This window comes from Pseudoalteromonas sp. NGC95, assembly GCF_015864705.1.
GTDB classification, from domain to species: domain Bacteria; phylum Pseudomonadota; class Gammaproteobacteria; order Enterobacterales; family Alteromonadaceae; genus Pseudoalteromonas; species Pseudoalteromonas arctica.
The window spans coordinates 115343-173013 of record NZ_JADYWR010000006.1 but is presented as its reverse complement, the minus strand read 5'-3'; the positions used below and the strand labels follow the sequence as shown (position 1 = coordinate 173013).

45 protein-coding genes and 2 pseudogenes (1 of these 47 cut by a window edge) are annotated in these 57671 nt (G+C 39.2%); 26 read left to right on the top strand and 21 right to left on the bottom strand.

Annotated features, from left to right (window positions below; genetic code table 11):
• Positions 1–218: 218 nt before the first annotated feature.
• Both I6E70_RS07795 and I6E70_RS07790 read right to left on the bottom strand, forming a co-directional pair.
• Positions 219–701 carry a putative 4-hydroxy-4-methyl-2-oxoglutarate aldolase gene (locus tag I6E70_RS07795; RefSeq protein ID WP_197188446.1) on the bottom strand — a complete coding sequence of 161 codons (483 nt, stop codon included), beginning with the start codon at positions 699–701 and terminating at the stop codon, positions 219–221.
• Between the two features lie 3 nt (positions 702–704).
• Complete coding sequence (locus I6E70_RS07790) at positions 705–1358, bottom strand: TetR/AcrR family transcriptional regulator (RefSeq protein WP_197188445.1); 654 nt, start codon at positions 1356–1358, stop codon at positions 705–707.
• 448 nt (positions 1359–1806) lie between these two features.
• Here I6E70_RS07790 and yddG point away from each other — a divergent pair, with 448 nt between their 5' ends.
• Complete coding sequence (gene yddG / locus I6E70_RS07785) at positions 1807–2715, top strand: aromatic amino acid DMT transporter YddG (RefSeq protein WP_197188444.1); 909 nt, start codon at positions 1807–1809, stop codon at positions 2713–2715.
• A 74-nt stretch (positions 2716–2789) separates the two neighbouring features.
• On the opposite strand, the gene I6E70_RS07780 is transcribed toward yddG, so the two are convergent.
• A complete protein-coding gene (locus I6E70_RS07780) occupies positions 2790–4346 on the bottom strand; it encodes a PepSY-associated TM helix domain-containing protein (RefSeq protein ID WP_197188443.1) in 1557 nt (518 codons plus the stop codon).
• Between the two features lie 674 nt (positions 4347–5020).
• On the opposite strand from I6E70_RS07780, the gene I6E70_RS07775 reads away from it, so the two are divergent.
• A complete protein-coding gene (locus I6E70_RS07775) occupies positions 5021–7069 on the top strand; it encodes a TonB-dependent receptor (RefSeq protein ID WP_166420392.1) in 2049 nt (682 codons plus the stop codon).
• A gap of 100 nt (positions 7070–7169) precedes the next feature.
• Here the strand turns inward: I6E70_RS07775 and I6E70_RS07770 are convergent, their stop codons facing one another.
• Both I6E70_RS07770 and I6E70_RS07765 read right to left on the bottom strand, forming a co-directional pair.
• The gene (locus I6E70_RS07770; RefSeq protein WP_197188442.1) at positions 7170–7661 is read right to left on the bottom strand and encodes an ankyrin repeat domain-containing protein; all 492 of its coding nucleotides are present in this window, start codon (positions 7659–7661) and stop codon (positions 7170–7172) included.
• A 68-nt stretch (positions 7662–7729) separates the two neighbouring features.
• The gene (locus I6E70_RS07765) at positions 7730–9256 is read right to left on the bottom strand and encodes a catalase (RefSeq protein ID WP_197188441.1); all 1527 of its coding nucleotides are present in this window, start codon (positions 9254–9256) and stop codon (positions 7730–7732) included.
• Between the two features lie 427 nt (positions 9257–9683).
• Here I6E70_RS07765 and I6E70_RS07760 point away from each other — a divergent pair, with 427 nt between their 5' ends.
• The 5 genes from I6E70_RS07760 (at position 9684) to I6E70_RS07740 (ending at position 16533) form a co-directional block, all read left to right on the top strand.
• On the top strand, positions 9684–10358 hold the full coding sequence (locus I6E70_RS07760) for an HAD family hydrolase (RefSeq protein WP_197188440.1): 675 nt from the start codon (positions 9684–9686) through the stop codon (positions 10356–10358).
• Positions 10359–10568: 210 nt separating this feature from the next.
• Entirely contained in the window at positions 10569–12290 is a 1722-nt protein-coding gene (locus tag I6E70_RS07755) for a purine-cytosine permease family protein (RefSeq protein WP_024591939.1), read from the top strand.
• 60 nt (positions 12291–12350) lie between these two features.
• The gene (locus I6E70_RS07750) at positions 12351–13874 is read left to right on the top strand and encodes a mannitol dehydrogenase family protein (RefSeq protein WP_197188439.1); all 1524 of its coding nucleotides are present in this window, start codon (positions 12351–12353) and stop codon (positions 13872–13874) included.
• 2 nt (positions 13875–13876) lie between these two features.
• Positions 13877–14794, top strand: a complete 918-nt coding sequence (locus I6E70_RS07745; RefSeq protein WP_007584308.1) for a carbohydrate kinase family protein — start codon at positions 13877–13879, stop codon at positions 14792–14794.
• Between the two features lie 269 nt (positions 14795–15063).
• Positions 15064–16533: a carbon starvation CstA family protein gene (locus tag I6E70_RS07740; protein WP_169060748.1), complete on the top strand. Its 1470-nt coding sequence runs from the start codon at positions 15064–15066 to the stop codon at positions 16531–16533.
• Between the two features lie 87 nt (positions 16534–16620).
• Here I6E70_RS07740 and I6E70_RS07735 read toward each other — a convergent pair whose 3' ends face one another.
• Entirely contained in the window at positions 16621–17139 is a 519-nt protein-coding gene (locus I6E70_RS07735; RefSeq protein WP_101163235.1) for a TetR/AcrR family transcriptional regulator, read from the bottom strand.
• 390 nt (positions 17140–17529) lie between these two features.
• On the opposite strand from I6E70_RS07735, the gene I6E70_RS07730 reads away from it, so the two are divergent.
• The 4 genes from I6E70_RS07730 to I6E70_RS07715 all read left to right on the top strand — a co-directional run bounded on the left by I6E70_RS07730 (position 17530) and on the right by I6E70_RS07715 (position 20004).
• Positions 17530–18150: a glutathione S-transferase family protein gene (locus I6E70_RS07730; protein ID WP_197188438.1), complete on the top strand. Its 621-nt coding sequence runs from the start codon at positions 17530–17532 to the stop codon at positions 18148–18150.
• 49 nt (positions 18151–18199) lie between these two features.
• A complete protein-coding gene (locus I6E70_RS07725; protein ID WP_197188437.1) occupies positions 18200–18892 on the top strand; it encodes a cupin domain-containing protein in 693 nt (230 codons plus the stop codon).
• 121 nt (positions 18893–19013) lie between these two features.
• Positions 19014–19394: an STAS/SEC14 domain-containing protein gene (locus tag I6E70_RS07720; RefSeq protein WP_002960091.1), complete on the top strand. Its 381-nt coding sequence runs from the start codon at positions 19014–19016 to the stop codon at positions 19392–19394.
• A gap of 157 nt (positions 19395–19551) precedes the next feature.
• Entirely contained in the window at positions 19552–20004 is a 453-nt protein-coding gene (locus I6E70_RS07715; protein ID WP_007584284.1) for a nuclear transport factor 2 family protein, read from the top strand.
• An 87-nt stretch (positions 20005–20091) separates the two neighbouring features.
• On the opposite strand, the gene I6E70_RS07710 is transcribed toward I6E70_RS07715, so the two are convergent.
• On the bottom strand, positions 20092–20985 hold the full coding sequence (locus tag I6E70_RS07710; RefSeq protein WP_197188436.1) for an AraC family transcriptional regulator: 894 nt from the start codon (positions 20983–20985) through the stop codon (positions 20092–20094).
• Between the two features lie 172 nt (positions 20986–21157).
• On the opposite strand from I6E70_RS07710, the gene exaC reads away from it, so the two are divergent.
• The 7 genes and pseudogenes from exaC to I6E70_RS20855 all read left to right on the top strand — a co-directional run.
• Positions 21158–22678: an acetaldehyde dehydrogenase ExaC gene (gene exaC, locus I6E70_RS07705; protein ID WP_007584266.1), complete on the top strand. Its 1521-nt coding sequence runs from the start codon at positions 21158–21160 to the stop codon at positions 22676–22678.
• Positions 22679–23426: 748 nt separating this feature from the next.
• Entirely contained in the window at positions 23427–23774 is a 348-nt protein-coding gene (locus I6E70_RS07700; protein ID WP_024591926.1) for a BufA1 family periplasmic bufferin-type metallophore, read from the top strand.
• Positions 23764–24687: an MNIO family bufferin maturase gene (gene bufB, locus I6E70_RS07695; RefSeq protein ID WP_169060753.1), complete on the top strand. Its 924-nt coding sequence runs from the start codon at positions 23764–23766 to the stop codon at positions 24685–24687. The genes I6E70_RS07700 and bufB overlap by 11 nt, the downstream gene beginning before the upstream one ends.
• Positions 24687–25514 carry an HvfC/BufC N-terminal domain-containing protein gene (locus tag I6E70_RS07690; RefSeq protein WP_197188435.1) on the top strand — a complete coding sequence of 276 codons (828 nt, stop codon included), beginning with the start codon at positions 24687–24689 and terminating at the stop codon, positions 25512–25514. The genes bufB and I6E70_RS07690 overlap by 1 nt, the downstream gene beginning before the upstream one ends.
• A 24-nt stretch (positions 25515–25538) precedes the next feature.
• Positions 25539–26087: a DoxX family protein gene (locus I6E70_RS07685; RefSeq protein ID WP_165725056.1), complete on the top strand. Its 549-nt coding sequence runs from the start codon at positions 25539–25541 to the stop codon at positions 26085–26087.
• 203 nt (positions 26088–26290) lie between these two features.
• The gene (locus I6E70_RS07680; protein ID WP_197188434.1) at positions 26291–27526 is read left to right on the top strand and encodes a cation:proton antiporter; all 1236 of its coding nucleotides are present in this window, start codon (positions 26291–26293) and stop codon (positions 27524–27526) included.
• A 25-nt stretch (positions 27527–27551) separates the two neighbouring features.
• Positions 27552–27834, top strand: a pseudogene (locus I6E70_RS20855) (transposase); the annotation flags it as partial.
• 826 nt (positions 27835–28660) lie between these two features.
• On the opposite strand, the gene I6E70_RS07675 reads toward I6E70_RS20855, so the two are convergent.
• Positions 28661–29209 carry a carboxymuconolactone decarboxylase family protein gene (locus I6E70_RS07675; RefSeq protein WP_197188433.1) on the bottom strand — a complete coding sequence of 183 codons (549 nt, stop codon included), beginning with the start codon at positions 29207–29209 and terminating at the stop codon, positions 28661–28663.
• 171 nt (positions 29210–29380) lie between these two features.
• Between I6E70_RS07675 and I6E70_RS07670 the strand changes: the two genes are divergently transcribed.
• The 3 genes and pseudogenes from I6E70_RS07670 (at position 29381) to I6E70_RS07660 (ending at position 32231) form a co-directional block, all read left to right on the top strand.
• Positions 29381–29929 carry a carboxymuconolactone decarboxylase family protein gene (locus tag I6E70_RS07670; protein WP_197188432.1) on the top strand — a complete coding sequence of 183 codons (549 nt, stop codon included), beginning with the start codon at positions 29381–29383 and terminating at the stop codon, positions 29927–29929.
• Between the two features lie 118 nt (positions 29930–30047).
• Positions 30048–30867 (top strand): annotated as a pseudogene (locus I6E70_RS07665) (transposase).
• Positions 30868–31220: 353 nt separating this feature from the next.
• Complete coding sequence (locus I6E70_RS07660; RefSeq protein WP_197188431.1) at positions 31221–32231, top strand: alpha/beta fold hydrolase; 1011 nt, start codon at positions 31221–31223, stop codon at positions 32229–32231.
• Positions 32232–32729: 498 nt separating this feature from the next.
• Here the strand turns inward: I6E70_RS07660 and I6E70_RS07655 are convergent, their stop codons facing one another.
• The 10 genes from I6E70_RS07655 to I6E70_RS07610 all read right to left on the bottom strand — a co-directional run bounded on the left by I6E70_RS07655 (position 32730) and on the right by I6E70_RS07610 (position 49076).
• Positions 32730–35663 carry a TonB-dependent receptor gene (locus tag I6E70_RS07655; protein WP_197188430.1) on the bottom strand — a complete coding sequence of 978 codons (2934 nt, stop codon included), beginning with the start codon at positions 35661–35663 and terminating at the stop codon, positions 32730–32732.
• Between the two features lie 242 nt (positions 35664–35905).
• Complete coding sequence (locus I6E70_RS07650; protein ID WP_197188429.1) at positions 35906–38032, bottom strand: glycoside hydrolase family 16 protein; 2127 nt, start codon at positions 38030–38032, stop codon at positions 35906–35908.
• Positions 38033–38452: 420 nt separating this feature from the next.
• Positions 38453–39244 (bottom strand): sterol desaturase family protein, encoded by a 792-nt coding sequence (locus I6E70_RS07645; protein WP_197188428.1) that lies wholly within the window; start codon positions 39242–39244, stop codon positions 38453–38455.
• The gene (locus tag I6E70_RS07640; RefSeq protein ID WP_024607849.1) at positions 39237–39917 is read right to left on the bottom strand and encodes a CDP-alcohol phosphatidyltransferase family protein; all 681 of its coding nucleotides are present in this window, start codon (positions 39915–39917) and stop codon (positions 39237–39239) included. The genes I6E70_RS07645 and I6E70_RS07640 overlap by 8 nt, the downstream gene beginning before the upstream one ends.
• A 32-nt stretch (positions 39918–39949) precedes the next feature.
• Positions 39950–40588, bottom strand: a complete 639-nt coding sequence (locus tag I6E70_RS07635) for an ATP-binding cassette domain-containing protein (RefSeq protein ID WP_002960109.1) — start codon at positions 40586–40588, stop codon at positions 39950–39952.
• A gap of 55 nt (positions 40589–40643) precedes the next feature.
• The gene (locus tag I6E70_RS07630) at positions 40644–42398 is read right to left on the bottom strand and encodes an ABC transporter permease (RefSeq protein WP_165725048.1); all 1755 of its coding nucleotides are present in this window, start codon (positions 42396–42398) and stop codon (positions 40644–40646) included.
• The gene (locus I6E70_RS07625; protein WP_197188427.1) at positions 42395–43729 is read right to left on the bottom strand and encodes an ABC transporter substrate-binding protein; all 1335 of its coding nucleotides are present in this window, start codon (positions 43727–43729) and stop codon (positions 42395–42397) included. The genes I6E70_RS07630 and I6E70_RS07625 overlap by 4 nt, the downstream gene beginning before the upstream one ends.
• The gene (locus I6E70_RS07620) at positions 43716–44549 is read right to left on the bottom strand and encodes a DUF547 domain-containing protein (protein ID WP_197188426.1); all 834 of its coding nucleotides are present in this window, start codon (positions 44547–44549) and stop codon (positions 43716–43718) included. The genes I6E70_RS07625 and I6E70_RS07620 overlap by 14 nt, the downstream gene beginning before the upstream one ends.
• Before the next feature lie 2 nt (positions 44550–44551).
• A complete protein-coding gene (locus tag I6E70_RS07615) occupies positions 44552–46705 on the bottom strand; it encodes an FAD-dependent oxidoreductase (protein WP_101216402.1) in 2154 nt (717 codons plus the stop codon).
• Positions 46706–46715: 10 nt separating this feature from the next.
• Positions 46716–49076 (bottom strand): TonB-dependent receptor, encoded by a 2361-nt coding sequence (locus tag I6E70_RS07610; protein ID WP_197188425.1) that lies wholly within the window; start codon positions 49074–49076, stop codon positions 46716–46718.
• A gap of 425 nt (positions 49077–49501) precedes the next feature.
• On the opposite strand from I6E70_RS07610, the gene I6E70_RS07605 reads away from it, so the two are divergent.
• Together I6E70_RS07605 and I6E70_RS07600 are read left to right on the top strand one after the other, a co-directional pair.
• Entirely contained in the window at positions 49502–49915 is a 414-nt protein-coding gene (locus tag I6E70_RS07605) for a hypothetical protein (protein WP_007581772.1), read from the top strand.
• A 287-nt stretch (positions 49916–50202) separates the two neighbouring features.
• Positions 50203–52719, top strand: coding sequence for a plasma-membrane proton-efflux P-type ATPase (locus I6E70_RS07600; protein WP_197188424.1), 2517 nt, complete (start codon positions 50203–50205; stop codon positions 52717–52719).
• Between the two features lie 116 nt (positions 52720–52835).
• Here I6E70_RS07600 and I6E70_RS07595 read toward each other — a convergent pair whose 3' ends face one another.
• Positions 52836–53261 carry a hemerythrin domain-containing protein gene (locus I6E70_RS07595; protein ID WP_010553639.1) on the bottom strand — a complete coding sequence of 142 codons (426 nt, stop codon included), beginning with the start codon at positions 53259–53261 and terminating at the stop codon, positions 52836–52838.
• Positions 53262–53611: 350 nt separating this feature from the next.
• On the opposite strand from I6E70_RS07595, the gene I6E70_RS07590 reads away from it, so the two are divergent.
• From I6E70_RS07590 to I6E70_RS07580, 3 genes are read left to right on the top strand one after another with little or no spacing between them, the layout of a single operon-like run.
• The gene (locus I6E70_RS07590; protein WP_197188423.1) at positions 53612–53869 is read left to right on the top strand and encodes a hypothetical protein; all 258 of its coding nucleotides are present in this window, start codon (positions 53612–53614) and stop codon (positions 53867–53869) included.
• A gap of 55 nt (positions 53870–53924) precedes the next feature.
• A complete protein-coding gene (locus I6E70_RS07585; RefSeq protein ID WP_101216405.1) occupies positions 53925–54179 on the top strand; it encodes a hypothetical protein in 255 nt (84 codons plus the stop codon).
• A gap of 29 nt (positions 54180–54208) precedes the next feature.
• The gene (locus I6E70_RS07580; protein WP_007377212.1) at positions 54209–54427 is read left to right on the top strand and encodes a DUF6500 family protein; all 219 of its coding nucleotides are present in this window, start codon (positions 54209–54211) and stop codon (positions 54425–54427) included.
• 36 nt (positions 54428–54463) lie between these two features.
• Here I6E70_RS07580 and I6E70_RS07575 read toward each other — a convergent pair whose 3' ends face one another.
• Both I6E70_RS07575 and I6E70_RS07570 read right to left on the bottom strand, forming a co-directional pair.
• Positions 54464–56383, bottom strand: a complete 1920-nt coding sequence (locus tag I6E70_RS07575; RefSeq protein ID WP_197188422.1) for a tetratricopeptide repeat-containing diguanylate cyclase — start codon at positions 56381–56383, stop codon at positions 54464–54466.
• Positions 56384–56560: 177 nt separating this feature from the next.
• A protein-coding gene (locus I6E70_RS07570; RefSeq protein WP_197188421.1) for an RluA family pseudouridine synthase crosses the window boundary here: on the bottom strand, positions 56561–57671 show its 3' portion. 545 nt of this gene lie beyond the right edge of the window; only the last 1111 of its 1656 coding nucleotides appear in the window; its start codon lies off the right edge, out of view; it ends in the stop codon at positions 56561–56563.

Genomic DNA, 57671 nt, shown 5'->3' with positions numbered 1-57671 from the left:
AAGCTGTGCTTTTTAATCGGTAGTTTTGATTTTATAGTGCTTAGACTAAGCAAGAGGAATGCCATAAATTAAAAACCTGTCCAACTGGTCAGGTTTTGGTGGATTGTATGAGAGTTGTAAATATGGGCTATAAAAATAGTGAGATTAAAATGAGCTAAAACAAACCAATTTGGTGCGTAGGTGCACCAAGTTGGCCTTTGTTTATATGGTTTTGAGTGCTAAATAAGGGGCGTTTTACTGATGATTAAACCGTTAATATCGGCGTAAACCCAATCGTTAGGTTCTATGGTGGTGCTAAGCATGGTAATAACTTGGTTTTTATCACCAAAGCCGCGCTTTAAGGTACTACGCGGTGTAGAGCCTAGCGCCATTACAGGTAAGTTCATCGTGGCAAGTATTTCTATATCTCGGCAACAGCCATTTATTATTACGCCTTCCCAGCCATTACTTAAGGCACGTTCAGCCATAATATCGCCTATAAACGCAAAGCGTTTGCTCGCAAACCCGTTTATAACCAATACTTTACCTTCACCATTTTCATGCAATATATCGGCAGCAAAAGAGTTGTCTTCTGGGCAGGTAACGGTAACTACTTTGCCATAAAACGTGGTTTTTTTACCAAAGTGATAAAGGCCGCTGTCTGCTACTTGTACTTTATCGCGATGATCGTCAAATAAATCGGGTGTAGTAAAGGGGGTCATGGGTTAAGTCTCACTTTGCTCAGGTATTTTAAGACCAATACCTTTTAAAATTATGTGGGCAATTGATTGCGTAATCTGTGCCACATCGGTTTCGTCGTACTCTAATTTGTTCATTACGAGTAAAACCTCAGCCTGAAAGTCGGCGTAATATTGCGTGGTAGACCAAATAGTAAAGAGCAAATGGTAGGGATCAACCTTATCCATTCTATTTGCGTCCATCCATGCTTGAAGTACATCAACCTTTTGTTTAACCCAAGGGCGGGTATTGGTTCTAAAGTAGTTTTGTAAATAAGGTGCACCGCGCAGTATTTCACTGGCAAATAAGCGAGATTGCATTGGCTGATTTACGGCGAGTATTACTTTGCTTTTAATATAGTTATAAAGCACGGTAGCTGGATCGTCGTTAATTGTGACGTTATCGAGGCCCAAGTTCCAATTAGCTATTATGCGGTCGATCACAGACTCGTACAGACCATCTTTACTTTTAAAGTAATACAAAATATTGGCTTTTGGCACCTGTGCTTCTTTAGCAACCATGCTCATACTTGCTCCGTCGTAACCTAATTGCGAAAACAATTGCTCGGCGGCATCTAAAATTAGTTTTTGGTTTTTCTCGCGTGTAATTTCTTTTTTATTTGGTTTTATTTGTGTGGTCATTATAGAGTTTGCGTGTTTAACGTATTGATTGATTGTAGCTTTACTGACCAAAAGGTCAATTACTAAAAAAGGGTGAATGTTAAAAACAGGCGAGAGGTTTAAGCTATTAACTTTAGGGTCTGTTGATCTTTGCGGATTAAAATTTGTTCAAACTAGGGGCTATTTAATCGCGGCGCGAGATTTGTAACCTAGTGGGCTAAGTAAAAACCGAGCAACAAAGAGTAAGTAGCCCCTAGGAAGAACCCTTTGGGCAGCGCCTGTTTGGCATTAATGCTACGTTATCGCCCATTTATGGGGAATAACCACACTATATAGGCTCTGCCTTGCCTAAATACCAAACAGACTGCTGCAAATTTAACCTTGAAAGATCAACAGACCCTTATTGTTTAATTAAATAATTACTGTTAGTTTAGTTTCAAATTTACGAGTAGTACTTTTGGATTGGCAAATGGATTTTATAAACAAAAATAAATATACACTATATGGAGTCGCTGCAATATTACTGTGGAGTTGCTTAGTTGCATTACTACGGGATATTTCTGAGTTGTTTAGCCCCATTGGTGGTGCTGCGGCTATGTATTCTGTCAGTGCGATATTTTTAATTTTGGTTATGGGAGTGCCCAAGTTTAGTGGTTTTTCGAAACGCTACTTGGTAGTAGGTACTTTATTATTTGTATCGTACGAAATTTGCTTGGCGCTTTCTATTGGTATGGCAAATAGTCGTCATCAGGCAATGGAAATGGCGGTTATTAATTATTTATGGCCCACGCTAACAATACTGCTCTCTATTATTATTGGTCGTAAAAAAGTAAGTTACTGGGTTTACCCAAGCATGATTATTGCTTTTTTAGGGGTTGCTTGGTGTATTACGGGCGATCAAGAAATGTCACTCGATACCCTTGTTACTAACTTTGCTGATAATCCTGCTACTTACCTAATGGCATTAGCTGCAGCGTTTATATGGGCTATTTATTGCGTAGTTACCCAAAAGCTGAGTAATGGTAAAAATGCCATTACGTTATTTTTTACTGTTACGGCAATGAGTTTGTGGGCGCAATATGGTTTTAGTAATGAAGCGCCATTAACGTTTTCACTGGGCTCAAGCATGACGTTATTATTAGCTGGTGTAGTCGTGGGGAGCGGTTATGCACTGTGGAATCAAGCTATTATTGGCGGTAACTTAATGCTTTTGGGTACGCTTTCGTACTTTACACCGGTATTTTCTAGTATTATTTCGGCGTTGTATTTATCTATTACGCTGAGTGCTTCGTTTTGGCAAGGGGTTGTACTGGTAACAGTGGGCTCGCTAATTTGCTACTTTGTAACGCGAGAAAAGCCTAAACGCACAGTAAACTAATCTACGTTATTTATATTTTAAATCTAAATTTATACCTTTAATGAGGCGTGCAATACGCCTCATTAAGTTTTTCTTTATAATTTTGCAGGTATAACTGCATAGCTTACTGATTTATTTCTAACTTTTTTTGCACAATAATAAAATATTAATGCAAATACTGCAGCGCTAATATCAACAAAACCGCTTTGATAATATTTTAAAAAATCATCAGCTAATAAAGCCTGTATAAGTGTTGAAACTCCCATACCAGCAGATAAAAATGCAATACCCATTAAGCCCCAATAGCTAGCGTGGTGATTTCCTTTAAAAAAGGTATAAGCAACAAAGGCAAAAAATACCAAATAGTAACTATAGAGATAACTGTAATTTGCGTTACCCATATATTGGTTAGTCCATTTAGCTTGTAATAAAGTGGCAACCACTGCAATCATTGACCCTAAGCAAACACCAATTGTTAAATTTGCCATAAATCGTGTACTTCGTTTGTTGGCATCTTGTTTAAAGCGCTTGTCTAGCCATAATAAGTTACCAGAGTAAAATAAGAATGCGCCAAGTAGTCCCATAACAAAATACCCCCAACGTCCCCATTCACCTCCATAAGTACCAAAGTGAAGTGAAAAGAAACTTCCTACTATATTACCCCAAACACCATCATCTCCTTGCGGATAGCTTGAGTTAAGTACTTCTAATGTATAGGGGTGTAAGAATAAGTAGTCGGTATCAGGTCCGCGAACGACAGCGCTGCTATTACTCATTTTTAATGTTGCTGTCGGACTGTTTGTATTTAAACGACTAAATGTAATGTGAATTGGCTCATAACCTGGGGCGTAGTTTTTTGCCGCTAGGAGCTGCTTATTTATGCTTGGTAAGTTTGCAATATGATAATTATGTGCTGCTGGGGCAGGTCGTTGAAAAAAGGATTTATCGTCATAAAATGCTGATAGACCATCATAAACCAGATCATGAAATGCAAATACCACCACAGTAAACGCTATAATTAAATGAAAAGGCAAGCTGGCGATCCCAACTAAATTATGACTATCGAGCCAAAAGCGACTGGCGCCTTTTTCTTTTCGAATCGCAAAAAAGGTTTTTACAAGCGTAGGTAGTAAAATAATTACGCCAGACACCAATGCTAAAAAGTACAGCGCAGATGCTATACCGAGTATATATACACCCGATTGGTCGTGCCCAATTTCGCCTGCAAACCCTGCGGTTCGATGTAAGTAATCTATTAAATCTGCAAGTTTATTCTCACTTTGTTGCTGTATTACAAGATCATTTTGCTGGTTTAGATAGAGTACCTGTAATTGATTATCAAGTTTCATTCCGCGCTCTTTACCTTGGCTATACCAAGATAATGGCGCTTGATTTGTTAATAAATCGAGAGAAAAACCATTACCCATTTGCTCAGGGTACTTAACTATTGCTTGGTCAACTAATGTTTGGTGATTGTTAGTGTGTGGTTTAGTCACTGGTGCACTGGCGGGGTTTGCCCACTGTGCTAATTCGTGTTTAAACATGGTTAAACTACCAGCATAAAAACCTATAAAAAGTACTAAACCTGCAATTATTCCTGTCCATGTATGCACACCTTGGTAGGTACGCAAAATATCGGCTCTTACTCTCATAGCCAATTCCTTAAAATTATAAATAAACTATATAGCGTTATATTTAAACCCCCAAGCGTCAGCCAAGCATTTTTTGCTGAACTAAACAGGTAGGTAAAGCTAAAAATAGTTAACCATAAAATGGGTATCATCCACATATTAAATTGCACTTTGTCAGGCGCATCTATGCCTCCCGCTCCGTACCATGCAAAAAAAGCAACGAGAATAAACGCTAGCGCTAGCCCTAAAAAACAACCAGCCAAACTTTTGCCAAGCCAAGTTGGTTTTATTTTTTGCCTTTGTGCAGATGACATTATTTAACTTCCTTGTGTTTAATCAGGCTTACGAACGGAATTATTATTAAAGCGAGCATTATCATTAAAATGATAAAAAATACGGCTGCCGCATTAGAAAAAGCATATAAGGCTAATGGTATTGCAATAACAAAAAGGATAAATGCGAGCTTGCGCCAGCTTTTATTAATGGGTTTGCTTAGAAGTCGTTGGTGGCGGTTACTAAGATAAAACAGGGATGTAGCAGTAAATAAAATAAGAGAAAGGGTAAGTTGCAACATAAATTAAAACACTTATTAATGATGTTGCTATTCTAAATGATAACTAAACTCAATTGCAACAAGTGTGTGTTTGTGCTATTTTTTCGAAAAATAAAACAACTATCCATAAAAGGAAATAACTGTGGTAGCTTCATTTAAGCCTAATAAACTTTCACTACTGATTACAAGCTCTTTGTTATTGGCTCAAAGCAATGCATTTGCTGATGAAACAAGTCGCGAATCAATAGATACAATTATTGTAACAGGCGAAAAAATCGAAAGGTCACTCAAAGATACGATTACATCGGTTGCAGTGGTAGATAAGTCACTATTAGAAAATGGACAACTAGGTTCTGTTTCAGAAGCTTTGGCAGAAATGGCAAATGTAGTGGTACTTACTGGAGCCGTGCCAGACATGCGCGGTGTGTCGGGTAATGGTGGTGCAACAGGTTTTAACTCATTTAGTGGTGGCTCTAAAGCAAGAGTATCAACGCTTGTTGATGGTGTAAGTCAGCCGTTTGTAGCTGATTTAACCGGTGATACAGGTTTGTGGGATATAGATCAAATAGCGGTATACCGTGGACCGCAGTCAACTAGCAATGGTCGTAATAGCATTGGTGGTGCAGTTTATATGACAACCAAAGCACCAACACAAGATTTTGAAGGTGCTGTACGCGTTGGGTATAGAAATCAAGATAGTTACCTTGATACAGCCGCTGTTGTTTCGGGGGCTTTAATTGAGGATGTACTAGCATTTCGTTTGTCTACTCAATATGTAAATGGTGAAACCTTTAGCAACCCAACGATACATGAAACCAATCCAACAGATAAAAACTTAAATAAGCTTAATACCAGTAGTACGCGTGCAAAATTACTGTATACCCCAACAACAGATTTAGCTGTACAGCTAACTTACTCTACCTACAGTGAAGAGGGTAATACAGGTCGTAAGTACTTTGAAGGTGATGAACCGTTTGATTATGTGCCTTTATTTCAGCGTGATATGGATACCCAGTCAGACACGACTCAGGTAAATATTGATTATAAAATAAATGATAACTTTTCGTTCGATATACTACTCGCATATATGGATTATGAATGGGGCTTTGAAGCATATGAGGCACTTGCCAGTGCGGAGTCTGATATTTCTATGGATGAAAAAAATATCACAATTGATAGTAAATTAAACTTTGGCTTAAATAGTGATTTTTATTCGGGCTTTGTAGGTATTGCTTATTTTGACCGTGAACAAGACTTTAAAAGCGTTGGTGCAACCAATTATTTTGGTGACGATAGTAGTGACTCTAAAGCAATTTATGGCGAAACAAGCTTTGAGTTAACAAATGAGCTTACGTTAACAGCGGGGCTGCGAGTTGAGCGTGAAGAACAACTTCGTAATTTTGATATGGCTTTTGGTGGCAGCAGATTAGTTGAGCAATTAGATAATTCTAATACGATAAAACTACCTACGGTAGCTGTTCAATATAAAGTAACTAATAACACTACCTTATCGGCAAGTGCTCGTCGTGGTTATAACGCTGGTGGTGGTGCCTTAGATTTTGCTGCACAAGAATACTATTACTACGAGCAAGAATCAGTAAATACCTATGAAGTAGGCTCGCGTAGCGTACTAAATAATGGTGATTTAAATATTAGTGCTAATATTTTTTACAATAACTTTAATGGTTATCAAGCCTTAAGCTCAAGTCGAAAAATCACTAATATTGACGATGCGCATAGCTATGGCTTAGAACTTGAAGCATATAGCATGCTAGGTGAGCAATGGCAGTTACATGCAGGGCTAGGTTTATTAAAAACTAAAATAGATGAATCAGCGACTTATTCAGATGCAGTGGGTAACGAATTAAACTCAGCACCAGAGCTAACTGCAAGTTTAGGTTTATCGCATTGGTTTACTGATAGCTTAAAGTTAAATGTGAGCGCTAATTATGTAGACGATTACTATGGCGATTTAACTAATACAGAAGAGCGTGTTGCCGGAGGTTATACAATTACGCGTGCAACAATAAGCTATAACAGCGATCATTGGTTGGTGAGTGCTTTTATTAATAATGCATTAGATGAAGAAGCATTTACGTCAGTTGAGCCTGCAAGTGGTCCCTACCCAACGGGTTATGTTGCGGTAGTGAATCCTCAAACGTTAGGTGCTTCAGTAACGTATCGTTTTTAACGTGAATTAATTAAGTAATGAGGATGACTATTAAAATTAAGCAGTAAATTTTAATAAACAAAGTAGCCCTATTATTTTAGGGCTTTTTGTTGCGTGCAGATTATTTTGCATTATTTACCTTTGCTAGTAACTCTATAACTTTTTGTTGACCAAATGTTTGTGCAAATTGCTCTGCCGTTTGACCTGCTTTGTTTTGATGCGCGTTATCGCAATCAAGTGATACAAGTGTTTTAGCTATACTAAATTCACCTCTAAAAATAGCCGCCATAAGCGCTGTGTTACCTCGGTTATCTTCTAAACAGGCATTAGCGCCTAAGTGCAAAAGCGTGTTTACCGTGTTTTTATTGCCATGATAAGTGGCAATCATTAATGCGGTGTAACCTTTATTGTTGTAGCTGTCGATAGGAATACCGGCATCTACAAATTGCTCTATTACAGCGGTGTCGTTTGTACGTGCTGCGGCAAAGTAATAAGCAAATAAGCTTTGGTATTGAGTTTGGGCGGTTGTTGGCTCATTTACAGCGCTTTGTTGTTCATTACCAAAGCTTGAAAAGCTCATCACTAAAGTAAGTATAATAAGTAATTTACGCATACGGTTTACCTTTTTAAAAAAAGAGGAAAGCTAGACTTTCCTCAATAACTTACAGGTTGGGTAATCTATTAAAGCTTAGCGGCTAGTTGTTTAACCATTTTAAGGTCGCCGTTTACAGCTTTAGTTAAGTGTGTACCGTATTCAGTATCAGCTTTGTAAAAGTGGCTAAGCATTTTGTGTTTAACACTGCTGTTTTGCACTTTGCCTAAATCGCCTGCTAGGTTATTAATTAGGTTTGTACGTTCTTGCTTGCTAAAACCACGGTATATAACACCTGCTTGCGCGAAGTTTTGCTGCTTTTTAATCGCGGCTTGTTGTACAAAGCCTTTAAGCTCTGTGTTACTTCTACGTGCAATTGGGTTTTCAGCTACGTTTTCTTGGCTTGGCTGGTAGTTCACATTGCTTGTCGTGTTACCAATATTCATTGCGCCGTCTTGGTTGTAGTTAACCACTTCAACTTTTGCACGGTTAATTGGCAATTGCTGGTGGTTAGCACCTAGGCGGTACATTTGTGTATCAGCGTAAGAAAACATACGACCTTGTAATAAACGGTCTTCTGAAGGCTCAATACCTGGAATAATGTTTGCCGGTGCCATTGCTACTTGTTCCGTAGATTGGAAGAAGTTAGTTGGCATACGGTTTAAGGTCATTGTTCCTACTTTAGTTTCTTTAATGTCTAACCACATTTTTGTTGCATCTAACGGGTTGTAATCAAAGTCATCAAGTTGCGATGGATCAAGCGTTTTAATGTACAGATCCCATTTAGGGAAATTGCCTCTGTTTATTTCAGTGTATAAATCTTGTGTTAAATGCTGAAAGTTTTGGCTTTGTACTTTTGCCACTTCTTTTGCGTCAAGGTTATCAATACCTTGCTGGCTTACCCAATGAAACTTAACGTATTTAACATCGCCCGATTTATTAATCATTTTGTATGCATGTACACCCCAACCGTCCATTTTACGAAGACTTGCTGGTGTACCGTAGTCGCTGTAAACCCACGTTAGCATTTGTGTAGAACCTGGTTCGTGCGAGAAAAAATCGAATACGCGGTTAGGATCTTGAATGTTATCAACCGGAGATGGCTTTAAAGAGTGCACCATGTCTGGAAATTTGATTGCATCACGAATAAAGAACACAGGTAAGTTATTACCTACTAAATCCCAGTTACCTTGGTCTGTGTAAAACTTAGTTGCAAAGCCACGTGGGTCACGCAGTGTTTCTGGGCTACCTTTAGAGTGAATTACAGATGAAAAGCGAACAAATACGTCTGTTTCTTTACCTGCTTGTGCAAACGGTGCTGCAATTGTTAAATCGTCTAGCTCTTTTGATGCTACAAACACACCGTGTGCGCCAGTACCACGAGCATGCACAACACGCTCAGGAATACGCTCACGTGCAAAGCGTTGTAGCTTTTGAATTAGTTGCACGTCTTCTAGTAATACACTGCCACGTTCGCCTGCAGTAATTGAATTTTGGTTGTCGCCAACAGCTGCGCCGTTATCTTTAGTAAGTGTTGTTGCTGCGCTTGCCGGTAATGCCATTGCAAGTGCTAGTGCAGTTAGTGTTAATTTTGTTTTGTTTATTTGAGTATTCATTGTCGACCTCATCTATTTAAAAGTGCCGGCAGTGGTGCAGGCTGTTAATCTGTTAACGATAGTATTGATTTTATTAACTTCGGTAAAACTGATTAATTAGATTGATGTGATTTGTAAAACAGATGAAATAAATTAACAGGAGCACTTTTTACGTTAACGGAATTTTTTTATTACGACCTTGGTCGCAATATGCTTTTATAAAGTTGATTAAATACAAAGGTTTTTAGTTTTATCTGAGTGTATTTTCACCAAGCTGGTGCGTTTTATACTTACAGTGTGTTGACATATTCGTGCAATAAAGGGAATATGCTCAATCGGTGGGCTTATGCTCATTATTGAGTTGCACTAAAAAGCTGCACAATATTAATCGCGCTTAACTCGTTATACTTAAATTAGCTAAACCAAACAGTTTTAATAAGGTGACAAGATGAATACTAATATTGAGCTAGTGATATTTGATTGTGATGGCGTTGTTATTGATAGCGAAATTTTAAGCGCACAAGTACTCATTAATATGCTTGTTGAAAAAGGCGTTGAGATTGACCGCGCTTATGTACAGCAACACTTTTTAGGCTGCAACTTTAAAACAGTAAGCCAAAAAATAGCGGATGCATTTAATGTCACTCTTCCTGAAAGCTTTGAAGGTGACTACCGCGAAGCACTGTTAAACGAATTTGAAACAGGGCTAACCACGACTGACGGTATAAAAGACGTACTTAACAATTTAGCTGTGCCTATTTGTATAGCTACTAGCAGCAGCCCAGCACGCACCGCAAAAGCGTTGAGCGTAGTGAGTTTAAGTAAGTACTTTAGCGATACGGTTTTTACCAGCAGCGAAGTTAAGCGTGGCAAACCAGCACCCGATTTATTTTTACATGCAGCTAAACAAATGGGTGTAAAGCCAGAGCATTGTTTAGTGATTGAAGACAGTAAAGCCGGCGTAAGTGCAGGAATTGACGCTAACATGCAAGTACTGCATTACAGCGGTGGGCAACATATGCAAGGCTCTGTTAATCATGTACACAGTGCTTACCCAAATGTTGATCATTTAACGCATTGGCAAGATTTTTTTAGTGCATACCCTGCACTTAAAAAGCAGTAAACACGCAGCTTTTTAAATAAACAAAGTTTTAAACGCGATTTGCTCGCCTTACACACTGACAGGCAAGCAAACGCAAAATATAAATGTAGATGGTTTTGCTTTACTAAAAATAAAACAAAACATGGCAAAACATCATGCGTTTATAAGCCAAATTATAAAAGGCAAAGTATTTAGGTATTAAATGCTTTGCTGTTAACAATAGGAAATACCATGGCAACGAGTCCACACACACAAACATTTAAAGATGTAAACGAAGAGCAACTTCCTGTTGCTAATAATAAGCTTCATGGCTGGAAACATTTTGCAGGGCTATATGCTGGCGAACATGTTGCGGCTACTGAATTTGTTATTGGTGCAACGTTTGTTGCATTAGGCGCTTCAACCATCGACATTCTACTGGGTTTATTAATAGGTAACCTGTTAGCAATGTGTTCTTGGTGGCTGATTACTGCACCCATTGCAGTAGAAACCCGCTTAAGTTTATATAACTACTTAAACAAAATCGCTGGTAACTCAATGACCAAGCTCTATAACTGGGCTAACGTGGTTATTTTTAGTGTTATATCGGCCGCCATGATCACGGTATCCTCCACCGCCGTGCGGTTTTTGTTTGATATACCTGCGCAACTTGATTGGTATCCAAATAGCTTTTGGTTTGTAGCCATTGTTTTAGCTGTTGGCTCTATTGTTGTGTTTGTTGCGATGTATGGCTTTTCTACGGTTGCTGACTTTTCGAAACTGTGCGCGCCGTGGCTATTTGTTATATTTATTGCAGGTTCGTTCGCGTTATTCCCTGAGCTTTCAAATCACGTATTAGGTTCTACCTCTTTAACTAGCTTTAGCGACTTTATGACCATAGGCGACTCCTCCATATGGACGGGCACCAATGCCGATGGTGAAAAAGGCATTGGCCTATTAGAAGTGATTGGCTTTGCATGGGCTGCTAACTCAATTACTCACTTTGGTTTAATCGACATGGCTATTTTTAGATTTGCTAAACGCAAAAGCTATGGCTTGTTTTCTGGCGTGGGCATGTTTTTTGGTCATTACTTAGCGTGGATCTCTGCCGGTATTATGGGCGCAGGTGTTGCGGTATTACTTAAAACAACTATTTCATCACTTGATCCGGGCGATGTTGCATACCATGCATTAGGTTGGACCGGCTTTGTTATTGTAATTATTGCCGGTTGGACTACAGCTAACGCAAACCTTTACCGTGCAGGTCTTGCAGCACAATCTATATTTGTTAATCAATCACGTGAACGCACAACCGCTATTGTAGGTGTTGTAACCGTGATTATTGCGTGTTTCCCGTTTGTATTTTCACAAATGCTTCCGCTACTTACCTACGCAGGTTTATTAGTTGTACCAGTAGGCGGCATTGTGTTTGCTGAGCATGTGTTATTTCCTAAAATTGGCCTAACACGTTACTGGGCTAAATATAAAAACATTACTCGCAGCGTACCGGCTATAGCATCTTGGGCGTTAGCACTTGTGTTTGGGTTTGGTTTAAATGCTATTGATGTAATGTCGTTTTACTACTTGTTTATTCCTACGTGGATTTTCACAATCGTTATTTATACGCTTTTAGCTAAAAAATACGGCGCCGGTGAAGATTACACACAAGAGATTGAAGCAGAAGAGCAAGAGCAACGTGATATCAAAGAATATCAAGCTGCTGAAGCTAAAGACATTCCAAAGCCAGTAATTGACAGCTCTGTATTTACCAAAGTACTTAATGCGGTTTCTACGGTTTCACTGGTTATTATTTTTATATTTGCCAGCCAGGTGATGTTTTTCAGTGAAACTATGAGTATGTACAGCGCTAATAAATCGCAATTCGAAATAGCCTGTTTTATTTGTACTGTTATTTATTTTGTTACTGCGTACTGGTCGTTAAAACGCCATAAAGTACTCAATACAGCATCGTAATTACTTATCGTAATACAGTATCGTAATTTATATTTTATTTTTGTTTAGTAAGGTCGCACCATGACGCAACATCAACACACTGACGCTCTAGTTACAGGGCTAAACCAACAAAGCTTGGCTCAATTACCAAGCCATGTTGATACACCAACCTACGACCGTAGCGCAGTTAAAGCCGGTATTGTTCATATTGGCGTGGGCGGTTTTCATCGTGCTCATCAAGCGGTATATGTTAACGAGCTTTTAAAAACTCCAGGCTCTGAACAATGGGGCATATGTGGTGTTGGCCTTTTAGAGGGTAACCGTGGTCTGCGTGATATTTTAAAGCAGCAAGATTACCTTTATACGCTTACTGTTAGACACCCAGACGGTAAAATAGATAACAAAGTAATTGGCTCAATGATCGACTTTTTGTTTGCTCCAGAGGACAAACAAGCGGTAATTAATAAGCTAGCGCACAGCGATACTAAAATTGTGTCGCTTACTATTACCGAAGGCGGTTACAACTTTAACCCTGCAACGGGCGAGTTTGATTACAGTAATCCAGATATTATTAACGACATTAATAACCCGAACGACCCAATTACAGCGTTTGGTTACATTACTGCTGCGTTAAAACTGCGTAAAGAGCAAGGCCAAGGCGCATTTACAGTGCAGTCGTGCGATAACATTCAGCACAACGGTAACGTAACACGCAAAATGCTTTTAGCCTTTGCTACAGAGCAAGACAAAGACCTAAGTGAGTGGATTGAGCAAAACGTATCGTTTCCAAATGCGATGGTTGACCGTATTACACCGGTATCTAAAAAGAGTGATATTGATTACGTGGTTGATGCATATGGTGTTAGCGACGAGTGGCCAATTACCTGTGAGTCGTTTACACAATGGGTAATAGAGGACACATTTAGTGACTCTCGCCCAAATTGGGACGTTGTTGGTGCACAGTTTGTTACTGATGTAACGCCTTATGAAACCATGAAAATACGCTTACTTAATGCAGGGCATTCTGTGCTTGGTTTATTAGGTTCAATCCATGGCTATGGCACTATAGACGAAACGGTATCTGATGAATTATTTGCCACATACCTGCGTGCTTTTATGGATAAAGAAGTAACGCCAAATCTTGAACCACTTGAAGGCATTGATCTTGAAAGCTACAAAGATACGTTAATAGAGCGTTTTGCTAATCCTAATATTAAAGACAGCCTAGCGCGTATCTGTAGTGAAAGCTCAGCTAAACTGCCTAAGTTTTTAATTGCTACAATTAACGAAAACCTAGTACAAGGTCGCGATGTATCACTGGCAACGCTTGTTATTGCTACTTGGTGCTTATACAGCGATAAGGGTTTAAGTGAAAACGGCGAAAAGCTTGAAATTCAAGATGCGATGCACAAAGAGCTTAATTCTTACGCGCAAGAGACTCAAACTAGCCCGATTGCATTTTTAAAGTTAACGAGCTTGTTTGGTAAGCTTGAGCATAACGAAACGTTTACTGCTGAATATAAAAAGTCGATTGCTGCGTTGTATGCACCTAATAGTAAAATTAAAGCCATTATGCAGGCTGTATTTGATCAAAAGAGTAACTAATTATGAGCATTTTAATTAATCATAAATCAGGCGAAAACGTAAGTGTTAGCTGCTTTGGCGAAGTGCTGTGGGATTGTTTTGATTCAGGTAAACGCTTAGGTGGCGCGCCACTTAATATGTGTGTGCGTATTAACTCACTAGGCATTAAAGCCGACATGATCAGCGCTGTTGGTAACGACGAGTTAGGCGCTGAGTTACTAGGCGAAATTACTAGCAAAGGCGTAAGCTGCGAATACATTGCTATTAATAGTGACAAAAAAACTAGCACGGTTGAGGTAACACTCGACAGTGGTGGCTCAGCAAGTTATGAAATAGTGGCAGACACTGCGTGGGATAATATAGCGCTTACTGATGAGTTACTTAGTAAAGTCAAAAGTAGTGATGTATTTGTATTTGGCAGCTTAATTGGGCGAAGCGAAGCGTCTTTAGCAACGTTAAATCAATTAGTTGATGTAGCAAACTTCAAAGTGTTTGACGTAAACCTACGTGCACCGCATTACAAGCTAGAAACACTTGTAGATTTAATGAATAAAGCAGACTTTATTAAATTAAACGATGAAGAGCTATACGAAATAGCAAAAGCGATGGGTTGTAAGTTTCATTCGCTTGAACAAAATTTAGCGTTTATAGCACAGCAAACAAATACCGATTACTTATGTGTAACCAAAGGTAGCCACGGTGCTTTATTAACAATCAAAGGCGAGAATTTTTATAATTCAGGTTATTTAATTAGCGTAATTGACACTGTTGGCGCAGGGGATTCGTTTTTAGGTTCGTTAATTTATCAGCTTTGTAGCAACGACGACGCGCAATATGCCGTTGACTTTGCATGTGCCGTTGGAGCAATGGTCGCCGAAAGTTCTGGCGCAACACCTACTTTAACGCATCAACAAATTAGTGAGTTTATGAACCCACTTTAAAAAACATTGTGTGTGAAAGCGGTTATAACGTAAAAGTTTAACCGCTTTTTTTGTGCCCAAAATAAGACGAGTGTAATAAATACTCAATGTGGAGCGTTAAGTGTGCAGGTTGCGTAAATAGTGGCTTATATCGATTATTGTATTAGCTAAACGTCTTATTGTTTGAGGGTTGAAGCTTTGTTATTGTTCGTCGATTATTCACGGATTGAAAAGGCGGGGCGACACACAATGCGCTCTATAACTAAAATACAAAAAGAGAAACGTGCTTTATGATCATCTTTTTTATCTGCCTCACTATTTTAATAATGGGCTATAAGTTTTACAGCCCATTTGTTGAAAAACAAGCCGGTTTGGATTCAACTGCTGACACACCACAAAAACGCTTTAGCGAAGGTGTTGATTACGTAGCTATTCACCCTGTACGAGCATTTTTAATTCAGTTTTTAAACATTGCTGGCGTAGGTCCAATATTTGGCCCAATTTTAGGTGCTTTATACGGACCAGTTGCACTAGTATGGATTGTACTTGGTAATGTTTTAGGTGGCGCTGTACACGACTTCTTCTCAGGTGTAATGAGTATAAAAGAAGACGGTAAAAGCCTACCAGAAATCGCAGGCCATTATTACAACGTCGTATTTAAAGGCTTTATGCTTGTATTTACTGCCATGCTACTGTTTTTTGTAGGTGTAGTATTTATTATGAGCCCTGCAGGTTTGCTAAGTAACCTTGATTTTTTTGAAGGTACAATACTGGCAAATAATACCTTTTGGGTACTCGCTATTTTAGCGTATTACTTTTTAGCTACCTTGCTACCAATTGATAAAATTATCACTAAGTTTTACCCAATTTTTGGTGCGCTAATGATTGTAATGACAGTGGCAATTGCTATTTCATTACTTATTAATGCGCCGCACTTACCGGTACCAAGTGACTTTTTAGCTTACTTTGAAGCTGACCACGCACATGACTTTTTAGAGCCAAACCCAGATGGATTACCAACATGGCCATTGTTATTTATAACAATTACCTGTGGTGCTATTAGTGGTTTTCACTCTACTCAAGCGCCAATTATTGCGCGCTGTTTAACTAACGAAAAATACGTACGTCCAGTTTACTACGGCGCTATGATGTGTGAAGGTATTGTAGGTTGTGTATGGGCACTTGCTGGTATTGCAGCGTTCCCAGATGGTTACGCGGGCTTAAAGGCATTGCTTGATCAAGGTGGTCCAGGTTTAGTTGTAAACCATGTAGCTAACAGTTACTTAGGTGTATTTGGCGGTATAATGGCAATTATTGCAGTAGCCGTTTTCCCAATTACTTCTGGTGATACAGCGTTCCGCTCACTACGTTTAACAGTTGTTGATGCGTTTAATATTCCGCAAAGTTTACGTAATCGCTTATTAGTGGCTGTACCTATACTTACTATTGCTTACTTTATGACGAAACTCGATTTTTCATTAATTTGGCGCTACTTTGCATTTTCAAATATGCTGCTTTCTACAAGCGTATTATGGCTTGCCACTAAGTACTTGTTTGACCGTGGTACATTCCATTGGATTGCGAGTGTTCCTGCTGTTATAGCAACTGCGGTAACGGTTTCTTATATTGGTACTGCCGCAATTGGTCTTAACTTATCAAGTGATTTAGGTAAACCTATTGGTGCTGTAGTAACAGTGATTGGCTTAATTGTTTTAGCTATTGTGCACTCTAAGCATAAAGTTAAACCAACAGCGGTTTAATAATAATCACATAAGTTATTTCAAGCATTAAAAAAGCGAGCTATTCATAATGAATAGCTCGCTTTTTTTGTGTACTAAATTTAGGTATTACTGAGTTGCAAGTTCAAAGTAACTGTTATCGTCGAGCGTTTTGCTTATCATCATAGCGCCCTCAAGCAAGCTCACTGTTTGAATAGCTGCTTTAGTAGGGTTGAGTTCACCATTAGCTAAATGCGCAGCGCTAAGCCATGTTAAATTTTGATTAAAAAAGCGTTTTACTTCAAGGCGTACTTTATCTGGAAGGCTATCGCTTTCGGCTCCTAGCAAACCACATAAACACATTTTACGATCGGTTACTAATGCACTTCTAAAAAGCTGAGTGTACACATCAATAGGATTTTTACCGCTTGCTTTAAGCTCGTTTGGCTCGCCTAACGCAGCTAAAAAAGAATTAGTATATTGATGAGCAAGCTCAGCACCTAAATCGGCCTTAGTCGGAAAGTGATAGTGCACACTGGCGCTCTTAATTCCAACTTCGCTTGCGAGCTCTCTAAAACTAAAATTACTGTATCCGCCAAGGCGCACCTTGTTTTCAGCTGCTTTTAATAACGCTTCTTTTTTACTCACTTTTAATATTTTCCTATCTGCAGTAATACCAATTTTATTAAAACATGATCATTGTATCGCATTAAACAACTCACTAACTGCGTTAAAAATTATTCATATAGAATAACTAGATGTCATAATTTTCGCCTTGTTATTGCGCTATTTTCTTAGCGCAATAATAGATCACTTATTTAATGCAATTGGTATAGCAAAATTATCGACCAGTAGGTAGTTATTTACAAGCGTTTTTATTTTTAAGCAACCCCCTAATTTTATTATGAATTAAGTTAAATCCTATAAATCAGAAAAATTTAAACGTTGACTTAAATTTAGTTTAATATTATAAATTACCTATCGGTAGGTAGGTTGCTGCCATTAATTCACTTTTAAACAATAAAGATAGAGATTGCTATGAAAATTTATGATGTAGAAAACTTTCCAAACCCACTTCGTGTTCGTATCGCTTTAGCTGAAAAAAATGCCACTGCAAATGTTGAGTTTGTACCTGTTGATTTATTAAATGGTGAGCACAGAACAGAAGCCTTCTTAGCTAAAAATCCATTAGCAGGTGTGCCCGTATTAGAGCTAGATGACGGCACGTTTATATCAGAAAGTACCGCTATTACTGAGTATATTGATACCGCATTTGAAGGCCCATCTTTAATGGGTGAAACCGCAAAAGAGCGTGCAGTAATTAACATGATGCAAAAACGCGCAGAATCTATGGTGCTTGACGCTGTGGCAACTTACTTTCATCATGCAACTGATGGCTTAGGTCCAGAGCTTGAAACGTATCAAAATGTGGCTTGGGGTGAAAAACAAGGCGAAAAAGCACGCCAAGGGTTTAGCTATTTTAATGATGTACTAGCGCAATCGGCATTTGTTGCTGGTGAACAATTTAGTATTGCTGATATAACATTGTATGCTGGACTGGTATTTGCTGGATTTGCACAAATAGCAATCCCGAATGAGTTAACCCATTTAGTTGCATGGCAAGAAAAAGTAGCAAAACGCCCAAGTGTTGCTGGTTAATTAGGTTGTTAGTTTAAAATTTAAGTGGAGTTACGGTTAGGAGCCAAATATGAAAATTGCTGCCGATTTTAGTAAACGAGTTGTGGTACATAGCGAAATGCTACCGTGGGTTGCATCGCCAATGGCGGGTGTTGATAGACGAGCACTGGACCGTGTGGGCGACGAAGTTGCTCGCGCAACGACTATTGTTCGTTATGCACCTGGCAGTGAATTTTCGCCGCATGTTCATACAGGCGGTGAAGAGTTTGTTGTGCTTGAAGGGGAATTTCAAGATGAACATGGTGACTTTGTGGCAGGTTCTTATATCCGTAACCCACCGCAATCAAAGCACAAACCGGGGTCTGAAAATGGCTGCGTTATATTTGTAAAGTTATGGCAGTTTCAGCCAGATGATCGAACCCACGTGCGTTTACAAACGGACTTGATGCAAAGTACGGCGCACCCTAGTTTTAAAAATGTAGCCGTAACCCCTTTATACAAAGACGATTTTGAAGACGTAAGCTTGTTGGACTTTAAGCCCAACGCCTGCATGGTTATAAGCGCAAAAGGCGGAGCAGAGCTGCTAGTACTTGAAGGCTCATTTGATGAGCAAGCCGATACCCTTGTAAAAAACAGTTGGTTAAGAGTGCCTATTAATAGCTCTGTTAACGTTAAAGCGGGAAGTAATGGTGCAAAAGTATGGCTTAAAACGGGCCATTTAACTGATGTAGAAAACCAGATATCTCGCGTACAAAATGCGTAATTGAGTCGTTTATTTGAGACTATTTAATGATCTAGCTCAGGACTATTTATTGATTTAGTTCAGGACTAATTAATTTTAGAAGGTGTACTTTTACCACTCAGCCTATTTAAGGAGAGCAGTAATGGTACACACAACACATGGTTTATCGATTGGTCTTGAACGTGCAGGAAGAGAGTTTTTTTTAAAACTTAAAGCCGTTGGTACGCTTACTCACGACGACTACAAAATAATTACCCCAATGATAAACTCAGCTCTTGGCGAAGTTAAGCACCCAGTCGTGAACGCCTTAATAGATGGTAGCGAACTTGAAGGCTGGGAACTACGCGCAGCGTGGGATGACTTAAAGTTAGGTGTTAAACACTCTAAAGAATTTAAAAAAGTAGCTATTTACGGTAATAAAGAGTGGCAAGCTCGAATGGCAAAAATAGGTAACTGGTTCATATCGGGTGAGGTTCAATACTTTGAAAATGCTACCGCAGCCATAGATTGGCTAGATGAATAGCTTGATTGAAAAAATTAAATTAAAGCACTCTTATCGAGTGCTTTTTTGCTCTATGAGTAACATTGTTAGGTAGTTACATTCGGTTTATTTCAATTGTTAATACTGCTCTATTAAAATACACTCATTATTATTGAGCAAATTACACATTATAAAAACAATGAAACAAGTACTTACCTTTATTACATTCCTGATATTTTCGACATCGATACATGCAAAAGATAACAACATATTCACGCCGGTGAGCGATCTTTTTTTGGCTGTTTCTAACGTTGACCACACGCAAATGCGTGCAGCCGTTGATGATTCATTTTTACTTTTAGAGCACGGTGAAGTGTGGACTATTAATGACTTTATAAATGTTGTTAAGCCTTCTGACTTTATAAGAACTAATTATTTTAGTGTTATAAATTCGCGTGTAGTGGGTGATGTTGCTTTTATTAATTACTGGAATAAAGCCAATATTAAAAACACCGAAAGAAGTATTGATATTTATTGGTTAGAAAGTGCCGTTGTATCAAAAGTGGGCGACAAATGGTTGTTATCGCAAATGCACTCTACTCGGTTACCCCAAGATGAAATACCAAAAGGTGTCACTTTTATAAAGCAATAGATATAACTCTAACTTAAAGCCCAGTAGTAATATGGGGCTTTAATCATTTAAATTATATCAGCCAACTCAGGTAATGCCCCTTTAGGGCTAATGTCGGCACTCTTTAGGCGCAATGCCAAAGGTTTGTTTAAATAGGCGACTAAAGTGGCTCGCGCTATTAAATCCAACATCAAAGCAAACTTTACTAATTGCATGGCCTTGTAGTAATTGAGTACGCGCTTTTTTTAGTCTTAACTGTTGCTGCCAAAGGGCTGGGGTAGTGCCAAATGCAAGTTTAAACTGCTGATAAAACTTGCTGCGGCTCATGCAGGCTATTTTGCACAAGGTGTTTATGTCGAGCGTTTCACTTAAGTGTTCTTCAATATAAAGCAGGGCATCGCTCACTTTTGTTTTAAGGCGTGGCTTATCGCAGCTAGCCAGCAATAGCTCGCGGCTTTGTTGTTGTAATAAACGGGTGATCAATTCGTTTAACGACAAATCAATCAAGTAATGTCGCTGTGCGCCTTGCTCACTAAATAAATGCACCATGCGCTCTAATAATTGCTGCGTTTGAATATTATGTTGGGTATGCACTAACTGAGGTACATATTCAAATAAGCCATCGTGTGCAAAGTTTTGCTGCATGTTAAGCGCATTCGCCACAGCGTTTATTTTATCTTTGCTAATTTCAATAGCTAAACAAGTAGTTGGGGCGTGCATTGTTGCTTGTGGAAAATCAATTAAAACACCTTGCTCTGGCGCTAATACAAACGACTCGTGTGGTAAAAATGCTTTATGGTATTGGCTGCTTTCTACGTGCATTACCTTTTTGCCGCTAAGCATGGCACAAAACAGCAGCTCGTTTGAGTGCAGTGCCACCTTTTGCGCGCTTTGATACGTGTCGTAAATACTCAACTCACTGCTATCTGCAGCGAATGTGACTTTGTTTTCTATTAATACATCAAGTTGTTGGCGTTTTTTGTTTAACTGAGATGTGTGCATATCAATCCTTTAGGTTTTTATTAGTTTGGACTCACAGACAACTTTTGTGGACAGCTAATCAAGTTTTTAGGCGCTTGTTAGGCTAATGTCAAACAACACTGATTAAATATAAAGCATTTTGTTTTATATAAATGTTCGACCTTTAGCTAACAACAATAAAGAGAGCACACACATGATATATGCAAATCCAGGTAGCGACGGCGCACTCGTAAACTTTAAGCAACAATACGGAAACTACATTGGCGGAGAGTGGGTAAAGCCTGTAAATGGCCAATACTTTGATAATATAAGCCCAGTAAACGGTAAGGTATTTTGCCAGATACCGCGTTCAGACAAAGACGACATAGAGCTGGCTCTCGACAAAGCGCATGCAGTGCGAGAGCAATGGGGCACAACGTCGGTGACCGACCGAAGTAACATACTGCTAAAAATAGCCGACCGAATTGAGCAAAACCTAGAGTTACTAGCTGTTGCCGAAACATGGGATAACGGTAAAGCAATTCGTGAAACACTCGCTGCTGATATTCCGCTAGCGGCAGATCACTTTCGCTACTTTGCAGGGTGCCTACGATCGCAAGACGGCACTATAGGTGAAATAGACGCAACCACCGTTGCGTATCATTTTCATGAGCCACTAGGGGTTGTTGGGCAAATTATTCCGTGGAACTTCCCTATTTTAATGGCCGCCTGGAAACTAGCGCCAGCACTTGCTGCAGGTAACTGTGTAATTTTAAAACCGGCTGAGCAAACACCAGCTTCTATTTTAGTTTTAATGGAGATAATTGGCGATTTACTCCCTGCAGGCGTATTAAATATAGTAAACGGCTTTGGTAAAGAAGCAGGTGAAGCACTGGCAACAAGCAAGCGTATCGCTAAAATTGCATTTACAGGTTCAACGCCTGTGGGCTCACATATTTTGAAATGCGCTGCTGAAAATATTATTCCTTCAACGGTCGAGCTCGGTGGTAAATCACCTAATATATTTTTTAATGATGTAATGGAAAAAGACGATGCGTTTTTATCCAAAGCTATTGAAGGCGCCGTGCTTGCTTACTTCAACCAAGGCGAGGTGTGTACGTGCCCATCAAGGCTGTTTATTCAAGAAGACATTTACGAGCAGTTTATTGAGCGAATACTCGAACGTACCTTAAAAATTAAACGCGGAAACCCGCTAGATAGCGAAACTATGGTTGGCGCACAAGCTTCAAAAGCGCAATTTGATAAAATACTGAGCTACATTGAAATAGGCAAAAAAGAAGGCGCTGAAGTACTCACTGGCGGTAATGTAGAGCAGCTAAGTGATGACTTAAACGGTGGTTACTACATACAACCTACGTTATTAAAGGGCACAAACGATATGCGTGTGTTCCAAGAAGAAATTTTTGGCCCTGTTATTTCAATGTCGACCTTTAAAGATGAAGCCGAAGCACTCGAGCTTGCCAACAGCTCTGAGTTTGGTTTAGGTGCTGGTGTGTGGAGCAGAAACATGAATCGTGCTTATCGTATGGGTCGCAAAATAGAAGCAGGGCGAGTGTGGACTAACTGTTATCACATGTACCCAGCACACGCTGCGTTTGGTGGTTATAAAAAATCAGGAATAGGGCGCGAAACGCACAAACTGGCACTGGAGCACTACCAACAAACTAAAAACCTATTAGTGAGCTACAGCGAGGATCCGCTCGGCTTCTTTTAAATAAAGAGCCTAAGCTTTAAATAAACAACCATTAAGTAATAATGCCAGCGCTACCTATTTGTAGCGCTTTTTTTATAGGCAATCAACCGTTGATAATGGCCATGTAGTCCAACATTTTAGCGTTGCAGAAAATAACATTATAATGACGGTGTTTACGAGTCCTACTTAAAAAGCGCTAATTTAGCGAGTATAGAGTGGTGTAAATATAAGGAGCCTTTAAATAATATTTTTATCCTTCCTCAGTTAAGTAAATTTCTATTTGTAGATCATTACCAAAACAAAGTGCCTCAATGCATCTAATCCACTAAATATGAACTTTTCCAAGCTTATTCATTATCAAAACAATTAGGTTAGCTTTTCTAATGTTTGTATTAACTGCTTAGTCCACTATATTTACTTCTTGTTTACAGTTGTATTTTCGTTGTAAGCAAATAATCTGAAAGTTTTTATAACAACGATAGGTCTATTAAATTGATAAAACGGCGATATTGCTTATCTCCATTGTGCTTGTTTATCAAAATATGAGTGTTTTTATACCAATTCGCTTAATTAAGTGATTTATTTTGAGGATGGAAAAACGTGTTGATAGCTAGGCAAAAAATTCGCTATTTAGTTGTTCTAAACGAGAATTTTTTAACGCAGGTAGCGACACGTCTAGCCCCGCAAAATGATTAAGTATTATTGCGGATTGGTATTATTAACAATCATTGATAAAACAAGAAAAAATATTTTAATCCGGAGCATAAAAATGAAAAAAGTAAATTTAACTAAGGCTTTATTAATCGGCGCATCAGCAGCAGTTTTAAGCGCGGGTGCTGTAGCTGGTCCTAATAGTCAATTAACCGTTGCAGAAGGTGCTTCAGCAAAAGTACAAGAGCAATTTAAAGGCTGGGTAGCTGGTGATAAAGTTCGCGGTCGTAAAGATAAATGTTTTGGTATTGCTTTAGCGGGTGAAAATGATTGTAAAGCAGGTGCAGGAACAAGTTGTGAAGGCACTTCAACTACAGACTTCCAAGCTAACGCATGGACATATGCACCTAAAGGCGTATGTGAATCAGTTGTAACTCCTAATGGTAAAGGCTCGCTTGAAGGTTAATATAGCAGGTTTTCCCCAGTACATTGTTGCTGGGGAGCAATTAGGCGCAGGTCTTAGTTTAAAACCAGAACATCTTGACGACATTTTAGCTTTACCAGTAGAACAGCCCGTTACAAATAATAATCTTTGGTTTGAAGTGCACACAGAAAATTATTTTGTAGCAGGTGGACCTCGGTTAAATTATTTGAGAGCTGTACGTGAAAATTTTGATATTAGTTTTCATGGTGTTGGTGGTTCGTTAGGCTCTGATCATAAAGCCATGCTTGCTCATACTAAACGAGTTAAAGCGTTGATTGATGAATTTCAACCAGCACTGGTATCTGAACATGCAGTGTGGTCTAAGTCTGATGGCAAATATTTTGCAGACTTAATGCCTTTACCTCGCACACAAGACGCTCTTGAATCTTTAATTAATGGGATTGATTGTTACCAGACGGGCATAGGTCGGTCAATTTTAGTAGAAAACCCAAGTAACTATTTAGATTTTATAAGTGATATGGATGAACCTCAGTTTTTAGTTGAGGCAGCTAAGCGTTCTGGTTGTGGCTTACTAATCGATATTAATAACTTATATATCAGTAGTAAAAACACGGGTATTGATGCGCTTGATTATTTAAAGCAGATCCCCGCTGAGCTTGTTGGAGAAATTCATATTGCTGGGCACGATCCGGATCCAGCTCTTGGTCAGTCACTATTGATAGACAGCCATGCAGCACCGGTAGCAACGCCTGTATGGGATTTGCTAGAACAAGCAATTGAGATATTTGGTCAGCGGCCAGTACTTGTTGAGCGAGATGCTAATATTCCATCGTTTGAAGAGCTTATGAGCGAGCGAGAAACTGCGCAAAACTATTTGAATCAAAGTGAGTTACAAAGTCGCTTAAATATATCTCATAAAGAAGTGGTTCGCTGATGAGTACCAATCAATATATTGATGCTTTTACTCGCTATTTACGAACGGGCGATCCGGGTGCAATGGAGCATTTTTGCGAAAATCCATCGCACATTAAAAGATTAGCTGTGTATAGGAACGGGTTTTACAAAGGCTGCGTTGATGCATTGATAGCTAACTTTCCTATGTGTGAAAAAAAAGTAGGTAGTGAGAACTTTCGAAAAATGGCACGACTTTATGTTGACCTTTTTCCGCCAGAGCAGGGCACTTTGGTGGGATATGGATTAAGCTTTCCAGACTTTGTTGCAGGCTTGATTAAAGATAGTGAAATTGAAAATCAGCATATTTTTGAAGTCACTGTAAATCAGCTAAGTACATTAAGTTTATATACGAACTTAGTTGATATTGCGCATTTAGATTACGCGTGGCTAATGAGTTTGATGAGCGCTGATTCAACTGAAACTTTAACTATAGAATATGTTACTCAACTAATGGAGCAAGGTACTGAGCTTACTGAACTTAATGTAAAGCTTAACCCCAGCGTACTGCTACTTAGTGTGAGTGAAGGCGCATTTTTTGAATGGATTTCGCTAAAAACAAATAATAATGATGTCGCTGTAACTAAATCCTCTACTGAGGATTTTATTATGTTATGGCGCTTGCAAGGTGCGGTGCAAGCCCGCTCCCTTTGCGCTGCTGAAGTTAAACTTATGCAGGCCCTACAAGGTACAGGTAGGTCGTTGGGTGAAGCTTTTGATGCAGCAATAACAGTAGATGAAAACTTTGAAGTGAGCGAAGCTTTTACAGCATGCTTACAAAATGAATTATTAGAAATCCAAATCAATTAGTACATTACAAGAGTAGGAACAAATATGGGCATGATAAAAAAAATACAACAACTGTACGTGCAGATGGGAGAGCAGTTATCGCGGTTCTTAGAGCCCATAGCGCTGTTTTTTCTTCGCTTTATGGTCGCTAAAGTATTCCTCGACTCGGGGTTGAGCAAATGGGATGGCTTTTTACAATTTAATGTTGATAAATACGACCTATTTAAATACGAATTTTTCTGTCCAGATCCTGTTAGAGAAGGTGCCTTGCAGCTTTGTGATCCAAAAACATTAGATTATGTTGATGGCTCATTTCTTGTAAAAGTAATTGAAACACTTGCTGTGGTTGCTGGTGTTGTTGAAGTGTTACTCCCAATATTACTGATTATCGGTTTGTTTTCTCGCTTTGCAGCGTTAGGCCTTATTGGTATGACAATGTTTATTCAGCTTGCAGTTTTTCCTACACTGGATCATTGGATTAATCCGGCATCGTGGTGGGCTGTTTCATTATTAGTGATTTTTGCTCGTGGACCTGGCTTTTTATCTATTGATAAGTTACTTGGTTTAGACGCAAAACGTGCAGCAGCTAAATAAGCTTTTGCATATTAAAAGTTAAAAGTTAAAAGTTAAAGGTTAAACGTAACCGGCAGACTAGTGTTATTTAGGTGCCGGTTATTATTTTAGATTAAGTAAACGAATACAAATTAACTCAATAAATTGTGCTGATTTAATATAACTAACCCCAGCCCTGATATTTTCTAATAAAAATACTAAGCCACGCCTAATAGGATCTCCCAATGGAAATAGGATTACTCATTCTTCTTTTTTCAGTTAGTGCTTACTCTATGCTAGCAAAAAAGCTGTCCACAACCATTATTACCGCGCCAATGGTATTTTTAGGTATTGGTTTTGCCGTATCTCAGGCTGGACTTATTAATATAGGCGATGCACATGAAACCGTGTATTTAATAGCAGAAATATCGCTAGTTGTATTATTGTTTTTAGATGCTTCACAAATAAACCTACGCAGATTAAAAAGGCAAAATACATGGCCTTTAAGAATGCTATTGATAGGCTTGCCGTTGAGTATTTTGATTGGTACAGGCTTTGCTTATTTGTTTTTCCCACAGTGGCCTTGGGCAATGCTAGCCTTAGTTGCGGCGATTTTAGCACCGACTGATGCAGCTTTAGGTCAGGCAGTAGTTAGCAATGAGAGCGTACCTTTAAACGAGCGACAAAGTTTATCAGTTGAGAGCGGTTTAAATGACGGACTGGCATTACCTGTGATTTTATTTTTTGCCAGTATAGTTGCTATGGAAACCGGCTCTCAAGAAAATGAAATGTCATGGTTAGTGTTTGGATTTAGCCAAATATTTATAGGTATTTTGGTTGGCGCATTTATGGGGTTCTCAAGCGGACGTTTATTTTTATACTCTGAGTCAAAAAAAATATCATCGACTATATATGAAGGCATTGGTGTTTTAGCACTTACCGGCACATCATACCTAATGGCAAGTTTACTGGGAGGAAATGGATTTATATCAGCGTTTGTTGCAGGTTTAACCTTTGGTAATATTGTAAAAGGCCATTGTCGGTTTATATACCAATTTACTGAGAGTGAAGGGCAAATATTAATATGGACATCGTTTGTTATTATTGGGCTTGGCTTACTTCCTTCAGCTGTTGAGCATTTAACCCTCCCTGTTGTTGGTTATATTTTAGTAAGTATATTTATTGTACGACCTCTTGCTATTTACCTATCGTTAATTGGCACTAAAGCTAAAGTATTAACAAAAGTGTTTATGGGGTTCTTTGGACCACGAGGTCTTGCCACAGCGCTTTTTGCACTTATTATCTCTAAAGATATTTTAGGCCAGTACGGTCACTCAGTTTTAATTATTGCGATTAACGCTGTATGGATGAGTACTTTAATACACGGTATTGCAGCAGCACCTATGGCTAATTGGTACGGCGCTAAAATTAAAGTGCTAAAGGTTAAATCAAGAGAGCTCGCAAAACTAAAAAAAAAGTAGCAATTGAACCCAAATAGGAACTCAGCCACGTCAAGCAATGGCAAAAGGACTACCGTTTGAGCTTACATCGTACCTTGAACTTGTTGAACTAACAGGGCGCTGTATATGAGAAGCCAAACGAGGGTATATTGAAAGTACACATTAACCCTTACTCGAAAAAGTCAACATTACCCCCGAAAACGGGTTAAAGCTCACCACACAATTTACGCGCGTATTTCATGGTGCCCACTTCACAAGCAAGTTACTGTGAAAACTTAAAGCAGAAACGGCGATCAAATATTAGCAACTGCGAAAAGCTATTTGCATAAATTAAAAACCATTCGGTAAAAGTTAAAACGGCAACCCTGCAGTTATTTTCATGTGTAATTCAGGTTTAAGAATGCTAATGGCTTATTTAATGGGTGAAATAAAAGTGACCCAGCAATAAAAGATAAATTCCGAACCTGAATGGCAAATTTAGTGGTACAGTTTTGTTTGTTCGATTAAGGTGGTTGTCTAGTTTGCATTGGCAATGTTAACCATGTAATTTATAAGTTAATTTTATTGCATCTACTTTGAACAACACTATTTGTATTACCTTGCAGTGCCGAGGTTCTTTTAGACCTCTCACATTTCCAATTAGAATGTAGTGGCTAGATAGTTTGGGCCACTAATTTGTAGTTTGTAAGTCGCTATGGGGCACATAGCGCCCTAGAGTTTATGTGCTCTTTTGAAGTATCTAAGGTCCGCTGTTTCGAAAAAAGTAGACATAACTGATAAGTCGCTTTCGTCCCCAATGCAATCTCGAAGATACTAGGCAAAAGGCAATACGTGATAATCATATAGTAAGTTCCTACGATTCACGTTCAAGCCTGAGTGTATGTTAAAACGAGGGCTTTAAAATGAGACTATCTGGTGACATTAGCTATGTCTTAGTTAACTGTTGCTACCTTTTCTGTCTAAGCCTAATATCTTGTAAAAGTTGAAATTACAGTGAATACAGCGTTCTTTTAATTAAAGATGAAACGGGTGATGTTATGGCTCGATATAAATTACCTAACGATATAAAACAAATGTTTCTGTTTCTTGCCTCATTCAAGCAATAATTAACAGGCTTAGTCTACGTTCAACTATTATTCGCTGATTAGATCACGCTTATTTGTGCCATGAGAATTTTTCAAAAGGCTTGTCTAATGGCGTCTGGGTAATGTGATTCGTATAGTTACTGATAATCTTCATCGATAAGCCAAGGATTATTTCTAGTAGCTGTTGTTGTTGATAACCTGCATCAAAAAAGTCTTGCTGCTCTTGTGCTGATGCATTACCACGGTTGCGTACGAGTATTAATGTCATTTCCTGTAATGCCTTCAATTTCGCAGTTGGCATCGGTGCTTGATTGCGTAATGCTTCCGTTAATTCAGGGTTAACTTTCATGCTATGCGCTATCCCTGTATGCGCTGGTACACAATAGTGACAGTTATGTTCAACGTTTATTGTTTGCCATACAACCGTTAGCTCTTCCGCATCAAACGAAGAGGCAACAAATAGATCATGCAGATTAAAGTAAGCTTCTAATATGCTTGGTGCTTCTGCGAGAATGGCATGAAGATTTGGTATCATGCCAAACATTTTTTTTGATTTCTCAAGCAAAGGTTTACTTTTAGCTGGTGCTGAATCGATGGTATGTAATATAAATGTAGTCATTTTGACTCTCCTGTAATATTTCAATAACAGTATTTTAGGCCGTTCTCGCTAAATGAAAACATGCAAATGTGAAAGCTTAAAATACATTATTGTTGGTTATCAGTTAGGTACTTTTACTGTTTAATATATGCAGAACAAGTACACACTCTGATGATTTTTTAGGAAACCGACATGACTGACTTTATTATTCACACAATTGAATCTGCTCCAGAAGCAAGCCGTTCTTTACTTGAAGCAAACAAAAAAAAATTTGGTATTATCGGCAACATGCCATCAATTATGGCGACCTCTCCTCAACTATTGAATGCTTACCAAATGTTGCATAAATTATTTGAAGAAACGTCTTTTGATGCTGAAGAATTAACTGTGGTATGGATGACTATTAACGTTGAACATGAATGTGATTATTGCGTGCCTGCACATACCGCGATTGCACGTAGTATGAAGGTTGACCTTGCATTAATTGAAGCGCTTAGAAACCGTACTGCAATGACCAGCGATAAATTGCAGGCATTACATGATTTCACGTTGAGTGTTGTACGTGAGCGTGGCAATGTGTCTGAGCAAGACCTGCAAGCATTCTTCTCGGCAGGTTATAAACAACAGCAAGTCTTGGAAGTTTTACTTGGCTTATCTCAAAAAATAATTAGTAACTATGTGAATCATGTTGCTCATACACCGATTGATCCCATATTTGCAAAATTCAAATGGGAAAAATAGTAGCAATGTAATGCATTTTTTATCGATAACAAATAAATCAGACACCCATCCTAAATTTTGCACTTTACGCAATTAAAGGCTAGCTTTTATTTAGTGTAAAAAACAAGTAGGGTGTCATATGGCTATCGCAAGAAAGCGTCAAGTAAGTTTAGTTGATACAAAATACTACCATTGTATTTCGCGTTGCGTGCGACGTGCATTTTTATGTGGGGAAGACCGTTTTACTGGTCAATCTTACGAGCATCGACGAGGGAGGGGTGAATATAAGCTGCTTGAATTAGCTAAGGTATTCGCTGTAATGAGTAACCACACGCACTTAGTACTGTATGTTGATGATATTAAGGCAAATAGGCTGAATGATAAAGCGATTGTTATTCGCTGCTATCCATAGCGCTCACCCTTCGGGCCGGCTAAGGCGTTCAAAGTTGTTCCATACAACTTTGTGGGAAGAGCTTTTCCTTAAAATAAAAAGTAATCGCAAGCATTACTAGATGAAGCAGCACTTGCAGCCTCTATGGCCTATGTCGATTTAAATCCCATTAGATCTAAAATGGCTAACACACCAGAAGAATCAGACCATACCAGTGTACAAAATCGCTAAACATGCGCGGTAGAAGGTAAACAACCTAAGCAGTTACTACGTTTTGCAGGCATGCCACGTTAGATTATGCCTAAAGGGCTGCCGTTTGAGCTTAAATCGTACCTTGAACTCGTTGAGCTAACAGGGCGAATAATGCGAGAGGATAAACGCGGGTATATTGATAATATGAACCTTTCTTTGCTAAAAAGGCTTAATATATCCCCAGAAAACTGGTTAAAACTCACTACGCAATTTACGCGCGTATTTCATGGTGCCCACTTCACAAGCAAGTTACTGTGAAAACTTAAAGCGGAAACGGCGACCAAATATTAGCAGCTGCGAAAAGCTACTCGCATAAATTAAAAACCATTCGGTAAAAGTTAAAACTGCGTCACTGCAGTTATTCTCATGCGTGTAATTCGGGTTTAATAGCAACAATGGCATATTTAATTGATTATATGAGAGCAACCAAGCAATAAAAGACAAATACCCAGGCTAAAAAATAAATTTAGAAGTATTATCTTATTTTTTAAATTAAGATGGATGTTTAGCTTAGAAAACCACTACACAATCGAGTCGAGGCTAATTTTTAAATAGGATTGAGACATTAAAAGTAACATAACGAATTATGATTTTAATACAAGTAAATAGGCAGGGCCAAACTCTCCCTCATACTAAAAATACCAATGCATCTTATATACAGGAGTGTAGATGAAAATCTGGATAGGCACGTTCGCGATACTTACCACACTGACATTACTGGTTGGGTGCGATTGGTTTGACGATAAAGTAACAGTGGCTCCTGAGCAACAGGCTTATTTGATACCTGAACGTCATATAGAGAACGCTAAGTTACAAAAACTATCGGCTAAAACATTATCTAATGAGCAGCTTTATCGTCGTGCTTTAAGTTTGTGGCCAGTAGCTTATCGCGAGCTTAGTATTCCTACTTCACTTGGTCAGGCTCGGGTTATAGTAGCAGGGCCAGAAGATGCTGAGGCTGTTGTTCTACTGCATGGTATGCAAGCGAACTCAGCTATGTGGTACCCAAATATAGCGGCGCTAGCCGAACATTATCGGGTTTATGCCATTGACGATTTACTTGGTTCTGGAGGTTCACTTGCTAATGCCGATATTTCAGGAATGGCTCAAGTGGTAAGTTGGTATCAAGAATTATTTGATCTATTGCAATTGGACTCGCTAAATCTAGTTGGTGCCTCGCGGGGAGGTTGGCAGGCGACTGCAATTGCACTAGCAGAGTCAAATAATGAAATGTCGCGCATTCAAACTTTGGTGTTACTTAGCCCTGCGCAAACGTTCGGTTGGATTGAGCTAAGCGGTGACTTATTGTCGAGTATTCTGTTTACGTTAAACCCTGTACGCGATGAGGTTCAAGAGAGCTTAAAAACTTTGTCTACCAAAGTACACATGATTAACCCTATTTACTTGGATCAATATGTGGCAGCACTTGATGATAATCCAGTACCAGGTTTAATCACCGAAATGCGACCATTTTCAGATCAGCAGCTTCAACAAATTACTTTGCCTACATTAGTGATGATTGGCGATAATGACATAATGAACAATCGAGATAGTCTTGAGCGGGCAAATAAAATGCTGAAAAAAGTTCAGACTATACGGATTCAAGATGCGGGACATTTTTTAACAGTCGATCAAGCTGAACAAGTAAATCGTGCAGTATTGGATTTTTTATCTCTTTAACTTTTGGTGAGTTTACTTAAGCATAAAATTTTTACTCAAATCCCCACCGAGATCACGTTAGCTATTGAAGCAAATAAAGTAAGACACTTAGCTTTTCGCAGTTTGTATTTGGGTGCAGGCTGTACGGAACAACTAAATTGTAATTTTTAGTGTTAATGCCTTTTTCAGCTATTTTAAAGGTTCTTTTAGAAGTGCAAATTGCGCCTTTTTTATTTCCTCGAACTTCTCATCGTTTACGACCATCTCAATGAGTTAGGTTAATTTAATGAAAGGTAAATACTTAAACTAGCCATTGCAACGTTTTAAAAGGAATAGATAAAGTAATTATTCTAACAAGGTTTTTGTTGATAGGGCACAAGGAAAAAGAGCTTACTACAACCTGATATTGCGTATAACGGCCTTGATTGGACAACCAATGTGTTGCTTGAGCAAATAAAAACGCTATAAAAAAAGCCGCTTGTTGTAACAAGCGGCTTAACCTTCTAACTAGGAAATAGTTTAGAACGTGTAACGAGCACCAATTGAGTAACGAGGACCGTATTGATTAGCAAATAAGAACTGCTCTTCGTAACGTCCGTAACCTTCTTCGGTTGCATTGTTTAAGTTTATGCCATCAAAAAATACCGTTACGTTTTCGTTTACATCGTAGTTAACGCTCATATCCCATTGGCCATACGCTTTAGCATATTGCGGAGGCGCATCAGCTGAACCTTGCGCTTGGCCAACACCAATTAGGTATGAGTCGCGCCACGCGTAAGTAATTTTAACGGATAGGCCGTCTTTTTCGTAAAAGCCTTGGAAGTTAGCAGAGTCACTTAAGCCCGTAAGCGGTGCTTGTTGATCTAGGCTTTCGCTATCAAATTCTACGTCGCCATCTACAAATGTTGCGTTAACACCAATACCAAAACCGGTTTCACCAATTAAGTGCTGAACTGCAACTTCAAAACCATCTACCGATTTACTGTCGGTGTTTTGTGGCTGGCTAATATTCCATGTAATTAGCGGATCGTCGCTGCTTGGTTCAATCACGCCATTTGCATTACCGTAACCGCTGGCAATCATTTGTGCAAAAATAGCGTCGGTTGTTGCTTGCTCACCACGTGATTCAATATCGCTTACAGCTTGTAAGTAACGAGGGCCGTTTAAAATATCATACAAGCCATCAATAGTGGTTTGCGTAATGGTGGTTTGAATAAAGTTATCAACATCTTTTTTAAAGTAACCAACAGACGCGTAGCTGCCTTCTGCGTAGTAATACTCAAGTGATAAATCAAGGTTTGTTGATTCAAACGGCAATAAGTTTGTATTACCTTGGCTACCTGTACGAGAACCTGGTTTTGGGCTGCCTGTTAAACTACGGCCACCGGCTAAATTACCTAGTGGTGCACGCGACATTGTTTTACCCCAAGATACGCGGGCTACTACGTCTTCAGTTAAATCAACACTTACGTCGATTGAAGGCAATAAAACATCGTAATCACCTTGTTGCTCTAAGAAGTTATCATCGCCGCCTGCAGCGTATTGCATGATCCACTCTGAAGCGCTGATCCAATTAACTTGATCTTCAACGCGTTGACGTACAGTACTGGTTACGTCTGTTTGCTCATAGCGTAGGCCTGCATTTACTTTTACATAGTAGTTACTTACGTCAAATTCCCAGCTTGATTGAACATAAAAGCTATTAGTGATTTCTTCTACGTAGCTTTCGCTGTCAATACCATCCATATAGGCATTTGCGGCGTATGCATCGCTACCGGTTACATCAGCCGTTAAATACGCAATTTGGCGTGCAACAGCTTCGTCAAAATCGTAGGTATAGTAGTAATCAGGTTGTAAGTCGCTGCCACCACCGTCAAATTGATCTAAAAGGCCCGACGTATCATGGCGAGTAAACATGCTATCTGGGAATATTTCTGTGAACGATGGGTTAAAGCCTGGACCACCTACTAAACCACTCCACGCGGTGTAACCACCGGTGTTTTGCTCTGTACGTGATGCGCCAAATTTAACTTTAACTAAACCAATGTCATAACTTTCGTTATACCATGTTGTGTGTAGCTGTAATTGCTCAATGTTTGATTCACCCGGTGAGTGAGTAAACTGACTAAAGTTTGAATCAATTTCGCCAGGTGTTAATTCACTTGTGCCATTTAACCAATTAACTTGTGCAGTTGGTACTTCGCCCGTGCGGTAATCATAAATTTTATTAGCTAGCTGATCAGAACCTAAAATTACTTGACCTGCACTTCCCAGCCCGTTGTCGGCGCCGTTATCAGTTTCGTTTTTAGAGTCGTGGTAATCAAGCTCTACGTGCCACGTGTCGCTAATTTCCCAATCTAGGTTTAAACCAAGAGAGCGGGCTTTTACTTCTGTAGTGCCTTTATTAGCTGTGAATGACGCGTCATTACCGCTAATGTCTGCATATACTGCAGTGCCATTTTCATCTAGTTCGTAGCCATTAATATTGCTACCAAAGTCGTTCCAAATACCCCAACCAATACTCTGAGAACCTGTAACTGCTTTACTTGCAGTGTAATCGAGTGTGGCTACAAAGCCATCTACCGGTGCAAACTGAAAAGTAACTTGTCCGTTTGTACGTTCACGTTCTACATCTTCAATAGAGTAGTTCATGTCTTTAGGGAAGTAGTAGTTACCTGCAGAATCTGTGCGGTTATCAACGACGTTGCTGCTATCTAATTCAGGTAAGTCTACGTTTGCCTGCCAGCCTTGAATATTGGCACTTTGTTTTTGAAAGTCACGCTCTTGGTGCGAAAATGAAAAACCGAAACCAAAAGTGTCATCTACAAAGGTATTGCTGTAAACAGTAGAAAACTCTGGTGTTACGTCATCGCCAGCTTCGTTTGACGAGTCGTGGTTTGCTTTAACGGTTGCCGAAAAATTTTGACCCGGCTTTTGAAAAGGGCGCGCAGTAGAAATATTAACCGTTGCACCTAAGCCACCGCTTGGCACGTCTGCACGAGCTGTTTTAAACACTTCAAGCGCACTTACGCCTTCAGAGGCAACGTTTTCAAGATTATACGAGCGTGTGTAACCTGTGCCCGGCATTTGGCGGCCATTTAAGGTAATCAAGTTAAACTCAGGGCCAAAACCACGTACTGTAATTTGGCTACCTTCACCGTTAGCGCGGCTTACCGATACACCGGTAATACGCTGTAATGATTCTGCTAAGTTTGTATCTGGGAATTTACCCATTTCTTCAGACGAGATAGCATCTACAATACCCGAAGAGTCGCGTTTCATATCCATAGAACGAATAAGTGAACCACGAATACCTTTTACTTCAATAATTTCTACATCAGGCTTTGCTGATATGTCTGCTTCTGCAGCGATAGCTGTGTTTAATGTGCTCGCAGCAATGATGAGAGACACAGAAGCCGCAAGTTGGCTCTTTTTAAAATTGAATGTGTTCATAATAGCTCTGCTTTATAAAATGTTGTTCAAGAGTGAAGGTGCTGTGTAATACCAATTTTATTAAAAACATGATCATTTTATCGCATTAAATAACTCACTAACTGCGTTAAAAATGATTCATATAGAACAGCTATATGTCACAATTTTCGCCTTGTTATTGGGCTATTTTCTTAGCGCTATAATAGGTCTCTTGTTTAATGCAATTGGTATAAACACCTAGAATTTTGTCAGTGAAATCTTAATTATGGGTTTGAAATTTTTACATTATCAACACGATATACTGCGCCAGCACCTTGGCCCCAATTAGGAAAAATCATTAATACATCTATCGCACTTACATCTAAACCGGCAGCCGATAAGTCAGAAAGCGTATAAGTATATGTTTGCCATTCGTTTAAAACAGGGGCAATGCCTTCAACACTTTCAGTAAGTGCAAGCTCTACTTCAGAGTCACCTTCGTTTGATTCAACTTTGAAAAACCATGGGGCATCAGGTGTGCTTGGCATACTCGTAACTTTCATATCAAACGTAATTTGACCAACCGTTATGATAGCGCTTGCATCAAATGCTTCGCCGCTCCCGCCAACAGATGTACGGCTATTAAATCCCATTACGGTAGGCGTATCATTTATAGTAAATTCTGCTGTTATACCGTGTTGTTCATCATCCATTGCTTCCACTGGCGTAGAGCCGCTACAGCAGTCCCACATTGGCCAATCAAGATTTTGGGTATCAGAGAACACATCAAGTTCAGGGAAATCTTGCGTAATTTTTACATCATCAACTCTATAAACAGCACCGTTACCAGTTCCCCAAGCAGGGAAAATCATAACTACATCAATAGCACTAATATCTAAGTTTGCAGCAACAAGATCGGTTAATTTAAATGTGTATGTTTGCCATTGACCTGCAACAGGCGCAATACCTTCAACGCTTTGGGTAATAGGCAATTCGGCTGCAGTAGGGACGTCTCCTGCGCTTTCAAGCTTAACAACCCATGTAGAGTTTGCATCAGCAGGTGCGCTAGTTACTTTCATTTTAAATTGAAAATACCCTTGTGCTAACAGGGGCGTAGCATCAAAAGGGGAGGCTACACCAGCTTCATCAGTAATGTTTGCCGCTCTTGAAATAAAACCGTTTACAGTTGGGTTTTCACCAACACTAAATTCAACTGTATTACCTTGCTGTTCATCAACAACTACTGCAGGAGTTGAGCCTCCGCAACAATCCCACGCAGGCCAATTAATATTAAAAGAATCACCAAATATGGTTAATGGAGTAACTCCTCCAGCTATAGGTACTGGTGCATCGCCCTCTAGTAAAGCATCGTTTAAGCTATCGTAACCTGGGCGAATGGTTTCACAACCTTTACCAGTATCTGGGTTCGATGCACATTGATAAACACGTACGTAATCAATAGCAAAGGTTTGGCCGTTTTCAAATGCGCTAGCATCTATACCTAAATCATTAACGTTTTCAGGCCAGTCACCGCCTACTGCTAGGTTTAGCAATAAGTGAAAATCTTTATCGAATGGTGCGCTATCCCAATGCGTTGTAAGTTCGCCAGAACCTTGTTCAAAGTATTCTGCAAACCAACCACGATGTTTTAAGCCCGCAGGCTCATTTTTGGAATTGTATAAAACCTCAGATTGACGCTGGGTTGCATAAAGGTAACCATCTACGTACCAGCGAATTTCACCTTCTTGCCATTCAACAGCATACGTGTGGAAATCATCTGCCGGATTAGTATTTTCAGGGAATTTGTATTCTTGTCCTGTGTAGCTGTTATCTGGCCACGCGCGTCCGTAATGAAGGGTGCCGTGGATGCTTGACTCTATTCCACCGTCTTCATCCGGTGTTTTAAGATTTACTGATTCTAAAACATCTATTTCACCAGAACGAGGCCAAGTGCCGTAAACTTCATCAGTTGGCAGCATCCAAAATGCTGGCCAGCTACCTTGTCCTGATGGAAGTTTGGCGCGCACTTCAAAGCGACCATATGTAAAGTCGGCGTTGTAACGCGTATTTAAGCGCGCTGAAGTGTAAGGTTTTTCTGCACCTTCTTCAGCAGGTAGGGCAACAATGTTTAACACACCGTCTGCAATAAATGCATTTTGCTCGCTGTCGGTGTAACACTGTTTCTCGTTGTTACCACCGCCATCGCAGTTTAATTCATAGTTCCATTTGTTTGTATCAATGGCTGAGCCTTCAAACTCGTCGCTCCAAACCATTTGCCAATCTGATACTGGTTCAGAGGCATCTACATTTTCAAAATTTGATTTAGTGGCAGAGTCGCCACCACAGCCAGCTAACGTAACTAAAGAGATAGCGGCAAGTAAACGTGTAATGTGCGTTGTTTCAATGTTCATAACTGAACCCCGGTTTCAACAGATTATTGTCAGATTAATTGTTTTTTGAGCTTTGTTTTTTCGTGCTGTAAGCGCTTACATTTTGATATGTGTTTTGTAAGCGCTTACAAATGATATTGTGGAGTACGCAAATGGTCAACATATTTGTTTATTTTATTTACAATTAGTTTACGGTAAGACCAGTTTACCAATTTGAGACTGTACATAAATTGCATTTTATACAAATGGTTACGTTGTTTGTGTTTTTTGATGGGAGCAAGAACGGAATGTTTTTTACGTCAAAAAGTAGGAAAGGACTTAACAATTAAAAGGTTAGTGACAGGTATATTTATAGTATTTAAAGAGTATTTTGTTTATACCAATCTACATAAAAGTAATTTTAAGTGGATTGGTATTGTATGAGATAAAATATGCTTGTTTTTACTTGTTTTTAAAAGGCATTGAAAGTAATCCCCAAAGCGAGGCATTTTGCTTTTGGCTTGGGTATTCTTTTAAGCCAATATTTATATCTGCGTCGGTTTTTTTAGCTTTATCTTTGTAGCTACCAAATAATTTATCCCACCAAATTACACTAAAACCATAGTTTGAGTTAGTTTCACTAACCACTTGGCTATGGTGAATTCTATGCAATATTTGCGTCATTAATATTAAACGAAGTGGTTTTTCAATAGCATTAGGTAGGCGTATATTTGCATGATTAAATAATGCTAAACCATTAAGTGCTATTTCAAATATAAGTACCGCAATGGCAGGTACGCCAAGAGCAGTTACTGCAATGAGTTTTATAAGTATGCTCAGTACAATTTCGATAGGGTGAAAGCGCAAGCCCGTACTGGTATCTACATGTGCATCGGCATGATGTACGCGATGTAAGCGCCATAAAATAGGCACTTGATGAAATAACCTATGTTGCCAGTAAATTAATATGTCGAGTAAAAGTATGCTCAATATAATAATTATAATGCTTGGTAGAGCTATTTGATTAAATAAGCCAATGCCGTGCTCTTGATTGTAAAGTGCCACGGCGGTTAACCCAATAGGGACCACTAAGCGCGCAATAACTGATGAAGCAAACACTAACCCAAAATTAGCAAACCAACGTGTTCTGTTTTTAATAGGTGCTTGGCGAGCTGGCTTTTGCCATTCAAGCAGCATCATTATAATTAAAATACTAAAAAAGCAGCCGAGTCGCCACCATACTTCATTAGTCATTTATTACCTCTGAATTTGCACTGCTAGGCATGTTTTCAGCTGCTTTGTTAGCATCGGCTTCTTGTTGCTTAAGCGTGTGATAACCGCCATGTATACGGGTAAAAATAGTTATGCCACACGCAATAGCAAAAATGCTCGCCATAACCGCAAAGTGCTGCGGCCAAATACAAAATGCAATAAATAGCGCTATTGTTTCAGTGCCTTCGGTTAAGCCGTTTAAGTAGTAAAAGCTTTTGTATTTAAATTGCGGTTTTTCGAGTTTAAATTTTTCGGCGGCAATCGCAAAAGCTAAAAAGCTTGAGCCCGTACCAATAAAAGTGGCAAGTAATAACGATCCCGCTATCGCGTTTTGCTCAGGGTTTGCCAAAATAAAGCCAAGCGGAATAGCCGCGTAAAATAAAAAGTCGAGTGTGATATCTAAAAAGCCACCCGCGCTTGAACTTTGGTTTGCATAGCGTGCTAATGCGCCATCAAGTCCATCTAAAATTCGATTTAAAGCAATGGCAACTAATGCCCCGTACCACATTTCAAATGCCAGTAATGGCACGGCTAATAAGCCAACTAAAAAGCCAACCACAGTGAGCTGATCGGCAGTTATGCCGCGTTTATGCATAAGCATAACCACAGGTGTTAAAAGTGGCTTAATTACAGGGGTGATAAATTTGTCTAGCATGTTTGTTGCCTTATGCGTATTAAAGCCACGAATTAAAGTGCGCTATTTAAAGTAATTAGTTTGCCATTTGCAGCGTCGGCATCGCTATGGTCGTGAGTTACCATAATTGCAGGTAGCTTATGATCGCGTATTTGGCTAAACACGAGTTCGCGTGTATCAACACGCAGCTGGGTGTCGAGTTTGCTAAAGGGTTCGTCGAGTAAAATGGCTTTAGGTTCGCTCAGCAGCATACGTAATAATGCAACACGGGCTTGTTGCCCGCCCGATAAGTTATCGGGGTGACGATTACCCATGTCTTTAAGACCTACTTGCTCAAGTGCGTGTTCTATTTTTTCAAGGCGTTGTTTTTTATTACCTTTGGGCATTGCAAAGGCAATGTTACCAGCAACAGTTAAATGCGAAAACAATAAAGCGTCTTGATAAAGCACTCCAATATGGCGCAAGTGTGGAGGGGTGTTATCGATATTTTGACCATTAAGCCACACCTCACCGTTAGCCTTAAAGCTACTTGGTAAAGTACCCGTAAGCCAATTTAATAAGCTTGATTTACCACTGCCTGATGGGCCCATAATAGTCAGAATTTCACCGCCATTAACTTGCTCGTTTAAGCTAAGTAACAGCTCATTTTGGCGATAAAGCTGACAATTTTTAATCTGTAACGATGACTGCATTAAAAAACCTTAACCCTGATAGTGTTAAACATGGGTGCTTTAAATATGTGCACTTTTAAGCACGTGCACTTTTGAAAAAATATTTAGGTAAACCCCATGCCAGTATAAATCCAATAAGTGGCAACGCCATTTGCATAATAGCGTACACGGCACTGGTGCGTCTGCTTGCGCCATTGGCAAGCGTAACGGCTTCGGTTGTTATTGTGGCTATGCGCCCGCCGCCAGCTAAAAGCGTGGGGAGGTATTGTCCAAAACTAATTGCTAAGCCCAGTGCGGCTGCAATTAAAATAGGGGCAAACAACTGAGGTAGTTTTACTTTAAAAAACACCTTGCATGGCGCTGCGCCTAGGCTTGCTGCAACATGAGCAAAACGAGGATCTAAGCGCCTATAACTGCTCGCAAGTGACAAAAACACATAAGGCAACACAAACAGTAAATGCGTAAGTACCACATTAAAAAATGCGGCTTGGTTATTTACCAATTGTTGTATCCATACTAGCCCAAACAAAAAGGCAATACTGGGTACTAATAACGGTAAGTAAATAATTAAACTGGTAAAACGAGAAATAGGTTTGTCACTCAACTGCTCTGATTCTAAACACAATAAAGTAAGAATAATGGCAAATAGTGTGGTTACTAAACCGATTGCTAGCGTATTAAAAAGCGGACTGCCCATTTGCATTAGCGCACTTTTAAAATGCAGTAGTGTAAATTGCTCAGGCATTGCATCTGGAAAGCGCCAAAAACCTGCAACCGACCACATAACTAAACCAATAAGTGACAACAGTATAAAGCTAATTACTAATGTGGTGAGTACGACCGTTATTTTTTGCCAATAAAATCCGCCGTATTCGCGCACTCCATTAGTGAGAGAGTCGCTAAATAGCACTTTTACGGCCTTTTCCCCGCCAAGCCAAAGGGCTAACAAACCGCCTGTAACAGCCAGTTGTAATAAAGCACCCGCTGAGGCTTTAATACGCAGGTTTAAATCAACATCGTTAAACCAATGCATTATTGCAACGGCCAACGTAGGTGGTGTATTTGGGCCTAATATAAGAGGCATTTCTACACTTGCGCTTGCATAGGCAAGCACTGCTAAAAGCGGCAAACGCAGTAGCGGATAAAGACTTGGCAGTATTACTTTAAAAAAGGCGGTCATTGGGCAATAACCCAAGTTAAGCGCAACCTTATGTTGTTGGCGTAATTTTTTGCCAAGCTCAGGTTGAGCAAGTACGCCCAGTGCCATTAGTAATAAAAAGGGAAGCTCTTTTAGTGTTAAGCCTAAAATAATACTAATACCGAACGAATCATGCGGAAACATACCGTTTGGCGCAAGTTCCCAGCCGCTTAACCAAGGCGACGCTAAGCGTGAAATCATACCTGAAGGGGCAATTAAAAACCCCACCGCAATAGCGGCTGCGGCATGAGGTATCACTAATATAGGGCTCAATAAACGCTGAATTCGGTTAAGCCACGGGCTATTAAAAAACGCAGCTAAAATCATTAAGGTAATGATAAATGCAAGCAGAGTACTTATTAAGCCCGTTGCAACGCTTAAGGTAACCATTTGAGTAAGGCCAGGTGTTTGCCAAAGGGCATTAAAACCTTGCAAGCTAAACGTTGTTTGCTCAAGTACGGGCGCATAACCAAAGGCAGGCAGCAATACGCTAATTAAGCCACCAAGTACGGGTAGTATAAGTAAAGCGAGTAAAAATCGTGGGCTAAATTTTACAATGCGCGTAAACATATCGGTGCTGCACTGCGTTGTTGCTTTGGTATTTACTGGTACACTTTTTGAAATAACGCTCATTGGCTTACTCCATAACGGGTTTGCCAACCTTGCATAATGGCGTTTACCCAGCTTGGATGAGGTTCGCTCAATGTGCGTTTAATACTGTTTAAAGGCAGTGCACTTGGATGCGGTTTAGCTGTTTTAAATAAGGCTTGCTGTTCAGGCGTTAACGTTGATTGAATAAGTACGCTTTTATCGCCCCATATATGCGCTTTTTGCTTTTGAGCTTGCGCTTCAGGGCTGAGTAAAAAATTAGCCACTAATTGCGCACTTTGCTGGTGGCTTGCATTGTAAGGAATTGCCACAAAATGGGTATTACTTAAACTGCCATCACTCATTGCGTAACTGCGAATGCTGTTTGGTAAATCATAGCGTTTTACAGCTGCCGGTACTTCAGGTGCTGAAAAAGTAAAGGCTAAACTCAACTCTGTATCGTCCACAAGGCGGCGCATTTGAGCACCACTTTGCATAAAATGACTGCCACTACGCCAAAGCGTTGGGTGTAGTTTATCTAAAAAGTCCCACAGTGGGTTTAATACTTGTGCCGTATTTTTAGTTGTAGCTGGTTGGTTTAGCTGCGCTTTAATGTTTTCGCCGCTTTGCTGATGCAGTACAACTAAGGCGTATTTTAAAAAGCTCATACCTAAAAAGTCAGGCGGCTTTGGGTAACTAAAGCGACCAGGGTTTTGCGCGCTCCAGTGTAATAATTCGTTTAATGTAGTGGGAAGTTTATTATTAGCTGAGCCATCTATTGCTAGGCTATCGTAATAAAATGTGAGCGATGCTTGCCCCCACGGTGCTTCCATTCCATTGGTAGGTAATCCAAAATCAAAATTAACAGCCGGATTGTTTATCGGATCGGTAAATACAAAGTTAGGTAGCTTATTAGCCCATTGCTTTAAAAGCAGAGAATGTTCGCTCATGGTGGCAAAGTTAGCACCATTTATCCACATTAAATCTACGCTGCCTTGGTTGTTATTGTTTGCTGATTTTTCGGCAAGTACACGGCTTACTGCTTCGCTGGTATCGCTTAATTTTACATGCACTAGGTTAATGTTGTACTTAGTTTTAACTTGCTGCGCTGCCCATTGAATATAAGCATTTATTTGCGCGTCGCCACCCCATGCATAAAAGTATACATATTGATTGCTACCAAGTGTTTGAACTTGTTGCCAGCGAGATCCCTGTTGTGTGTTTATTACTAAATTACTTTTACTATTTGAGTTAATAACGGTATTAGCAAACGCAGTGCTCGAAAAAGCAGCAAAATTTGCGATTGTACAAACGCAAAACGCGACACAGCAAAAGCTGTATCGCGCCTGTGTTTGCCAAAACTTAATGGCGAACATTTAAATCCCAGTTGTAGTCTAAAAATTTAACTTTCATGTCATCATTTTTAAGTGCTTTTTGCTGAGCGGGTATCAATTTAAGTGCATCGCTATATTGCAAGAAAAACTGCTGTAGCGTGTTTGCACCTCTAAAACCTTTTTCAAAGTCATCGCCGTACCATTTAAATATTGAAGACACGCTTAGCGTATTTTCTTGAGCCATATTACGTGTCATATCTGATAAAAAGCGCACTGTTTGCTCTTGCAATTGGCTTTCTAAATCAGTGGCTGTATACGCTTCTTCTCGAAGCGCTGGGCAACCAATACTCGCGCAATTTACTGCAAAGTGAATGCGTGGGTCGTTGTATTTACCGCTGCCACGTATTAAACCATGTTCTATATCATCAAGGCTGCGAGTTTTGCCAAGTAATGGCACAAACTCTTTACTCCATGGTGAGCTAAAAAAGCTCCCTAAGTCTTTAATTGATTTAAGATCAGGGTGCTCTTTACTGGCAAGGTTTGAGACGATAAGTTCAACAGTCCACGCATTATAAGCATTGATCAAAAAAGCGAGTTGCTTAGGCTTTTCCCATGCGTCAAATTCGCTTTGCGTTACAGCCGTTAACGAATCTAAATACGTTTTTAGCTGTGCATGCTCATGTTTTATGGCAGCGTAATCAACCTCAGTACTGTGATTATGGTTAATAGCGACAACATGCTTATTTAACAATGCATTCCAGCTATCGTGCATGTTTTGGGCTTGGGCCGAAAATGATGTTGCAAACGATGTTACAACTAAAGCCGAACCAAGTAGCAATGCTTTTAGAGGTGTTTTAAACATAATTAACCTCTACGCCAAGTGTGGTATTTTTCAAGCAAGTTAAGCACTTTTTCAGGTGCATGAGCGCGTTTCCACTCACCTGCTGCGTATTTGTTACCTTCAGCCCAAGTAGGGTAGCTGTGTATAGTACCGAGTATTTTGTTAAGACCTAAGCCGTGTTTCATTGCCAGTACAAACTCAGCAATTAAATCGCCAGCGTGTTCAGATACTACAGTAACACCCAATATTTTGTCTTTGCCTTTGGGTGTAATCACTTTAATAAAGCCTTTTGTAGCGCTGTCGGTAATTGCACGGTCTAGCTCTTCAAATTCAAAGCGAGTAATTTCGTAATCTATGCCTTTGTCTTTTGCGTCTTGCTCGTTTAAGCCAACACGTGCTACTTCTGGGTCAATAAACGTAGTCCACGGAATAACACGGTAATCTACTTTAAACTTTTTAAGGTGACCAAATAAGCCATTTACCGCTGCGTACCAACCCTGATGAGCTGCCACATGTGTAAACTGGTATGGACCTACAATATCGCCTGCTGCAAAAATATTAGGGTACAGTGTTTCTAGGTATTCGTTAGTTACTACTGTGCGGTTTGTTTCAATGCCTAGCTCTTCAAGACCGTAACCTTTAAGGCGCGCACTTCTACCAACGGCACATAATAGCTCGTCGTATTCAATATCTATTTCTTTGTCGTTATGTTTAACAACAATATATTTTTTACCATCGCGCGTTTCACAACGAAGTGCTTGGTGCGATGTTAAAATATTAACGCCACTTTCGGTTAACGCTTCGTGAGCAAAAGTAGACACTTCAAGATCTTCTTTGATCATGATGCGTTCGCTCATTTCAATTTGCGTAACACTTGAACCTAAACGTGCAAAGCTTTGTGCTAATTCGCTACCAATTGGACCGCCACCTAGTACTACAAGTTTTTTAGGTGCCTCATCTAGCTCTGCAAATTTATTCCACAATGTATCGCTTGTTACATAGCCTGTTTCTTCAATACCAGGTAGTGGCGGTACAAATGGGCGTGCGCCAGTGGCAATCACAATAGTACGAGCGGTGAGTGTTTGCGTGCCGCCATCGTTAAGTTTAATTTCCACAGTCCACGGGTCTATTAATTTACCGTAACCTTTTACTACATCTACGCCTAGGTCAGTGTAGCGCTCAACACTGTCGTGTGGTGCTACATCTGCAATTACTTTGTGTACACGTGCCATTACTTTTTTGAACGAAAACTGCGGTGTCGCATTTTCTAGGCCGTAGTTTTCACCATGGCGAATTTGTTCTGCAATTTTAGCGCTTTTAATAACTGCTTTACTTGGAACACAACCGTAGTTTAAACAGTCGCCGCCCATTTCGCCGGCTTCAATAAGGGTTACTTTTGCTTTAACAGCAGCAGCAATATAACTTGTTACCAAACCACCTGCGCCTGCACCAATAACAATCATGTTACGGTCGAATTTTTTAGGCTTAGTGTAGTTTTTGTATACGCGACGTTTTTTAAACACGTTTAAGATTCCTTTAGCAATGAATGGGAAAATGCCCAGTAAAGCGAATGATAAGATTAAGTTGAATGATAAAATTCCAGATAAGCTATCTATTTGCGCCAGTTGCGTACCTGCGTTAACAAATACAAATGTACCGGCTAGCATACCTGCTTGGCTGACCCAGTAATAAGTCCATGACTTTATTGAGGTAACACCCATTAGTAAATTGATTAAAAAGAACGGAAACACCGGCACTAAACGAAGAGTAAATAAGTAAAATCCACCTTCTTTTTCAACGCCTGCATCAATTGCGGCTAAGCGCTCAGGAAAACGTTGTTTAATAGTGTCACGTAGTAAGTAACGCGATACTAAAAAGGCAAGCGTTGCGCCAATAGTTGAGGCAAAAGATGCAACTAATAAACCCTCTACCAAGCCAAACAATGCACCTGCGGCAAGTGTTAAAATAGCGGCGCCTGGTAAAGAGAGAGCAGTTACAACTACGTATAGTAAAAAGAACCCACCAATAACCAACAACGGTGACTGCTCTTTGTAATCGCTAAACTGATCCATTGACCCTTTTAAGCCATCAAGCGTAAGTAGTTGGTGTAAGTCAAAATGAAAGAACAGGCCGACGGCGGCCGCTGCAATCAATAATAAAAATATTTTTTTAATCATGTTCTCTCTCTTAAAAACTATGCGTAAGGGTTAACTTGGCGTTAATTGGCAACTCAGGAAAAGCTAAAGTTGCACCAAAGTAACCGCCTTCAAATGCTGGGCGCCAGTTTTTTTGATTCGTTACGTTGTTCACATCTAATCGTAACTTGGTACTAGGCGTAAAAGCATAGCTAGTATTTACGTTTAGTGTGTACTGATCACGAATTTTTACTGTCGCCAAAAAGTCTAATGGGTAACTCTTTGTATATAGACCTGAAAAACCCGTTTGCCATTTCGAATTAATTGAATAATTTCCGTTAAAGCTGAACGATTGCTCAGGGATACCCTGTACACGGGTGTTTGAAGGTGCAAAAGCGGTAAAGCTAGGTGCGCCAACACTGGTACCTTCAATAATATCTGGACGTGAGTTGTCAAATGCATCGGCTACTTGAGCTGAATCTTGGCTACTTGCAGAATTATCGTAGCGAGCATCAATATAGCTGTAGCCAGCACTTAGCCAATAAGGGTAAGCATCATAAAATACTTGGCTTTCAAAGCCGGTAGTACGAATGCCGGTATTGCTACCATCGCGATTACGTAAACTACGACGTTGGCTGAATACTGCTCCATCGGCGTACCAATCACTGTCGGTTGGTGCGTATTTTAAACCAAATTCAACTAAAGTATTTTCGGTTGAAAAGTTTTGTGCGCTAATCGTGTTGTCGCCACCAAGAGACGTGCCGCCAGCCATGCTATTTGATGTGGCTTCGTTGTAACTTGCTGCACCATAAGTGGTGTAATCACCGTTTAATCGGTAGTTAAAGCTTATTTGCCCAGAATGTAGCTTATCGTTAATGCTATCGCGAGCTGCAATTTCACCCTCTGGTGCTATTGGGTCGTGCGCGTCTACATCATAAAAATCAATACGGTAGCCAACGCTTGTATGAAACTTATCTGTCCAATCAGAATCTTGCTGAATAGCAAAGCCTGTTTGCCATGAACGCGAATCGGTAGTGTCTGATAAGTTAAAGTCGCCACTGCCGTCATTATTAATATCATATTGACCACCAGGGGATACAAATACACCTGGGCTAATTTCAATTAAACGCGCTTGTTGTACATCAGTTAAAGGAATGCGGCGATTTGAAATTGGGCCAGTTAAATCAATAGGTAAGTCGGCTTCTGTTGTAAATTGGCTGTAGCCTAATACGCGGTTATAACGCACATCAAATGCAAAAATTGTTTGCTGGTCGCTATTCCAAAGATAGGTAAGCTCGGTACGGTTTTGCGCGGTATCGGCACCATCTATAATTTCAACAAAGCTATTTTGTGCAATTTCTTCGCGTTGTAAGTGCTGAAAATACGTAATGTTTTTTATTGATGCATTGTTTGAAAGTTCACGCTTATAAATGCTGTGTAGTAAATAAGTAGTGGCTTCGTTTTGATTATCAGGATCGGTAAGCACTGTACTGCGATCTATTTTTACTTGCCCAGTTGGTGAGATTATTGAACCTGCTGCCGGTACTGTGCTGCCATTTGCTTGCACGCCTTGGCCGGTAATATAAAGGCCATTATCTATTAGCGCTTGAGTAGGGCGGTTAATACCTGCGTTATCGGTAAATTCAACTTGATATAACTCAAAGTTAATATCCCAGCTGCTCTTGTCATCAGGTAATACGCGTAATGATGCAAATAAGCTGTCGCTCTTTGTGCCTGAAAAATCGTAGTAGCTGCCGTTATCTATGTGTTCAGCGCTTACTCTAAAACCTACTTTATCTTTTACAATGGGTGCACTGTAATCCACTAAAACACTGTACTGATCCCATCGACCTGCAGATACCGTTGCTTTGCCTTTACTTTCGTCAGTTGATGCTTTTTTAGAATGTAAGTTTACAAAACCACCGTTGCGTTGGCTTGAGCCAAATAATACCGGCGGCGCGCCTTTTACCACGTCTATCTGTTCTATAGAGTTGAACGATAACGGCACGCCAAAGCCATTATTACCTGCTTGGCGGCGTGTACCATCTTGGAAAAGCTCACCTAGTTGCCCACGAATAGTAGGTAAACTGGGTGCCCCAAAACCACTGGCTGAATAGGTATTAGGGCTTACTGCGAGCACGTCTTGTAAAGTCGTAATATTGAGTTGCTCTATTAACTCGCTTGAAATTGGTGTTACTGATCGGGCTATATCTTGTAGGGCTAAGTTGTCGCCAAACGGGCCGTCTACAGTGGCGTTTTTAACCGAAAGACCTTGAGATTTAATAACTTGGCCTGCCACCTCAATGCGTTCTATTGCGCCATCTTTTGTTGTTTTTGATTCTTCGGCTGCAAAAGCATTAAGTGGTGTATTTAATATGGTGGCTAGGGAAAGTGCTAAATATGCGTGTTTCAAACGTTTTCTCTCTACGGTTAAAATGTTGTTGGCGATAAAGACCGAAAGGATTAAAAATAAATTTCAGTAAAATTTCGATTCTTTTTGTTTTTTAGAACATAACAAAACGGATGCATTATAAAGGTGGTAATTAAGTACTATTGTTTTATTAGTTGATAAAATATTAATAGAGCGATTGTATTAGAGTGAATGTAAATATTTGCTTTTAATGGGCTTTTTTAATTATAGACTACTTTTCACCTGCTAACATTTTAAAATTGTTAACTTTTACGCAGCATTTTAAAATACCTAAAATAAGCTTCACTTTTATTACTACAAGGCTTAATTACTTTTTATTTAAAATAATTAAATTTTTTTGAAATAAAAAATAACTTATACGGTCTAGGTTACTTCAACGTTTATTAATATTCATTTAAGGAAATTTTATGACAGGTTCAATGAGTTCTGATGTGCAAAACCGTTTGCAATGGTCACTTTTATCTTTGCGTTTAGGCGTATTTATTGTAATGGTTATGTGGACGTTCGATAAATTCGTAAACCCTGGTCATAGCGCACGTATTTTTGAACATTTTTACGGTATTAGTGGCTCATCTGACATAGTTGCTTATGTTATCGGTGCTCTACAACTTGTATTAGTATTGGCATTTTTAGCGGGTATTAAAAAGCGCATAACTTACGGTATCATTTTTGTAATGCATGGCTTATCTACGCTTTCTTCGTACAACCAGTATATAGATGGCTTTAACAACTTATTATTTTTCACTGCATGGCCAATGTGGGCTGCGTGTTTTGCACTTTACTTATTACGCGACCAAGACGTAAAATTTACTGTAAAGTAATAAAACAATAGCTATACCCTTAAGGTTGTAGCTAAAAATACATTGGGCTGAGTTATTTACTATTTCAGCCCAATGTATAGCCTTTGAGCACTTCTTTTAATAATCCACCCTCTTTGTCATCTTCTAAAAATAATCCTTTTTATATTATTTCATCTTAAATATTGCGTTAGATCAAAGTTAATATATTTGTAAGAACAATATCGACAGCTTTAGTTTATGTTAGCTATACGGTTAGTAGGTTTTAATTACCTCAAGTTATTCAACTCAATGTTGTATAGAAGGCTCGTATGGAAAAGGTCAAAATTTCGTCAGCGCATCAGTCATCAAATCGTTCAGTAAACAAGTCTTCACATAATCAAAATTGCGATGAATGGAGCAAGCTCGATTTAGCACAATTACAAGCAAAGCTAAAAACATCATCCGACGGGTTAAGCCAAACTGATGCCACACAAAGATTGGCACAATATGGACCTAACGAACTAGTTGAAGAAAAAACAAACCTACTACTCAAATTTTTATCTTACTTTTGGGGACCAATACCGTGGATGATCGAGGCTGCTATTATTTTATCGGCGCTTGCTAAGCACTGGGCTGATTTTTTTATTATTCTTGTATTATTGCTGTCTAACGTATTGGTTGGCTTTTGGGAAGAGCATCAAGCGGGTAATGCAATTGCTGCATTAAAAGCAAAATTAGCTAACAAAGCACGCGTTCGCCGCGATACTCAATGGCAAAATTTAAATGCCAGCGAGCTTGTACCAGGTGATGTTATTAGAATGCGGATGGGCGATATAGTGCCTGCAGATGCGCGTTTGCTAAATGGTGATCCAGTAGAAGTAGATCAATCATCACTTACGGGTGAGTCGTTACCGGTTGTAAAGTCGGCGGATGAAACTGTTTATTCGGGCTCTATTATTCGCCAAGGTGAAATAGAAGCAATAGTTTACGCAACCGGCGCTAATACCTTTTTTGGTAAAACAGCACAGTTAGTGCAAGGGGAGCGAACCGCAAGTCATTTTCAGCGTGCGGTGCTTAAAATTGGTAATTATTTAATAATGCTTGCTGCGGCTTTAGTGCTGCTTATAGTTATTGTTGCTTTGTTTCGCGATGATCCAATGATCACCACATTGCAGTTTGCACTGGTATTAACTGTTGCTGCAATACCAGTTGCAATGCCAACAGTGCTATCAGTTACTATGGCTGTAGGCGCTCGTTTATTGGCTAAAAAGCAAGTGGTTGTAACACGTTTAGCTGCAATTGAAGAGCTAGCGGGTGTTGATATTTTGTGTTCTGATAAAACAGGCACATTGACACAAAACCTATTAACGTTAGGTGACCCGTTTTATATCGAAAACTCAATAAATAAAGGCTCTGCTGAGCAAGTTATATTGTACGCGGCATTAGCATCTCGCTCAGAAAATAACGATCCGATTGACTTAGCAGTATTACAAAGTGTAAAAGCTGAGCAGCATCTAAATTCTTATCATATAGAGCATTTTCAGCCATTTGATCCTGTGAGCAAACGTACTGAAGCAATTGTTAAAAATGCTGATGGCAAAACGTTTAAAGTGACCAAAGGTGCACCGCAGGTTATTTTAGCTTTGTCGATTAATATTGAGGCAGTTAAAACTCAAGTTGAGGCATCAATAGATGAATTTGCCGCGCGTGGGTTTCGCTCTTTAGCGGTTGCTAAAACAGACGAGCAAGGTAAATGGCAATTTATAGGCGTATTGCCGCTTTTTGATCCACCGCGTGAAGAAGCAATACAAACCATTGCCGATGCAAAAGAAATGGGTATGAGCGTTAAAATGGTCACGGGCGATCAAGTGGCCATTGCGCGCGAAACAGCAAGTAAACTGGGTTTAGGGACAAACATTCTTGATGCTAGTGGATTTGGTGCAACTGAGCATCACCAAACAACGCAGTTAGATGACTCTATTGAGAGCGCTGACGGATTCGCACAAGTATTTCCTGAGCATAAATACCATATTATTGATGTGCTTCAGCATAGAGGGCACATTGTTGGTATGACAGGAGATGGCGTAAATGACGCGCCAGCACTTAAAAAAGCTGACTGTGGTATTGCTGTATCGGGCGCTACAGATGCAGCGCGTTCAGCAGCATCAATCGTGTTAATGACCGATGGCTTGTCGGTTATTATTGATGCAGTTAAAGAAAGCCGAAAAATATTTCAACGCATGAACAGTTACGCTATTTACAGGGTTGCTGAAACACTGCGCGTATTACTTTTTATGACAATGGCGATATTAATTTTTAACTTTTATCCGTTAACAGCAGTCATGATTGTGATGCTTGCTTTACTTAACGATGCCGCCATTTTGTCTATTGCATACGACAATGTGCATTATCAAAATAAGCCCGAAACATGGAATATGCGGCTCGTTTTAGGTATTGCATCTGTGCTGGGAATTGTAGGGCCAATTGCAGCCTTTGGTTTATTTTACTTAGGGGATAAAGTATTTGAACTCGACCGTCCTCATCTTCAAACATTAATGTACTTATTACTTTCTGTAGCAGGGCATTTGACTATATTTTTAGCGCGTACCCGAGGTCCATTTTGGTCTATTAAACCGTCTGCTATATTAATGGTCGCCGTATTTGGCACGCAAGTTATAGCAACACTTATTGCTGTTTATGGTGTGTTTATGACCCCATTAGGATGGGGATGGGCACTTGCTGTGTGGGCATATGCTTTGGTGTGGTTTTTTATTAACGATGGTTTAAAGCTAGTGGCGTATCGAATTTTTGATCCGACAGAAGCACCCTTACTAGAGAAGAGTTAGTATATAGGCTTAAAAAATGGTTATAAGCCAAGTGGCTTATAACCAATAGTACACAAGGGAGTGTATATAAGGTGGTTCAATTATTTGTGAGTAAAGTTACTCACAAATAAAAAGTATTAGTGCATTGCATCATTATACTGCTTTGCCAAGCTTTGTTTTTGCCCTTCGGTTAGTGCTTTACCCGCTAATTGAAATACTTCGTGTTCTTCTTCACTTAAATGATGATGTACTAAATGGTGCAACTTTTTAGCTGCAACTAACCATGCAGACGAGCTCATTTCGGTATCTTCAAGTTGTTCAATTAATTCATCAATTTCGTGATGTTCAGCTACGCTGTGGCGCGCTTTTTCATGAGTTAAGTCATCAAACATAAGTGGATTGTAAAAGTAACGTTCTTCAAATTTTGCGTGTTGTTCTAATTCTGTTTTTAGCTCGTCCATTAGCTCGTGGCGCTGCTCTGTGTCGCCGTGCGTTTGAATAAGCGCATCTACTAATTCTCGTTGTTTGTCATGGTCATGACGTAGTGCTTCAAAAATATTCATAACTAATCCTTTTACAATTTATTTGCTTATATCACTAAGACTAGCAAACTAAATGCCAAATATTAAGTTGATGTATTTTATTGCTTTTATTTTGATTTTTTATTTTTAGGCTGCTATCACTGTAAATTTTACAGTGATATGAATGCAATAATTTCAGGCTTTTACATAGTTCAATTATAGAAGTGAGTATAAATTCCTACAGAACCTTACAAATATTTACTGGTTGTTTATTTTATTGCAGTGATAAAGTAGCAACATTATTTAGGTACAATCTATATGTATTACTCCCACATATAATACCAATCGGTATAAATGCAGGTAGCACGTTAACTTAATAGGATAGTTTAAGGATGAACATAAAAAGCCCCATCGCCGCATTATTGCTGTGCGCTTTACTAAGTGCCCGTAGTACAGCCCCACGTTCTGACCCTAACTTATGCATTGAAGAGGCTGAAACGGTTGATCGAAATGGCGCTCAAACAAGCTCAGAAGTTTATAATCAATGCATTAGCGCACAAATTAAAAAGGATGAAAAAAATGACACTTTTTTTGATATTATCGGTACGTTCTTTTTTGAATTTTTTGTAATGGTGGTAGAAAGTAAATAGGCTAACTTGCAGCTGTAATTTAAAGTAAATAAGTTGCGTAAAAATAGGATTAGTTATGAAGCAATTATTGATAGCAATTCCACTTTTTTTATTACTAAGCGCTTGTGCGGCACAGCCTTACGCAGGCTCGGCAAAATGTATGGAACAAGCAGATATTGCATACGAAACCGATACACGTAAAAATGAGACATTAGATAATGAATGCAAAGCTGCAAAAGTAAATACGCCTAATAAAGAGCTTGAGAATCATGGCTTGGTTGATAGAAGCCTTTTACAGCTAATCGTTAGCGTTTTAAATGGCGTATTTTAATAGTAAAAATATAATTAAATAAGGTATGTATGAGGGAAGAACTAAGAGCAAAAATAATTACCGTGTGCGATAAAAAAATAGCAGCTAAAGGCGAAAATGTAGGGCTTTCTTTTTATGCATTTTTTGCTAATAAAAACGACGACCCAGAGCTACTTATGGAAGCTGCTACTTGGTGGATACACACCCATAAATTAGATCATTTTGTAAAAGCACATAAAATTAAACAAATGGTTTTAGACGGACTTTAGTCAAGTAAATGAGCCAATACTTTTAGCTGTGCTTATTTAATCAACAACGACTTGGTTTCTTCCGTTTTCTTTTGCTTTATAAAGTAATTTATCTGCATGCTTAATAAGAACATCTAGTGTGCTTTTTAAAGGGCCACTTACAGAGGCCCCTGTACTAAAGGTGATTTTTGTATCACTAGGAAGGTCTTCTATATTACTGCAATGCTCGGCGAAGCTAATGGCGAGTCGGTTAAATATATCGCGAATTATTCGTTCATCAACCGTATTTAGTGCAAATAACCACTCTTCGCCGCCGTAACGACCAAACTGATGATCATTACATAGTGTTTCTTTTGCAGCTTTTGCAAAGGCAATAAGAACTAAATCTCCAACATCGTGACCAAAATGGTCGTTAACTTTTTTAAAGTAGTCTAAGTCAATAATCGCTATCGTCATTTTACCTTCACCAAGCTTTGCTTCTGCTGCGCGCATTATTCCTCTGCGATTAGGGCAATTTGTTAGATAATCTGTTAATGAAATATCGTGATATTTTTGACGTTGTCGAGCTTGCCGATAAAATAAAAATAATGAAGCAATCACTAAAATAAATGCAATAGCAGCGCTGAGTCGCCAAATTATTTTTTGTTGGTACTCTTCTTTAGCTTGTAGTTCACTAATGTCTTTTGCGTACTCTAGTTGCTGTATTTTTTCTTCTTTTTCTTTTACTTCAAACTGCACCTGTAGTGTTTTTATATTATTTTCACTAGTTGCTTCGTAGTGTTTTTTTGTATAAAGGAGCTTTTGTTCAATTGCTTCAAAAGCCTCGTCAGTGTAGTTAAGGCGTCGCTTTAGCTCATAGCGTTTACCTAAAAAATCGGCTTTATAAATACTGCGGCTGAATTTATCTAATTTTAAAAACACCTCATCGTTTGCTTCATTTGCTTGATCAAGTAAATTTAGTTTTATATATATGTCAGCTAACAAAATGAGCGATGCGAGTTGCATGTCGTGAACACCTGCAGAACGAGCAAGCTCAATGTTTTCTTTAGTTAAAGTTAATGCTTTATCGTAGTTTGCTTGTAAGTATTCAATACTGGCAATTGAGTACTGAGCAAAGGTTAAGCCTTTTTGCATATTAGCTTTTTTAAAATAGAGCAATGCTTTGTCTAGGTATATTAAGGCATCTTTAGGTTTTTCTATCTCAAGCAATATATTGCCTAAACTCCAATATGCTTTTGCAGTAAAAAGCCCATCTTGTGTTTGCTCATATGCTGCAACTGCTTTTTTTGCATAATATACGGCTTTGTCTTTTTCGTTTAGATAATTGTATGCATCGGCTATTTTTCTAAAAAAGTATCCTTGAGATGCTGAATCGTCATCTTTTAATGCTAATTCTAGCCCCTCTAGAGCAACATTTAGGGTCTTTTTCAATGAATCTGTATCGGTGTAATAGTAAGCAAGTGCTCGTAAAATAATGATTTTTTCTTTAGTTGAATGCTGTTGCAAGCTTTCTTCTAATTTTGTGGCTAGCGTGTGTGCTGGAGCTGGGTTTGGCTCCCTCGCTAGAGACTTGAGTTGTGATTCGAGAAATAATAAATATACACTTTTTTGATTTGGTAACTCTTTGTTCTTTAAGTAATAGGATAAGTGTGTGTTTAACGCTTCATATTTTTCTTGTCTAAAAAGTAACTCCGCATACAAAGCGGCCGCTTCTAGATGAAGGTTTTCCCAATTTTGCTCTTTGCTTATTTTAAACGCTTGAGTAAGTTTGTCTTCATTTTGAAGATAGTCTAATTCATTCAGTTTTATGTTGTTGATCAGGACTTGAGTCGTGTCAAAGTCTAGCGCATGTAAAGTTGCACTTAATGAGTCGCCGTTAGCTGAGGCAAGCTTACTTAAAAGTAAAAATAAAAGGAGAACAATATACTTTGCCCATAAAGTATTACCTAAAACCTTTATTTGTGTATTGTTAGTCATGTTAATCCTTTGCTGACTTATTTTTATTAGGAAATACTTTTCTACATTGCTTAATAAACTTGGGCTTGAACAGTTTTTTATACTCATTATTGAAAAAATAAGACCATAAACGATATCAATTTAATTAATAAAAACCAACACATTGTATAATATAGTCGTTGTAGCTATGTGTTTTTATTAAAAATCTGCGGCTACTTCAAACTCTAATCGCTTAAGTGTAATTGGGTGAGTAAATGCTAAGTATTCTGCATGTAAATGTAATCGTTCGGCTTTTTGTCCGTAATGTGTGTCGCCTATAATTGGCAAGTTTAAACCTAAACTGTGTGCGCAATGCACTCTTAATTGATGAGTTCGCCCTGTTTTAGGGTATAACTGTAATCGGGTAATGTTGTTGTTACGCTCTAAAACCTGCCAGGTAGTAAGCGACGGCTTACCATGTTTGTAACACACCATTTGGCGCGGTTTATCATCAAAGTCGAGCATTAATGGTAAATCAATTACTCCGCTATCCTCAGCTACGTTACCATTAACTAACGCGACATAACGTTTATCTATGGTGCGTTCAATAAACTGCTTTTGCAGTGCTTTGTGCACGCGTTTATTAAGTGCGATCATCAATAACCCTGAGGTCGACATATCTAACCTGTGCACAATTAGCGGGCCTGAAGCCTCTGGAAACTGCGTTTTGATTCGCATATAAACTGAGTCATCAATATTAACGCCAGGCACAGATAAAAACTCAGCGGGCTTATTTACCACAAGTAAGTCGTCATCTTTGTAAACAATACTTAAATCTTTACCCTGAGCTGGGTTGATAAGTAGCGGGTTATCTTCAACGTTTAAGCCCTTTAGCATGTGCCCAAGTATTGGTTGGCATTTACTGTAACAAGAAGGGTAGTAGTTTTTATGCTGCCTAATTGCTGATTTAGGTGCTGCTCCCCACCAAAACTCTGCCATAGCAAGTGGTTTTAAACCATGCTTATAGGCGTATTGTAATAATTTAGGCGCTGCACAATCGCCAGCACCCGAAGGAGGAGTGTGCTCAGGTAATGCTGCAAAAATAGCATTTAAGTCTGTAGTTTCACCATTTGCATTTAAAAATTGGTACTGCGCAAATAACTTTTTTTGTAAGCTTTTAGAAAGCGTTTTACGGCGCTTTTTTAAATGAGCAATTTCATCAGAAATATTGATGTGTGTTTGCTGCAGTGACTCGATTATATTTTGCCAATAGGCTTTAAGTGCCAGCAGTTGCTTTTTTTCTACGATACTTTGCCCTGCAAGCTTATTT

Excerpts from the sequence above, each read along its gene's own strand:
- I6E70_RS07580 (WP_007377212.1), top strand. The coding sequence starts at position 54,209 with ATGAGGGAAGAACTAAGAGCAAAAATAATTACCGTGTGCGATAAAAAA.
- I6E70_RS07685 (WP_165725056.1), top strand. The coding sequence starts at position 25,539 with ATGGGCATGATAAAAAAAATACAACAACTGTACGTGCAGATGGGAGAG.
- I6E70_RS07700 (WP_024591926.1), top strand. The coding sequence starts at position 23,427 with ATGAAAAAAGTAAATTTAACTAAGGCTTTATTAATCGGCGCATCAGCA.
- I6E70_RS07640 (WP_024607849.1), bottom strand. The coding sequence starts at position 39,917 with ATGCTAGACAAATTTATCACCCCTGTAATTAAGCCACTTTTAACACCT.
- I6E70_RS07600 (WP_197188424.1), top strand. The coding sequence starts at position 50,203 with ATGGAAAAGGTCAAAATTTCGTCAGCGCATCAGTCATCAAATCGTTCA.
- I6E70_RS07755 (WP_024591939.1), top strand. The coding sequence starts at position 10,569 with ATGGCAACGAGTCCACACACACAAACATTTAAAGATGTAAACGAAGAG.
- I6E70_RS07675 (WP_197188433.1), bottom strand. The coding sequence starts at position 29,209 with ATGACTACATTTATATTACATACCATCGATTCAGCACCAGCTAAAAGT.
- I6E70_RS07780 (WP_197188443.1), bottom strand. The coding sequence starts at position 4,346 with ATGAGAGTAAGAGCCGATATTTTGCGTACCTACCAAGGTGTGCATACA.
- I6E70_RS07650 (WP_197188429.1), bottom strand. The coding sequence starts at position 38,032 with ATGAACATTGAAACAACGCACATTACACGTTTACTTGCCGCTATCTCT.
- I6E70_RS07770 (WP_197188442.1), bottom strand. The coding sequence starts at position 7,661 with ATGCGTAAATTACTTATTATACTTACTTTAGTGATGAGCTTTTCAAGC.
- I6E70_RS07630 (WP_165725048.1), bottom strand. The coding sequence starts at position 42,398 with ATGAGCGTTATTTCAAAAAGTGTACCAGTAAATACCAAAGCAACAACG.
- I6E70_RS07790 (WP_197188445.1), bottom strand. The coding sequence starts at position 1,358 with ATGACCACACAAATAAAACCAAATAAAAAAGAAATTACACGCGAGAAA.
- I6E70_RS07710 (WP_197188436.1), bottom strand. The coding sequence starts at position 20,985 with ATGCACACATCTCAGTTAAACAAAAAACGCCAACAACTTGATGTATTA.
- I6E70_RS07725 (WP_197188437.1), top strand. The coding sequence starts at position 18,200 with ATGAAAATTGCTGCCGATTTTAGTAAACGAGTTGTGGTACATAGCGAA.
- I6E70_RS07625 (WP_197188427.1), bottom strand. The coding sequence starts at position 43,729 with ATGTTCGCCATTAAGTTTTGGCAAACACAGGCGCGATACAGCTTTTGC.
- I6E70_RS07690 (WP_197188435.1), top strand. The coding sequence starts at position 24,687 with ATGAGTACCAATCAATATATTGATGCTTTTACTCGCTATTTACGAACG.
- I6E70_RS07715 (WP_007584284.1), top strand. The coding sequence starts at position 19,552 with ATGAAACAAGTACTTACCTTTATTACATTCCTGATATTTTCGACATCG.
- I6E70_RS07760 (WP_197188440.1), top strand. The coding sequence starts at position 9,684 with ATGAATACTAATATTGAGCTAGTGATATTTGATTGTGATGGCGTTGTT.
- I6E70_RS07620 (WP_197188426.1), bottom strand. The coding sequence starts at position 44,549 with ATGTTTAAAACACCTCTAAAAGCATTGCTACTTGGTTCGGCTTTAGTT.
- I6E70_RS07605 (WP_007581772.1), top strand. The coding sequence starts at position 49,502 with ATGACAGGTTCAATGAGTTCTGATGTGCAAAACCGTTTGCAATGGTCA.
- I6E70_RS07660 (WP_197188431.1), top strand. The coding sequence starts at position 31,221 with ATGAAAATCTGGATAGGCACGTTCGCGATACTTACCACACTGACATTA.
- I6E70_RS07795 (WP_197188446.1), bottom strand. The coding sequence starts at position 701 with ATGACCCCCTTTACTACACCCGATTTATTTGACGATCATCGCGATAAA.
- I6E70_RS07575 (WP_197188422.1), bottom strand. The coding sequence starts at position 56,383 with ATGACTAACAATACACAAATAAAGGTTTTAGGTAATACTTTATGGGCA.
- I6E70_RS07635 (WP_002960109.1), bottom strand. The coding sequence starts at position 40,588 with ATGCAGTCATCGTTACAGATTAAAAATTGTCAGCTTTATCGCCAAAAT.
- I6E70_RS07655 (WP_197188430.1), bottom strand. The coding sequence starts at position 35,663 with ATGAACACATTCAATTTTAAAAAGAGCCAACTTGCGGCTTCTGTGTCT.
- I6E70_RS07585 (WP_101216405.1), top strand. The coding sequence starts at position 53,925 with ATGAAGCAATTATTGATAGCAATTCCACTTTTTTTATTACTAAGCGCT.
- I6E70_RS07730 (WP_197188438.1), top strand. The coding sequence starts at position 17,530 with ATGAAAATTTATGATGTAGAAAACTTTCCAAACCCACTTCGTGTTCGT.
- exaC (WP_007584266.1), top strand. The coding sequence starts at position 21,158 with ATGATATATGCAAATCCAGGTAGCGACGGCGCACTCGTAAACTTTAAG.
- I6E70_RS07750 (WP_197188439.1), top strand. The coding sequence starts at position 12,351 with ATGACGCAACATCAACACACTGACGCTCTAGTTACAGGGCTAAACCAA.
- I6E70_RS07680 (WP_197188434.1), top strand. The coding sequence starts at position 26,291 with ATGGAAATAGGATTACTCATTCTTCTTTTTTCAGTTAGTGCTTACTCT.
- I6E70_RS07745 (WP_007584308.1), top strand. The coding sequence starts at position 13,877 with ATGAGCATTTTAATTAATCATAAATCAGGCGAAAACGTAAGTGTTAGC.
- yddG (WP_197188444.1), top strand. The coding sequence starts at position 1,807 with ATGGATTTTATAAACAAAAATAAATATACACTATATGGAGTCGCTGCA.
- I6E70_RS07595 (WP_010553639.1), bottom strand. The coding sequence starts at position 53,261 with ATGAATATTTTTGAAGCACTACGTCATGACCATGACAAACAACGAGAA.
- I6E70_RS07720 (WP_002960091.1), top strand. The coding sequence starts at position 19,014 with ATGGTACACACAACACATGGTTTATCGATTGGTCTTGAACGTGCAGGA.
- I6E70_RS07590 (WP_197188423.1), top strand. The coding sequence starts at position 53,612 with ATGAACATAAAAAGCCCCATCGCCGCATTATTGCTGTGCGCTTTACTA.
- I6E70_RS07645 (WP_197188428.1), bottom strand. The coding sequence starts at position 39,244 with ATGACTAATGAAGTATGGTGGCGACTCGGCTGCTTTTTTAGTATTTTA.
- I6E70_RS07670 (WP_197188432.1), top strand. The coding sequence starts at position 29,381 with ATGACTGACTTTATTATTCACACAATTGAATCTGCTCCAGAAGCAAGC.
- I6E70_RS07615 (WP_101216402.1), bottom strand. The coding sequence starts at position 46,705 with ATGATTAAAAAAATATTTTTATTATTGATTGCAGCGGCCGCCGTCGGC.
- I6E70_RS07740 (WP_169060748.1), top strand. The coding sequence starts at position 15,064 with ATGATCATCTTTTTTATCTGCCTCACTATTTTAATAATGGGCTATAAG.
- I6E70_RS07765 (WP_197188441.1), bottom strand. The coding sequence starts at position 9,256 with ATGAATACTCAAATAAACAAAACAAAATTAACACTAACTGCACTAGCA.